At 68.9% G+C, this 55,460-nt stretch carries 52 protein-coding genes (2 of these 52 running past the window's edge); 32 read left to right on the forward strand and 20 right to left on the reverse strand.

What is annotated here, in order from left to right:
• On the forward strand, positions 1–287 hold the 3' portion of the coding sequence (locus ACR9FL_RS17750; RefSeq protein ID WP_297934899.1) for a hypothetical protein. Its footprint begins 151 nt before the window's first position; only the last 287 of its 438 coding nucleotides appear in the window; its start codon lies beyond the left edge, outside the window; the stop codon is at positions 285–287.
• 72 nt (positions 288–359) lie between these two features.
• On the opposite strand, the gene ACR9FL_RS17755 is transcribed toward ACR9FL_RS17750, so the two are convergent.
• From ACR9FL_RS17755 to ACR9FL_RS17765, 3 genes are all read right to left on the reverse strand, one after another.
• On the reverse strand, positions 360–536 hold the full coding sequence (locus tag ACR9FL_RS17755; protein ID WP_105562824.1) for a DUF1328 domain-containing protein: 177 nt from the start codon (positions 534–536) through the stop codon (positions 360–362).
• A gap of 107 nt (positions 537–643) precedes the next feature.
• Positions 644–1,036 (reverse strand): hypothetical protein, encoded by a 393-nt coding sequence (locus ACR9FL_RS17760; RefSeq protein WP_296176175.1) that lies wholly within the window; start codon positions 1,034–1,036, stop codon positions 644–646.
• Positions 1,036–1,380 carry a DUF883 family protein gene (locus ACR9FL_RS17765; protein WP_296176172.1) on the reverse strand — a complete coding sequence of 115 codons (345 nt, stop codon included), beginning with the start codon at positions 1,378–1,380 and terminating at the stop codon, positions 1,036–1,038. The genes ACR9FL_RS17760 and ACR9FL_RS17765 overlap by 1 nt, the downstream gene beginning before the upstream one ends.
• Positions 1,381–1,536: 156 nt before the next feature.
• Here ACR9FL_RS17765 and ACR9FL_RS17770 point away from each other — a divergent pair, with 156 nt between their 5' ends.
• The 3 genes from ACR9FL_RS17770 to ACR9FL_RS17780 all read left to right on the forward strand — a co-directional run bounded on the left by ACR9FL_RS17770 (position 1,537) and on the right by ACR9FL_RS17780 (position 3,792).
• A complete protein-coding gene (locus tag ACR9FL_RS17770; RefSeq protein ID WP_436356591.1) occupies positions 1,537–2,193 on the forward strand; it encodes a fumarylacetoacetate hydrolase family protein in 657 nt (218 codons plus the stop codon).
• Entirely contained in the window at positions 2,190–2,822 is a 633-nt protein-coding gene (gene maiA / locus ACR9FL_RS17775; RefSeq protein WP_436356592.1) for a maleylacetoacetate isomerase, read from the forward strand. Before ACR9FL_RS17770 ends, maiA begins: the two co-directional genes overlap by 4 nt.
• Positions 2,823–2,943: 121 nt before the next feature.
• The gene (locus ACR9FL_RS17780) at positions 2,944–3,792 is read left to right on the forward strand and encodes an aldo/keto reductase (RefSeq protein WP_436358181.1); all 849 of its coding nucleotides are present in this window, start codon (positions 2,944–2,946) and stop codon (positions 3,790–3,792) included.
• An 8-nt stretch (positions 3,793–3,800) separates the two neighbouring features.
• On the opposite strand, the gene ACR9FL_RS17785 is transcribed toward ACR9FL_RS17780, so the two are convergent.
• Entirely contained in the window at positions 3,801–4,472 is a 672-nt protein-coding gene (locus tag ACR9FL_RS17785) for a DUF4328 domain-containing protein (protein ID WP_436356593.1), read from the reverse strand.
• A 93-nt stretch (positions 4,473–4,565) separates the two neighbouring features.
• Here ACR9FL_RS17785 and mutS point away from each other — a divergent pair, with 93 nt between their 5' ends.
• From mutS to ACR9FL_RS17815, 6 genes are all read left to right on the forward strand, one after another.
• Positions 4,566–7,274 carry a DNA mismatch repair protein MutS gene (gene mutS, locus ACR9FL_RS17790; protein ID WP_436356594.1) on the forward strand — a complete coding sequence of 903 codons (2,709 nt, stop codon included), beginning with the start codon at positions 4,566–4,568 and terminating at the stop codon, positions 7,272–7,274.
• A gap of 147 nt (positions 7,275–7,421) precedes the next feature.
• Positions 7,422–10,121, forward strand: coding sequence for a [protein-PII] uridylyltransferase (gene glnD, locus ACR9FL_RS17795; RefSeq protein WP_436356595.1), 2,700 nt, complete (start codon positions 7,422–7,424; stop codon positions 10,119–10,121).
• A 31-nt stretch (positions 10,122–10,152) separates the two neighbouring features.
• Positions 10,153–11,859 carry a murein biosynthesis integral membrane protein MurJ gene (gene murJ, locus ACR9FL_RS17800; protein WP_436356596.1) on the forward strand — a complete coding sequence of 569 codons (1,707 nt, stop codon included), beginning with the start codon at positions 10,153–10,155 and terminating at the stop codon, positions 11,857–11,859.
• 158 nt (positions 11,860–12,017) lie between these two features.
• Positions 12,018–13,055, forward strand: a complete 1,038-nt coding sequence (trpS, locus tag ACR9FL_RS17805) for a tryptophan--tRNA ligase (RefSeq protein ID WP_436356597.1) — start codon at positions 12,018–12,020, stop codon at positions 13,053–13,055.
• A 71-nt stretch (positions 13,056–13,126) separates the two neighbouring features.
• Entirely contained in the window at positions 13,127–13,837 is a 711-nt protein-coding gene (locus ACR9FL_RS17810) for a GNAT family N-acetyltransferase (RefSeq protein ID WP_436356598.1), read from the forward strand.
• Positions 13,838–13,848: 11 nt separating this feature from the next.
• Entirely contained in the window at positions 13,849–14,313 is a 465-nt protein-coding gene (locus ACR9FL_RS17815; RefSeq protein WP_296176152.1) for an OsmC family protein, read from the forward strand.
• A gap of 3 nt (positions 14,314–14,316) precedes the next feature.
• On the opposite strand, the gene ACR9FL_RS17820 is transcribed toward ACR9FL_RS17815, so the two are convergent.
• The 3 genes from ACR9FL_RS17820 to ACR9FL_RS17830 are packed head-to-tail and all read right to left on the reverse strand — an operon-like array spanning position 14,317 to position 16,505.
• The gene (locus tag ACR9FL_RS17820) at positions 14,317–15,240 is read right to left on the reverse strand and encodes an NAD(P)/FAD-dependent oxidoreductase (protein ID WP_436356599.1); all 924 of its coding nucleotides are present in this window, start codon (positions 15,238–15,240) and stop codon (positions 14,317–14,319) included.
• On the reverse strand, positions 15,209–15,697 hold the full coding sequence (locus ACR9FL_RS17825; RefSeq protein ID WP_296176148.1) for an Rrf2 family transcriptional regulator: 489 nt from the start codon (positions 15,695–15,697) through the stop codon (positions 15,209–15,211). Before ACR9FL_RS17825 ends, ACR9FL_RS17820 begins: the two co-directional genes overlap by 32 nt.
• A gap of 58 nt (positions 15,698–15,755) precedes the next feature.
• Complete coding sequence (locus ACR9FL_RS17830; RefSeq protein ID WP_436356600.1) at positions 15,756–16,505, reverse strand: dienelactone hydrolase family protein; 750 nt, start codon at positions 16,503–16,505, stop codon at positions 15,756–15,758.
• A gap of 110 nt (positions 16,506–16,615) precedes the next feature.
• Between ACR9FL_RS17830 and ACR9FL_RS17835 the strand changes: the two genes are divergently transcribed.
• Positions 16,616–17,260 carry a PadR family transcriptional regulator gene (locus tag ACR9FL_RS17835; protein ID WP_436356601.1) on the forward strand — a complete coding sequence of 215 codons (645 nt, stop codon included), beginning with the start codon at positions 16,616–16,618 and terminating at the stop codon, positions 17,258–17,260.
• A complete protein-coding gene (locus ACR9FL_RS17840; RefSeq protein ID WP_436356602.1) occupies positions 17,257–18,072 on the forward strand; it encodes a siderophore-interacting protein in 816 nt (271 codons plus the stop codon). The genes ACR9FL_RS17835 and ACR9FL_RS17840 overlap by 4 nt, the downstream gene beginning before the upstream one ends.
• Positions 18,073–18,320: 248 nt before the next feature.
• Here the strand turns inward: ACR9FL_RS17840 and purH are convergent, their stop codons facing one another.
• Entirely contained in the window at positions 18,321–19,925 is a 1,605-nt protein-coding gene (gene purH / locus ACR9FL_RS17845) for a bifunctional phosphoribosylaminoimidazolecarboxamide formyltransferase/IMP cyclohydrolase (protein WP_436356603.1), read from the reverse strand.
• 152 nt (positions 19,926–20,077) lie between these two features.
• Between purH and ACR9FL_RS17850 the strand changes: the two genes are divergently transcribed.
• A complete protein-coding gene (locus tag ACR9FL_RS17850) occupies positions 20,078–20,467 on the forward strand; it encodes a GIY-YIG nuclease family protein (RefSeq protein ID WP_436356604.1) in 390 nt (129 codons plus the stop codon).
• Here ACR9FL_RS17850 and ACR9FL_RS17855 read toward each other — a convergent pair.
• Both ACR9FL_RS17855 and rpe read right to left on the reverse strand, forming a co-directional pair.
• The gene (locus ACR9FL_RS17855; protein WP_436356605.1) at positions 20,464–22,278 is read right to left on the reverse strand and encodes a heparinase II/III family protein; all 1,815 of its coding nucleotides are present in this window, start codon (positions 22,276–22,278) and stop codon (positions 20,464–20,466) included. The genes ACR9FL_RS17850 and ACR9FL_RS17855 overlap by 4 nt on opposite strands.
• On the reverse strand, positions 22,275–22,958 hold the full coding sequence (rpe, locus tag ACR9FL_RS17860) for a ribulose-phosphate 3-epimerase (protein ID WP_296176853.1): 684 nt from the start codon (positions 22,956–22,958) through the stop codon (positions 22,275–22,277). The genes ACR9FL_RS17855 and rpe overlap by 4 nt, the downstream gene beginning before the upstream one ends.
• A gap of 209 nt (positions 22,959–23,167) precedes the next feature.
• Between rpe and ACR9FL_RS17865 the strand changes: the two genes are divergently transcribed.
• Both ACR9FL_RS17865 and ACR9FL_RS17870 read left to right on the forward strand, forming a co-directional pair.
• Positions 23,168–23,584 (forward strand): DUF2141 domain-containing protein, encoded by a 417-nt coding sequence (locus ACR9FL_RS17865; protein ID WP_436356606.1) that lies wholly within the window; start codon positions 23,168–23,170, stop codon positions 23,582–23,584.
• A gap of 24 nt (positions 23,585–23,608) precedes the next feature.
• On the forward strand, positions 23,609–25,072 hold the full coding sequence (locus tag ACR9FL_RS17870; protein ID WP_436356607.1) for a carotenoid oxygenase family protein: 1,464 nt from the start codon (positions 23,609–23,611) through the stop codon (positions 25,070–25,072).
• 319 nt (positions 25,073–25,391) lie between these two features.
• Here ACR9FL_RS17870 and ACR9FL_RS17875 read toward each other — a convergent pair whose 3' ends face one another.
• Both ACR9FL_RS17875 and ACR9FL_RS17880 read right to left on the reverse strand, forming a co-directional pair.
• Positions 25,392–26,159: a LytTR family DNA-binding domain-containing protein gene (locus tag ACR9FL_RS17875; RefSeq protein WP_436356608.1), complete on the reverse strand. Its 768-nt coding sequence runs from the start codon at positions 26,157–26,159 to the stop codon at positions 25,392–25,394.
• Positions 26,159–26,890: a TetR/AcrR family transcriptional regulator gene (locus tag ACR9FL_RS17880; RefSeq protein ID WP_296176844.1), complete on the reverse strand. Its 732-nt coding sequence runs from the start codon at positions 26,888–26,890 to the stop codon at positions 26,159–26,161. The genes ACR9FL_RS17875 and ACR9FL_RS17880 overlap by 1 nt, the downstream gene beginning before the upstream one ends.
• Before the next feature lie 177 nt (positions 26,891–27,067).
• Between ACR9FL_RS17880 and ACR9FL_RS17885 the strand changes: the two genes are divergently transcribed.
• The 7 genes from ACR9FL_RS17885 (at position 27,068) to ACR9FL_RS17915 (ending at position 38,512) form a co-directional block, all read left to right on the forward strand.
• A complete protein-coding gene (locus tag ACR9FL_RS17885) occupies positions 27,068–29,290 on the forward strand; it encodes a TonB-dependent receptor (RefSeq protein ID WP_296176843.1) in 2,223 nt (740 codons plus the stop codon).
• 143 nt (positions 29,291–29,433) lie between these two features.
• Entirely contained in the window at positions 29,434–30,801 is a 1,368-nt protein-coding gene (locus ACR9FL_RS17890; RefSeq protein WP_436356609.1) for a spinster family MFS transporter, read from the forward strand.
• Between the two features lie 133 nt (positions 30,802–30,934).
• Complete coding sequence (gene sucC / locus ACR9FL_RS17895; protein WP_436356610.1) at positions 30,935–32,125, forward strand: ADP-forming succinate--CoA ligase subunit beta; 1,191 nt, start codon at positions 30,935–30,937, stop codon at positions 32,123–32,125.
• 57 nt (positions 32,126–32,182) lie between these two features.
• Positions 32,183–33,085 carry a succinate--CoA ligase subunit alpha gene (gene sucD / locus ACR9FL_RS17900; RefSeq protein ID WP_292032381.1) on the forward strand — a complete coding sequence of 301 codons (903 nt, stop codon included), beginning with the start codon at positions 32,183–32,185 and terminating at the stop codon, positions 33,083–33,085.
• Between the two features lie 307 nt (positions 33,086–33,392).
• Positions 33,393–36,431, forward strand: a complete 3,039-nt coding sequence (locus ACR9FL_RS17905) for a 2-oxoglutarate dehydrogenase E1 component (RefSeq protein WP_296175942.1) — start codon at positions 33,393–33,395, stop codon at positions 36,429–36,431.
• Positions 36,432–36,487: 56 nt separating this feature from the next.
• Positions 36,488–37,993 (forward strand): 2-oxoglutarate dehydrogenase complex dihydrolipoyllysine-residue succinyltransferase, encoded by a 1,506-nt coding sequence (gene odhB / locus ACR9FL_RS17910; RefSeq protein ID WP_436356611.1) that lies wholly within the window; start codon positions 36,488–36,490, stop codon positions 37,991–37,993.
• A gap of 111 nt (positions 37,994–38,104) precedes the next feature.
• Complete coding sequence (locus ACR9FL_RS17915) at positions 38,105–38,512, forward strand: hypothetical protein (RefSeq protein ID WP_436356612.1); 408 nt, start codon at positions 38,105–38,107, stop codon at positions 38,510–38,512.
• 15 nt (positions 38,513–38,527) lie between these two features.
• On the opposite strand, the gene ACR9FL_RS17920 is transcribed toward ACR9FL_RS17915, so the two are convergent.
• Positions 38,528–39,721 carry a CaiB/BaiF CoA transferase family protein gene (locus tag ACR9FL_RS17920; RefSeq protein ID WP_436356613.1) on the reverse strand — a complete coding sequence of 398 codons (1,194 nt, stop codon included), beginning with the start codon at positions 39,719–39,721 and terminating at the stop codon, positions 38,528–38,530.
• Positions 39,722–39,794: 73 nt separating this feature from the next.
• Between ACR9FL_RS17920 and ACR9FL_RS17925 the strand changes: the two genes are divergently transcribed.
• Positions 39,795–40,232: a hypothetical protein gene (locus ACR9FL_RS17925; protein WP_436356614.1), complete on the forward strand. Its 438-nt coding sequence runs from the start codon at positions 39,795–39,797 to the stop codon at positions 40,230–40,232.
• Between the two features lie 7 nt (positions 40,233–40,239).
• On the opposite strand, the gene ACR9FL_RS17930 is transcribed toward ACR9FL_RS17925, so the two are convergent.
• Positions 40,240–40,506, reverse strand: coding sequence for a DUF6356 family protein (locus ACR9FL_RS17930; protein WP_105562790.1), 267 nt, complete (start codon positions 40,504–40,506; stop codon positions 40,240–40,242).
• Positions 40,507–40,655: 149 nt separating this feature from the next.
• Between ACR9FL_RS17930 and ACR9FL_RS17935 the strand changes: the two genes are divergently transcribed.
• Positions 40,656–41,846, forward strand: coding sequence for an acyl-CoA dehydrogenase (locus ACR9FL_RS17935; protein ID WP_296175935.1), 1,191 nt, complete (start codon positions 40,656–40,658; stop codon positions 41,844–41,846).
• An 83-nt stretch (positions 41,847–41,929) separates the two neighbouring features.
• Complete coding sequence (locus ACR9FL_RS17940) at positions 41,930–43,279, forward strand: trypsin-like peptidase domain-containing protein (protein WP_436356615.1); 1,350 nt, start codon at positions 41,930–41,932, stop codon at positions 43,277–43,279.
• Between the two features lie 287 nt (positions 43,280–43,566).
• Here the strand turns inward: ACR9FL_RS17940 and fabB are convergent, their stop codons facing one another.
• The 3 genes from fabB to ACR9FL_RS17955 form a co-directional block, all read right to left on the reverse strand.
• Positions 43,567–44,796 (reverse strand): beta-ketoacyl-ACP synthase I, encoded by a 1,230-nt coding sequence (fabB, locus tag ACR9FL_RS17945; protein ID WP_296175931.1) that lies wholly within the window; start codon positions 44,794–44,796, stop codon positions 43,567–43,569.
• A gap of 60 nt (positions 44,797–44,856) precedes the next feature.
• On the reverse strand, positions 44,857–45,396 hold the full coding sequence (gene fabA / locus ACR9FL_RS17950) for a 3-hydroxyacyl-[acyl-carrier-protein] dehydratase FabA (protein ID WP_296175930.1): 540 nt from the start codon (positions 45,394–45,396) through the stop codon (positions 44,857–44,859).
• A gap of 68 nt (positions 45,397–45,464) precedes the next feature.
• Positions 45,465–46,034 carry an SH3 domain-containing protein gene (locus ACR9FL_RS17955; protein WP_436356616.1) on the reverse strand — a complete coding sequence of 190 codons (570 nt, stop codon included), beginning with the start codon at positions 46,032–46,034 and terminating at the stop codon, positions 45,465–45,467.
• A gap of 53 nt (positions 46,035–46,087) precedes the next feature.
• Here ACR9FL_RS17955 and ACR9FL_RS17960 point away from each other — a divergent pair, with 53 nt between their 5' ends.
• Together ACR9FL_RS17960 and ACR9FL_RS17965 are read left to right on the forward strand one after the other, a co-directional pair.
• On the forward strand, positions 46,088–47,074 hold the full coding sequence (locus tag ACR9FL_RS17960) for a 2-hydroxyacid dehydrogenase (protein WP_436356617.1): 987 nt from the start codon (positions 46,088–46,090) through the stop codon (positions 47,072–47,074).
• A 71-nt stretch (positions 47,075–47,145) separates the two neighbouring features.
• Positions 47,146–49,164, forward strand: a complete 2,019-nt coding sequence (locus tag ACR9FL_RS17965; RefSeq protein WP_436356618.1) for an alpha/beta hydrolase family protein — start codon at positions 47,146–47,148, stop codon at positions 49,162–49,164.
• On the opposite strand, the gene ACR9FL_RS17970 is transcribed toward ACR9FL_RS17965, so the two are convergent.
• A complete protein-coding gene (locus tag ACR9FL_RS17970; RefSeq protein WP_436356619.1) occupies positions 49,161–49,925 on the reverse strand; it encodes a HesA/MoeB/ThiF family protein in 765 nt (254 codons plus the stop codon). The two genes, ACR9FL_RS17965 and ACR9FL_RS17970, sit on opposite strands and share 4 nt — an antisense overlap.
• Positions 49,926–49,983: 58 nt before the next feature.
• A complete protein-coding gene (locus ACR9FL_RS17975; RefSeq protein ID WP_296175925.1) occupies positions 49,984–50,394 on the reverse strand; it encodes a BLUF domain-containing protein in 411 nt (136 codons plus the stop codon).
• Positions 50,395–50,540: 146 nt separating this feature from the next.
• Between ACR9FL_RS17975 and hslV the strand changes: the two genes are divergently transcribed.
• Together hslV and hslU are read left to right on the forward strand one after the other, a co-directional pair.
• Positions 50,541–51,095 carry an ATP-dependent protease subunit HslV gene (hslV, locus tag ACR9FL_RS17980; RefSeq protein ID WP_105562781.1) on the forward strand — a complete coding sequence of 185 codons (555 nt, stop codon included), beginning with the start codon at positions 50,541–50,543 and terminating at the stop codon, positions 51,093–51,095.
• A gap of 72 nt (positions 51,096–51,167) precedes the next feature.
• Positions 51,168–52,472: an ATP-dependent protease ATPase subunit HslU gene (gene hslU, locus ACR9FL_RS17985; protein ID WP_436356620.1), complete on the forward strand. Its 1,305-nt coding sequence runs from the start codon at positions 51,168–51,170 to the stop codon at positions 52,470–52,472.
• Between the two features lie 143 nt (positions 52,473–52,615).
• On the opposite strand, the gene ACR9FL_RS17990 is transcribed toward hslU, so the two are convergent.
• The gene (locus ACR9FL_RS17990; protein ID WP_436356621.1) at positions 52,616–53,356 is read right to left on the reverse strand and encodes an alpha/beta fold hydrolase; all 741 of its coding nucleotides are present in this window, start codon (positions 53,354–53,356) and stop codon (positions 52,616–52,618) included.
• Between the two features lie 79 nt (positions 53,357–53,435).
• Between ACR9FL_RS17990 and ACR9FL_RS17995 the strand changes: the two genes are divergently transcribed.
• The 3 genes from ACR9FL_RS17995 to ACR9FL_RS18005 form a co-directional block, all read left to right on the forward strand.
• Positions 53,436–54,416: a glycosyltransferase family 9 protein gene (locus tag ACR9FL_RS17995; protein ID WP_436356622.1), complete on the forward strand. Its 981-nt coding sequence runs from the start codon at positions 53,436–53,438 to the stop codon at positions 54,414–54,416.
• 124 nt (positions 54,417–54,540) lie between these two features.
• Entirely contained in the window at positions 54,541–55,062 is a 522-nt protein-coding gene (gene infC / locus ACR9FL_RS18000) for a translation initiation factor IF-3 (protein ID WP_105562777.1), read from the forward strand.
• Positions 55,063–55,190: 128 nt separating this feature from the next.
• A protein-coding gene (locus ACR9FL_RS18005) for an alpha/beta hydrolase family protein (protein WP_436356623.1) crosses the window boundary here: on the forward strand, positions 55,191–55,460 show its 5' end (the start). Its footprint extends 1,716 nt past the window's final position; only the first 270 of its 1,986 coding nucleotides appear in the window; its start codon is at positions 55,191–55,193; the stop codon falls past the right edge of the window.

The following is a 55,460-nucleotide window of genomic DNA, read 5'->3' on the forward strand; positions in this document are numbered from 1 at the left end:
CCCTGATCGGTCAGGGCGACGGTCGCTATATCGCCGGTGGCGCCCTGGCCGGCGCGGCCCTGGGGGCCGTGTCCTCGGACAGCGATCGCGACGGCTGCAGCTATTACCGCAGCGGCCGCTGCTACCGGAACCAGGGCCACTGGGAGCGCGAGCACGGCATCAACAGCCGTGACGGCTACTACAACAACGGCCGCTATCAGGACCGCGATCGCTATGACCGTCGCTATGAGGGGCGTCGTGACCGCCACGACAACCGTCGCGACTATCGCTACGACCGCCGCTGGTAGGGCGTGGCGCCAGACAGAAGAAAGGCCCCGGCGGTTCGCCGGGGCCTTTTTTCGTCTGTGGTCGGGGATGGGTCAGACCCGTGGGCCGCGACCCCGCATGCCGCCCATCACCAGCGAGACCACGAACAGGATCACGGCGATGATGGCGATGAACTTGGCGATCTCGAACGACATGCCCGAAATGCCGCCGAAGCCGAGAACGGCTGCGACCAGCGCAATAATAAAGAAGATGATGGCCCAACGAAGCATGGACGGTCCTCCGGAACATTGTTGACGGAGGTAAAACCATCGACGGATCTATGCCGATCGTTCCACCTGGCGAGAACAACGCTCCGAAGACTTGACCGTTCCGTCGCTTATCGACGGCGCTGGCGGCTCTTTTCAGTAAAGGCCGCCGCGACCATGGTGGCCAGGGCCGGGTTGCGCAGGAAGATGAAGCCGCCGGCCAGGGCCGCCGCCGCGCCGAGCAGGGGGCGTTCCTGGAACAGGTGGAAGGCGCGCATGCCCAGGCTCTCCGGTTCCTGATCCTCTTCCTCGTCCTCGCCGTGGGCGCGCCGCACGAAGATCAGGGCGATGATCAGGGCGACCGCCGCGAAGATGGCCGAGGTGATGGCCGCCGCCGCCAGAGGGACGACGACCAGAGCCAGCAGATAATAGACCGTGGCCCCCAGGGCGACCATGGCCACGAAGCCCGCGCCGCCGGCGATGAAGGTCGCGACGGCGCGGTTGATCAGCCCCCGCCCGAGCATCAGCGGCGACGACCGGCGATGAGCAGGCCCAGGACGAAACCGACGCCCAGCGCGATGGCGGTGGACTGGACCGGACGCTCCTGCACGCGCTCGACGACATAGCGCTGGGCTTCTTCGAAGCGCTCGGCGGCGTCGTCGTAATATTCACGGCCGCGCACGCGGGCGTCGTCGTAGTAGCCGCGCGCCTTTTCACGCAGTTCCTCGCCCTGCTCGCGCAGGCGGGCTTCGGCGTCGGCGGCCTTGGCCTTCAGGCGCTGCGTTTCCTCGCGCGCGCCGGTCTTCAGATCCTCCTTGAGGGTCTTCAGGTCGTTCTTGATGTCTTCCCGAGCCTTGGTCGTGGCCATGATGCGCGCTCCGCTGGATTGTAAGCTTGACGATTAAATAGAGAACCCCCGCCCCGAACGCCACACCGGCGACCAAGGTTCCTGCAAAGCCGCAGGTCTGGGCCATGGCGCGACCGCCTTCTGGCGTCGCCGGAAGCCTCGTCCTAGAACAACGTCATGACCCAATGGCTGTTCCCGCCCGCGCCGACACCCTCCCTGCCCATCGTCGATGAGGCGCGGCGTTTTCCGGTGCGCCGCATCCTCTGCGTGGGGCAGAACTACGCCGCCCACGCCCGCGAAATGGGGGCGGACCCGTCCAAGCCCGCGCCCTTTTTCTTTTCCAAGCCGGCCGACGCCCTGGTCGTGGACGGGGCCGATCCGGCCTATCCGACGGCGACCGCCAACCTGCATCACGAGGTCGAACTGGTCGTCGCGATCGGGGAGGGCGGGACCATCGCCGGCTGGGCGGTCGGCGTCGATCTGACGCGGCGCGATCTGCAATCGGAGGCGAAAGCCAAGGGGCGGCCGTGGGAGGCGGGCAAGGCCTTTGATCAGTCGGCCCCCTGCGGCGCCCTGACGCTCGGCGCCCTGCCGGACGCCGATGCGGTGATCGAGCTCAAGGTCAACGGCGAGACGCGCCAGTCGGGCCGTCTGTCGGACATGATCTGGGACCCGGCGGGCATTCTGGCCAAGGCCAATGACCTGTGGTCGCTGCAGCCCGGCGACCTGATCTTCACCGGCACGCCCGAGGGCGTCGGGCCTCTGGTTCCGGGCGACCGGGTCGAGGCGACCATTGACGGTCTGGCCCCGCTCCGCTTCACGGTGAAATCATGATCCTGCACGGCTACTGGCGCTCGGGCACCAGCTATCGCACCCGCATCGCCCTCAATCTGAAGGGGCTGGCCTATGAGACCGCGCCGGTCGATCTGCGCACCGGGGCGCAGACGTCGGACGCCTATCGGGCGCTGAATCCGCAAGGTCTGGTGCCGGCGCTGGAGACCGACGACGGTCTGGTCCTGACCCAGAGCCCGGCCATTCTGGAATGGCTGGAGGAGACCTGTCCGACCCCGGCCCTGCTGCCGTCCCTGCCGGCCGACCGCGCCGTGGTGCGGGCCATGGCCGCCCTGATCGGCTGCGACGTCCATCCGCTGAACAATCTGCGGGTGCTGAAGGCGGTGCGCGAGCTGGGCGCCGATCAGGCGGGCGTGGACGCCTGGGCCGGGCGCTGGATCCTCGACGGTTTCGCGGCGCTGGAGGCCCTGGTGGTGCGTCACGGCGAGGGCTGGTGCTTCGGCGGGGCTCCGAGCCTGGCCGACTGCTACCTGATCCCGCAGATTTATTCGGCGCGGCGTTTCAACGTCGATCTGGCGGCCTTTCCGCGTCTGCTGGAGATCGAGATGCGGGCGGACCTGCATCCGGCCTTCATTGCGGCGCACCCGGACAATCAACCAGACGCGGATTAAGTCTCTTCGTTCACCAACAGCCTTGATTTCAGTCAATCTCCCTTAAGCTTTGGCGCTGAAGATCGGCGTCGTGAGATTCGCTGTTCCGCCTTCTCCGGCCGACCGGCTCGCCATCGCTGTGGTGACTGAGCCCGAACGGTCCCGCCCGCTGCCCCCCGGCCAGCGGGAAGACGCCATGCGCCATCTGCTGCAGACAGCGGGCGACGCGGGCGTCGGTCTGGTCGCGACCCGGCCCGAGGGCGACGTCGAGCGCCTGCTGGGTCAGGCCTGGCCCTTCCCCTCGCCCTTCCGCGTCACCGCGCGCACCGTGCCCCTGGCCGACGGTCTGGACCGGGTCGAGGCCCGCGCCCGCCGCTCGCTGGAACGCATGGGCCTGCCGCGCGGCGACGCCGTCCTGGTGCAGAACGCCGCTGATCTGGCCGGGGCCGAGGGGCGCGCCCTGTGGGCCCGGCTGCAGGCGCTGAAGGAACGCGGCGTCTTTCGCAAGATCGGCTTCGTCGCCACCGTCGAGGACGGCCCGGCCCTGATCGCCCGCCGCTTCCAGCCCGACGTGGTGCAGATCGCCTGCAACATCCTGGATCAGCGCGCCGCGCGCGGCGGGGTGATCGAGGCCCTGGCCGCCCAGGGCGTCGAGGTGCATCTGGCCTCGGTCTTCGCCCAGGGCCTGCTGTTCGCCAATCGTGAAAGCCTGCCGCCCGAACTGGCGGCGCACGGCATGGCCCTGTCGCGCACGCGTCGCCGCCTGGCCGAAGCGCGGGTCGATCCGATGCAGGCGGCCCTGGCCTATGCCCTCAACCTGCCCGGCGTGGCCCAGGTGATCGCCAGCGTGGCCTCGGCCGCCGAACTGCGCGCCATCGTCGCCGCCTCGCACGCGGCCAAGCCCGATATCGACTGGGACGCCCTGGCCCTGGACGAGGCCCCGGCCGCCGTCGCCTCGCGCCTGCGCCTGCACATCAGCAACGCCGCCTGATCCAGCCCTCAGGCGAAGACGTCTGAATCCGCGGCGCTCAGGCGCAGGGTTTGCGCGGTCGTGATGCGTTTGACGATCTCGAGAAACAGCAGGCCGGCGCCGAACGACAGGAGCGCCGAGACCACTTCCAGTCCGGCGCTTATGTGCATGACGCCGACCGTATCGGCGCGCCACGCCATCCGATTGCTGACGCTGGCGACGACGCCGGATGCGAGCCAAAGTCCCCACCAGACCTTGAGGTGGTTCGGCGCCTCGCTGGAAACGGGATGACCGTGGCTGGCGGCCCAGGTGTCGGCGACGCCCTGAAACGGTTTCCACAGGTTCGCAAGGGGGATGAAGAACCAGCCGATGGACCAGGGCGGCGAGACACGCATCCCGCCCGTCCAGGCCTGGGCGTTCATGTTGGCGCGATAGATCCACTTCAGGACGACGAGGGATACGACCAAGCCGACGGCGAGAACGGGCAGTCGGAGTATGGCCGTGGCTTCGGTGGCGGCGGCGTGAACCGGGTATTCGCCGTAGGGGCCGAGCGGCAGGTCGCTCGCCACCCCTTGCAGAAGGAACCAGTCGGCGGCGGCCAGGGCGATATGGAAGGCGTTGGCGACGAGGGTGGCGTAGATCGCGACGACGGCGAGGCGACCCAGGCGACCGATCGGGCGCGTTTTGTATAACTTTGTCATTTCATTTTCCCCCACAGCCCGGATGGGTGATTTCGCCGGGGGATGCAAGCCTGCGCTTGAGGCCGTCGCTGCGATCCGTCACCCTGACGGGCAATGAACGCTCCCCTCGCCCATCCCCCGCAAGTCGATCTGAAGCCTGACCTCAAGGCGGACGCCGGCACGACGCCGGTCATGGCGCAATTCCTGGCGGCCAAGGCCGATCAGCCGGACGCGATCCTGTTTTTCCGCATGGGCGACTTCTACGAGCTGTTCTTCGACGACGCGGTCAAGGCGGCGGCGGCGCTGGGCATCACCCTGACCAAGCGCGGCAAGCATCAGGGCGAGGACATTCCCATGGCCGGGGTGCCGGTCCACGCCCTGGACGGCTATCTGGCGCGGCTGATCCGCATGGGCTTCAAGGTGGCCATCTGCGAGCAGTTGGAAGCCCCCGCCGAGGCCAAGAAGCGCGGTCACAAGGCGGTGGTGCATCGCGGCGTCGTGCGGGTGGTGACGCCCGGCACCCTGACCGAGGACAGCCTGCTGGACGCGCGCGGGGCCAACCGGCTGGCGGCGGTGGCGATCCGAAAGGGCCGCGCCGCCGTGGCCGTGGTCGAGTTGTCGGCCGGCGCGGTGGACTCGGTGGCCTGCGACCTGAGCGATCTGGGCGCGGCGCTGGCGGCCTTCCGCCCGTCGGAAGTCTTGGTGCCCGACCGCCTGTTTTCGGACGAGACTCTGAAGGGGGCGCTGGACGGCTCCGGCGGGGTGGTTCAGGCCATGCCGCAGGCCCTGGCCGAGCCGGTCGGCGCCCGCGACCGGGTGCAGCGGCTCTATGGCGTCTCGGCCCTGGACGGCTTCGGCGCCTTCGAGGAGGCCGAGGTGTCGGCGCTGGGCCTGATCGCCGCCTATCTGGAGACGACCCAGGCCGGCAAGATTCCGGCCCTGGCCCCGCCGCGTCGTTCGGGCGAGAGCGGTTTTCTGGCCATCGATCCGGCCACCCGGCTGAGCCTCGAGATCGACCGCACCCAGCGCGGCGAGCGCGACGGCTCCTTGCTGCACGGCATCGACCGCAGCGTCACCTCGGGCGGGGCGCGAGCCCTGGCGGAACGCATTTCGCGGCCCCTGCGCGATCCGGCGGCGATCAACGCCGGTCTGGACGCGGTCGAATGGCTGCTGGAGCGGCGCGATCTGCGGCGCGATCTGCGCGACGGGCTGCGATCGTCGGCCGACGTGGCGCGGGCGACGTCGCGGCTGGCGCTGGGGCGAGGCGGACCGCGCGATCTGGCGGCCATCCGTTCGGGCCTGACGACGGCGCAAGGCCTGGCCGGGCTGTTCGCGGTCTCGGCGCGCGATCCTCTGGCGGGACCGCCCGCGCGGGTTCTGGCCTGCCTCGACCGGCTGACACTGGACGGCGAGCTGTCGCACCTGCTGGCTGATCTGGTCGACGGCCTGATGGAGGAGCCGCCGCATCTGGCGCGCGACGGCGGCTTTGTGAACCCCGGCCATAGGCCCGAGCTGGACGCCGCCCGCACCCTGCGCGACGACAGCCGCCGCGTGGTCGCCGACCTGGAGGCCCGCGCCGTGGCCGAGAGCGGGGTGGCCTTCAAGGTGCGCCACAACGCTGTGCTGGGCTACTTCCTCGAGGCCTCGGCCAAGGCGGCGGAGAACCTGTTGCGCGCCGGGCCGGACAGCCCCTTCATCCACCGCCAGACCCTGGCCAACCAGGTCCGCTTCACCACGGTCGAACTGTCGGAACTGGACGCCAAGATCAGCCAGGCCGGGCATCGCGCCCTGGCCATGGAGGGCGAGACCTTCGAGGCCTGGCGTCGCGAGGTCGCGCGGCTGGCCGGGCCGCTGCAGGGCGTGGCCGAGGCCCTGGCCGAACTGGACGCCCACGCGGCCCTGGCCGAATGGGCCGAGGAGGTCGGCGCGGTTCGTCCCGTGGTCGACGACAGCCTCTGCTTCGACGTCGAGGCTGGGCGTCACCCGGTGGTCGAGGCGGCGGTGACGGCGCAAGGCGACCCCTACACCCCCAACAACTGCCGCCTGGCCGGGGACGGCGCGGGGGCTTCGCGCCTGTCGATCGTCACCGGGCCGAACATGGCCGGTAAGTCGACCTTCCTGCGCCAGAACGCGCTTCTGGTGGTCCTGGCCCAGGCCGGGGCCTTTGTCCCGGCGCGCGCCATGCGGCTGGGCGTGGTGGACCGGCTGTTCAGCCGCGTCGGCGCCGGCGACGATCTGGCGCGCGGCCGCTCCACCTTCATGATGGAGATGGTCGAGACCGCCGCCATCCTGACCCAGGCCACGCCGCACAGCTTCGTCGTGCTGGACGAGATCGGGCGCGGCACCGCCACCTACGACGGTCTGGCCATCGCCTGGGCCACGGCCGAGGCCCTGCACGAAACCAATCGCGCCCGCACCCTGTTCGCCACCCACTATCACGAGCTGGCGCGGCTGGAGGAAAGGCTGGACCACGTCTGCAACCTGTCGATGAAGGCGCGCGAGTGGAACGGCGATCTGGTCTTCCTGCACGAGGCGGCGCCGGGGGCGGCGGACCGCTCCTACGGCGTGCAGGTGGCCAAACTGGCGGGCGTGCCGACGGCGGTCGTGGGCCGCGCCCGCGAGGTGCTGGAACGGCTGGAGAGCGAGAAGGCGGCGACGGCGCGTCTGGACGACCTGCCCCTGTTCGCCGCCGTGGCCGAGCCTACGCCGGCGCCGATGAACTCGGCGCTGGATGACGCGGTTGCGGCCATCGACCCTGATGAACTGACGCCGCGCGAGGCGCTGGAGGCGCTCTATCGGCTGAAGAATTTGGCGAAGGCCTGAAATCCGCTCATCCCGGCGGACGCCGGGACCCAGTGAGAGCCTCGGGCTCCACGGTGGATTGAGCGTTGCGAGCTGAGGGTCGAGAGAAGGCCAAAGGACTGGATCCCGGCGTCCGCCGGGATGAGCGGGAGAGAGGGGCGTGCTACGATGATCGGCGTGACTGCTTCTTCCCCTCTTGATCCGCGTCTGATCGAGGCCGCCTCGGCGCTGGATGCGCGCGTCGCCGTCACGGCGTTCCTGCGCGAAAGCTTCGCCATAGACCGCGCCCGCGTCGCCCGACGGCTGGAAGGCGGGGTCGACGGGGCGGAGGCGGCGCGCCTTTACGCCGCCGCCGCCGATACGATGCTGACCGGCCTGTGGCGGGTGGCGACCGAGGTGGTGCATCCTGCGCCGCAGGACCGACTCAGTCTGCTGGCGGTCGGGGGTTATGGACGCGGCGTGTTGGCGCCCTTTTCCGATCTCGACCTGCTGTTCCTGCGCCCCGGCCAGACGGCCAGCGCCCGCACCACGGCGGTGATCGAGTTCGTCCATTACGTCCTGTGGGATCTGGGGTTGAAGGTGGGCTCGGCCTCACGCTCGGTCGGCGAGACCCTGGCGCTGGCGCGCGACGACATGACGGTGCGCACGACGCTGCTGGAGGCGCGGGTGCTGGCCGGCGACGCCGATCTGGGCGAGGGCTTGCTGAAGCGTTTCCGCGCCGAGATCGCCAGGGCCGATCCGCGCCCCTTCATCGCCGCCAAGATGGAGGAGCGGGACGTCCGTCTGCAGAAGACCGGGGCGGTGCGTTACCGCGTCGAGCCCAACATCAAGGACGGCAAGGGGGGGCTTCGGGACCTGAACACCCTGTTCTGGATCGCCCGGTCGCTGGCGCCCGACAGCGAGCGGGGGCAGGCGGCGCTGGAGGGGTTGTTGAGCGCGCGGGAATTGCGCAGCTTCCGCGAGGCCATCGGCTTTCTGTGGAGCGTGCGCATCCACCTGCATCTGGCGGCGGGCCGGGCCGAGGAGAAGCTGACCTTCGACTTCCAGCCCGAGATCGCCCGGCGCATGGGCTGGCGCGGGCGCGGCGACGAGCTGGCGGTCGAGCGCTTCATGCGCCGCTATTTCCAGGTGGCGCGCGAGGTGGGCGCCCTGACCCGCGCCGTCTCGGCCCAGCTGGAGGCGCGTCAGCAGAAGAAGGCGCAAGGGTTGGCGCGCGGCCTGTCGCGGCTGATCCCGCGTCGGCGGGCGAAGCTGGCCTTCGACGGTCTGGCGATCGAGGGCGGACGCCTGACGGTGACGGGCGGCGGGGTCTTCGCCCATGATCCGGTGCGGCTGCTGCTGCTGTTCGTCGAGGCGGACCGGCTGGATCTGGACCTGCATCCCGACGCCTTCGCCGCCGTGATCCGCGCCCTGTCTCTGGTGACCCCGGCCCTGCGGCGCGACCCGCGCGCGGCCGAGGCCTTCCTGACGGTGCTGGCGCATGGGCAGAGGCCCTATCGCGTCCTGTCGATCATGAACGAGACGGGTCTGTTGGGGCGGTTCCTGCCCGAATGGGGGCGGATCGTCGGCCAGACCCAGTTCAACATGTATCACGCCTATACGGTGGACGAGCACACGCTTCAGGCCGTGGGCATCATCAACGACATCGCGCGCGGCAAGCTGGAGGCGGACCACCCGGCCTCGACCGCCATCATCCACCGCATCGCCGACATCGAGGTGCTGATGCTGGCCATGCTGCTGCACGACGTGGGCAAGGGCGGCGACCGGGGCCAGCTGGAGGACGGGGCCATCGCCGCGCGCCGGGCCTGCGAGCGGCTGGGCGTCGATCCGCGTCGGATCGAGCTGGTGGTCTGGCTGGTGCGCCATCACCTGCTGATGAGCGACTATGCCCAGAAACGCGACGTCTCCGACCCCTCGACCGTGCGGGCCTTCGCCGAGGCCGTGGGCGACCCGGAACGGTTGCGGATGCTGATGGTGCTGACCGTGGCCGACATTCGCGCCGTGGGGCCGGGGGTGTGGAACGGCTGGAAGGGGCAGCTGATGCGGGCCCTGTTCGAGGCGACCGAGGCCCTGTTCCGGGGCGACGCGGTGACGCGCGAGGACCCGCTGATCGACCACCCGGCCCTGGTCGAGCGGGCTCGGCGTGAAGGCGCGGCGGTCGAGGCCCTGCCGCCGGAAACGGCGCTGGAGTCCACCGCGCGGGTGGCCGTGGCGGCGCTGGACCGACCCGGCCTGTTCGCCGATCTGGCCGCCACCCTGGCCATGGCCGGGGCCGATGTGGTGGGCGCGCGTCTGGCCACCGCCGAGGACGGCACGGCGCTGGACGTGTTCGAGATCCAGGACGGGGCGGGCGAGGCCTATGGCCAGCGCGAGCCGCGTCGGCTGGCCATCCTGGTCAAGGCGCTGGAGCGGGCGGCGCAGAAGGGGGCGCGGACCTCGGCGGTGGAGACGCCGCGCGTCAGCGCGCGCCGCGCGGTGTTCGAGGTGCGGCCGGTGGTGCGCATCGACGCCGAGACGGGGGCCAGCGCCGTGGTGGTCGAGGTTTCGGGCGCCGACCGGCCGGGCCTGCTGGCCGATCTGGCGCGGACCATCTCGGCCCACGGCTATTCGACCCGCTCGGCACATATCGCGAGCTTCGGCGAGCGGGCGGTGGACGGTTTCTACATCACCGACACGGACGGGACGAAGCCGAGCGATGCGGCAAGGCTGGCGGCCCTGAGGACCGGCTTGCTGGAGGTTCTGGATCGCGCGCCGCAGGGGCCGGCGGGGCGACGCATCGTTCCGGTGCGGGCCAGCGTGCGCGACGTCTCCGATCTGGAAGGCGCCTTGGGCCGCAAGCCCGTATCCAGCGGGTCGCGGGCGCGCTAAGGCGTTGGTCGGGCGAGCATAGAGACCAGCCGTGAACGACAAGACCGATCCCATCGAACCGGCGGCCCCGGTTCCGGCTGCGAACGCTACGGTGGAGCCTGTGGTGCAGCCGCCCGCCGCCTCGACGACGCTGGACGGCGCTGCGCCCAAGGGCGGCGGCGTGATGCGGTCCTCGGCCATCTTCAGCGCCATGACCCTGCTCAGCCGTCTGGCCGGGTTCGCGCGCGACGTGGTGATCTCGGCGGCGCTGGGGGCCTCGGCGGGACCGGCGGCGGACGCCTACAACACCGCCCTGAACTTCCCCAACCTGTTCCGCCGCATCTTCGCCGAGGGCGCCTTCGCGGCCGCCTTCGTCCCGGCCTACGCCAAGACGCTGAAGACGGAAGGCGAGGCCGTGGCCGATCAGGTCGCCACCGACGCCCTGGCCGCCGTCGCCGCCGTCACCGTGGTCCTGACCATCGTGGCCCAGCTGACGATGCCCTGGCTGATGACGGTCATCAACATCGGCTTCCTGGACGATCCGGCGCGGTTCAAGCTGGCCGTGATCCTGACCCAGATCACCATGCCCTACCTGCCCTGCATGGCCGTGGCCGCCCTGCTGAACGGGGTGCTGAACGCGCGCGGGCGCTTCATCGTCTCGGGCGCCTATCCCATCCTGCTCAACCTGATCATGCTGGCCGCGGTCATCCCGGTGAAGGGGGACCAGATCCAGTCCGCCTACGCCGCCTCCTGGGCCGTGCTGGTCGCCGGCTTCGCCCAGGCGGGCCTGTGCTGGTGGGCGGCGCGGAAGGCCGGCGCCAATATCCGCCTGACCCTGCCCAGGCTGACCCCGGCGGTGAAGGCCATCATCATCACCGCCATCCCGGCCGTGATCGGCAACAGCGCCACCCAGATCAACGTCTTCATCTCGCAGAACCTGTCCAGCTTCGTCGCCGGCGGGCGGACCTGGCTGGCGACGGCGGATCGCCTGTATCAGCTGCCGCTCGGCCTGGTCGGGGTGGCCATCGGCATCGCCCTTCTGCCGCGTCTGTCGGCGGCGGTGGCGTCGCAGGATCACGCCCAGCAGCAGGCCTCGATGGACGAGGCGGCGGTCCTGTCCATGGCCCTGACCCTGCCGGCGGCGGCGGCCCTGATGGCCATGCCCTACTTCCTGATCGACGCCCTGTTCACGCGCGGCGCCTTCCTGCAGGTCGACGCCGTCAACACGGCCCAGGCCCTGTTCCAGTTCGGCTGGGGCGTGCCGGCCTTCGTCCTGATCCGCATCCTGGCCCCGGCCTTCTTCGCGCGCGGCGACACGCGGCGTCCCATGGCCTTCGCCCTGGTCTCGGTGGCGGTGAACGCGGTGTTGGCCATCGCCCTGTTCAACCTCGGCATGGGCATCTCGGGCATCGCCGCCGCCGTCAGCGCCTCGGCCTGGGTCAATGTCGTCCTGCTGGGCGTCACCCTGTGGCGACGCGGCCATTATCGGCCCAGCCCGGCGGCGGCCTCGCGGCTGGCGCGCATTCTTCTGGCCAGCATCGGCCTGGGCGTCGTCGTCGGCCTCGCCTCCTGGGCGCGGCCGATGCTGCAGGCCCCGATCGAGGCCCTGTTGAGCGCCGTCGGTTCGGACCACGGCGCCAAGGAACTGACCCTGCTGGCCGTCGTGGCGGCGGGCGGTCTGACCTATGTCGCCCTGGCCTTCGCCACCCGCGCGATCACGGTCGCCGAGATCAAGGGCCTGATCCGCAAGGGGCGGTAAGCTTGCCCTTCACGCTGCGAGGCGATAAGCGCGAGGGCATGGCTCATTCGGGACACATCTTCGTCGCCCGGCGATGGCGCGGCTGACTGTTCACCGCACGACCCCGCACGCCTGCGCGTGCGCCGAATCCAGCCTCTTCGAGTTCCGAGAACCCTCCCATGACTGACCAGACCCCGGCCCCCTACACCGGCCCGCGCCGCATCCTGTCCGGCATCCAGGCCTCCGGCGCCCTGCACCTGGGCAACTACCTGGGCGCGCTGAAGCGCTTCACCGAGCTGCAGGACACGGGCGCGCCCCTGTTCGTCTTCGTCGCCGACATGCACGCCATCACCGTCTGGCAGGACCCCGAGAAGCTGACGGCCCAGACGCGCGAGATCGCGGCGGCCTATCTGGCGGCGGGTCTGGACCCGGCCAAGGCGACCATCTTCCCGCAGTCGGCGGTGCCGGCCCATGCCGAACTGGCCTGGATCTTCAACTGCGTCGCCCGCCTCGGCTGGCTGGACCGGATGACCCAGTTCAAGGAGAAGTCGGGCAAGCACAAGGAACGCTCCAGCGTCGGCCTCTACACCTATCCGGTGCTGCAGGCGGCGGACATCCTGCTCTACAAGGCGACCGAGGTGCCGGTCGGCGAGGACCAGAAGCAGCATCTGGAGCTGACCCGCGACATCGCCGCCAAGTTCAACAACGACTTCGGCGTCCCCAACTTCTTCCCCCAGCCGGAACCTCTGATCCAGGGGCCGGGCACGCGCGTCATGAGCCTGCGCGACGGTTCGGCCAAGATGAGCAAGTCTGATCCCTCGGACCTGTCGCGTATCAACCTGACCGACGACGCCGACACCATCGCCGCCAAGATCAAGAAGGCCAAGTCGGACATGGATGTCCTGCCCGACACGCTTGAGGGTCTGGAGGGGCGGCCTGAGGCCAAGAACCTGGTGGCCATCTACGCCGCCCTGTCGGACACGACGCGCGAGGCCGTCCTGGCCGAGTTCGGCGGTCAGGGCTTCGGCGCCTTCAAGCCGAAGCTGGCCGAGCTGGCGGTGACGTCCATGGCGCCGGTCACGGCCGAGATGCGCCGCCTGATGGCCGACCCGGCCGAGATCGACCGCGCCCTGGCCGTCGGCGCCGAACGCGCCCGCGAGACGGCCCAGCCGGTGGTGGACGAGGTCAAGAAGATCGTCGGCTTCTGGCAGGGCTGATCGGCCGTTTTCGGACGTGACGGCCTCGCGGCGGGTTTCGCGGCGGGGTCTTCGCGCCTAGATCATCGGCCATGACCCATCCTCTCGATCGCGCCGTTTTCAACGCCCTGACGACCCGCCTGTCGCGGCTCACGACGTCCGATTCCGGGGCCTTGGCCGCGCGCCTGGATCCCGAGGTCGGCGTCTTTCTGGCGGCGGCGGACGACAGCGCGGCCAGCCGCGAGGCGCTCGGCGTCCTGGCCCGGCGCTACCCCGGCGCGGGACTGGTCGAGCGCGAGGACGGGCCGATGGCCGGGGTCCTGCCCGAAGGCGTGCCGGTCGCGGCTCAGGTCGCCCTGGTGCAGATGGCGGCCACGGCCCTGACGCCGGTCGGGTCGGACGCCGCGCGACTGGACGGCGTGATCGAAGAGCTGGGCGAGGCGGACGCCCCGGCCATGCTGGCCCTGGCCACATTGACGAAGCCCGGCCCCTTTCGCTCCAGGACCCGCGAGCTGGGTCCCTTCGTCGGGATCAAGCGCGACGGCCAACTGGTCGCCATGGCGGGAAGGCGGCTGCGCGTCGACGGCTTCACCGAGCTGAGCGGGGTCTGCACCCACCCGGATCATCGCGGCATGGGCTATGCCGCCGCCCTGTCGCGCGTGGTGGTCGGCGAAATTCTGGCGACGGGTGAGGAAGCCTTTCTGCACGCCTTCGCCGACCATGAGACGACCATCGCCTTCTATCGCGGGCTGGGATTTCAGACGCGGGCGCGCATGACCTATACTTCGTTGGGCGAGGTCTGAAGGAGGCGAGCATGAGCGGTCACGGCGCAACGGTGGAATGGACGCGGGGCGAGCAGCCCTTCACTGACAAGCGATACAGCCGCGCCCACGTCTGGCGCTTTGACGGCGGGGCCGTGGTGCCCGGCTCGTCTTCGCCGGCGGGCGTGCCGATCCCGATGTCGGACCCGGCAGGGGTTGACCCGGAGGAGGCCATGATCGCCTCCCTGTCCAGTTGCCACATGCTGTGGTTCCTGGCCTTCGCCGCCAACGCCGGTCTGGTGGTGGACCGCTACCTCGACGACGCCTCGGGCGAGCTGGACAAGAACGAGGCGGGCAAGTCCTATCTGGCGCGCGTGGCCCTCAAGCCCGTCACGACCTTCACCGGGCGTCAGCCGGATCAGGCCGAACTGGACGCCCTGCACCACGCCGCGCACGAGCACTGCGACATGGCCCATTCGGTGCGGTCCGAGATCACGGTCACCGCGACCCTGGGCTGATCCTCAGGCCGTCTCCTCCTCGATCAGGGAACGGAAGGCGGCGTGGGCGGCCAGCATGCCGTCCGTCGTCGCCAGGGTGATGTTGCCCGCCGGCCGCGCCAGATCGCCGGCGGCGAAGACGCCTGGCTGACTGGTCTGCTGCTGGGCGTCCACCTTGACGATGCGGCCCATGGGGCTGTCCGTCATCTCGCAGCCCAGACGCTCGGCGAAGCCGTTGGATTGGCGCACGTGGGCGCCGACGAAGAGGGCCTTCAGCGGGACGAAGCGGCCGTCCTTCAGACGCGCGCCGGTCAGGGTCGGGGCCTCGCCCTCCAGCCGCTCGATGGGGGTCGGCTCGATGGTCACGCCGCGACGGGCCAGAAGGCGGGCGTCGTCCTGGCTCAGGCGGGCTGGGTCGATGAACAGCACAGCCTGGCCCCATTCCGCGACGATCATCGCATACTGGACGGCATGATCGCCGCGCCCCAGGACGCCGATCGGCCCGCCGCCGACCTCGTAGCCGTGGCACCAGGGACAGTGCAGGGCGGTTCGGCCCCAGCGCTCCTTTACGCCGGGAATGTCGGGCAGGACGTCCTCGACGCCGTGGGCCAGGATCAGGCGGCGGCCCCTGGTGCGCGTGCCGTCCGCGAAGGCGACCGCGAAGCCGCCGTCGATGCGCTCGACGTCCACCGCCTCGGCCATGCGGAAGGCGGCCGTGGGATAGGCCGCGATCTGGGCCCGGGCGGCGGCGGCGATCTCTGATCCCGGACGGCCGTCGTTGCTGAGGACGCCGTGAGCGCGGGCGGCGAAGCGGTTTCTGGGCCGGGCGTCGTCGATGACCAGGACGCGGCGGCGGGCGCGCACCAGCTGCAGGGCGGCGGACAGGCCGGCGTAGGAGCCGCCGATGACGACGGCGTCATGGGGCATCGGATTTTCGCGCATGGGCATGGAGCAGGTCTCGTTTCGGATGGGCGGCCAGCCGGCGCGAGAAGTCCGCCGCCAGATCGGCCAGGGTGATGGAGTCCAGGCGCGCCGTCAGCAGGGCGCGCGCGGCGGCGTAGGTGTCGGACAGGGCCTCGTTGACGGCGGCCTCGATCAGGCAGCCTTCGGCCTCGACCGGCGGGGTTTCGGGCAGCAGGCCGGGTTCGCCGAGCGCGGCGTGGACCTGACCCAGGGTGACGCTCTCCAGCGGGCGGGCCAGCCGCCAGCCGCCGCCGTGGCCTTTCTCAGACACCACCAAGCCCTGTTCGCGCAGACCCGCCATGGTGCGGCGCACGACGACGGGGTTGGTCGACAGGCAGGTCGCCAGCAGGTCCGAGGTCATGGGCTGGCCATGGCGCTGCTCATGCTCGGCCATGTGCAGCAGGGCGTGGAGGATGTTGGACAGGCGGGAGTCGCGCTTCATGTAACTTCAATTGTTACGTGATGCGTCGCGCGTCAAGACGGGTCGTGGAATTTCGTTTTCAGGCGTCGGGCGCCACGTCTTTCAGGAAGGCGGTGAAGCGGCGCAGGGCCTCGAGCGTCAGATCGGGGTCGTGGCGCATCGGGCCGTTGCTGGTCGGCTCGTCAAAGGCGTGGGTGCCCTCGGCGACCCAGCTTTCCACCTCTGAGCCGCAGTCGCGGATCATGGCGTTGACCCGTTCGGCGTTCGACACCGTGGTCAGGTGGTCGCGTTTGGCGGTCATGGCCAGGACGCGCGGACAGTGCCGCCAGGGCTTCATCTTGTTGAAGGCCCAGGCTCCGACATAGGGGTAGGCCAGCCACACCGCCTTGACCCCCGACAGGTCGCAATCGCCGGGGTCAGCCACGCCCATGCGGCCCGGGAGGGGGGCCTCGCTCATCATCTCCATGATCGACCAGCCGCCGTGGCTCCAGCCGGCCAGGGACAGCATGCTCGGATCAACGTCGGGGCGGCGCGAGACGCCCTGGATGACGGCCAGGACGTCGCCCGCCCGCTCATAGCCGCGCAGCACCAGGCCGGTGCAGACCGTGGTCAGGGTGAAGGCCCGGTTCCAGCCGCGCGGGCCGTAGGAATCGACGATGAAGGCGCGCCAGCCCGCCGTTTTCGCCGCCTCGGCGTAGCGCGGCAGGTGATCCCGCAGGCCGCCGCAGCCATGGAACAGCAGCACCGCCGGACGCGGCCGGTCGTCGTCGGGCCCGACCACGGTCACGTGCGGTTCCAGCATGGCCCAGCGGGCGTCGAGCGTATCCATCAGCCCAGCTTAGAGATTCGGGATTTTGAAGAAAGGGGTCTTGCAGTTTCGATATATCGATATATCTCTGCGTCAGTTCGATATATCTAAGTGAAAAACGAGAGAAAGATATGAGAGGATCCAAGGGGATCGAAAATACGGGTCACGGCTTCGGGCGCGGCCATCACGGCGCCCACGGCGGCTTCGGCCATGGCTTTGGACGGGGCGGTCACGGCCGTCACATGCGTCCGGAAGGCGGGCGCGGCTCGAGGGCGGAGGGCGAAGGCCGGATGCGCGGCGAGCGTCACGGACGACGCGGCGGCGGTCGCATGTTCGAGCACGGCTCCCTGCGCTGGGTGCTGCTGTCGATGATCGCCGACAAGCCGAGCCACGGCTATGAGCTGATCAAGGAGATCGAAAGCCGCATGGGCGGGACCTATGCGCCCAGCCCCGGCGTCATCTATCCCAGCCTGTCCTTGCTGGAAGACATGGGGGCGGTCAGCGTCGCCGCCGAGGGCGGCAAGAAGCGCTATGCGATCACCGACGAGGGCCGTCGCCTGCTGGACGAGAACGCCGAGGCCCTGGCCCACATCGACATGAAGATGAAGGCCCTGCGCGGACGGCCTGATCGACCCGCCCGCATCGCCGGGGCCATCGAGGCCCTGCGCACCGCCACTCATCAGCGCCTGACCCAGGAGCCGCCGCTGAGCGAGGCCGAGGTCGAGGCCATCGCCGACCTGCTGGAGGCCGCCGCCGAAAAGGTGCGTCAGGCATGAACGAGACCCATCTGCGCCTGCCGCGCCGGGTGCGGCACGAGCTGAAGTTCCGCCGCGTCCGCGTCGAGACGGTGGAACAGCTGACGCCGGTGTTGAAGCGCATCGTCCTGACCGGCGAGGAGCTGGAGGGCTTCTTCAGCCCCGGTTTCGACGACCATGTGAAGATCTTTCCCGCGCCGCGCGGTCAGGCGGTGGTCCTGCCGACGGTGGGGCCGGACGGGCCGGTCTTCGCCGAGCCGAAGCCGACAGCGCGCGACTACACCCCGCGCGCCTATGACGCCGCCAACCGGCGTCTGACCCTCGACTTCGCGGTCGGTCACGGCGGCCCGGCCACGGCCTGGGCCGAGGATGCGCGGGTTGGGGACGAATTGGGACTGGGCGGACCGCGCGGCTCCTTCCTGATCCCGACCAGCTTCGCCGAGCATCTTCTGGTCGGGGACGAGGCGGCGATTCCAGCCATCGCCCGCCGGTTGGAAGAACTGCCCGCCGGGGCGCGGGCCGTCGCCTGCATCGAAGTCAATGATGCGGCGGGCGAATTGGATCTGCCCAGCGCCGCCGACGTCGAGATCGTCTGGGTGCACCGCAAGGGCGGGGCGCGCGGTCGGGCCGAGGCCCTGACGGCGGCGGCGGTCGAGGCGGCGCAGCGGATCGATCCGGGCGACGCCTATGTCTGGGTCGCCTGCGAGTCCACGGTGGCGCGGTCGATGCGCTCGGCCCTGCTGGCGGCCCGGCCGTTCAATCCGAAATGGATGAAGGTGGCCGGCTACTGGCGTCTGGGCCGCGCCGGCTCGCATGAAGTGATCGAGGACTAGCAATTTTCCGCTCATCCCCGCGGAGGCGGGGACCCAGTGCTTTGGCTTCAAGCCGCCTCGATCAATGAAGAGGTCACCGCTCTGCGCTCGTACTGGGTCCCCGCCTCCGCGGGGATGAGCGGGTCGGGTGGGCCAACACCGAATACAAAACTAGCCAAAACAAAAGGGCGCTGCCACGATCGGCAACGCCCTCTTCTTTGCGCTCAAGCAGCGAGCCGCCGCGCGGCTCGCGTTAGCGCTCTTAATGCCTAGTGCCGGAACACGCGTGTTCCGGTGAAGGCCATGGCGATGCCGCGTTCGTCGGCGGCGGCGATGACCTCCTCGTCGCGGATCGAGCCGCCCGGCTGGATCACCGCCGTGGCGCCGGCGGCGACGGCTTCCAACAGGCCGTCGGCGAAGGGGAAGAAGGCTTCCGAGGCGCAGGCCGAACCCTCGGCCAGGGAGTGGGCCAGACCCTTGGCCTCGCCCGCTTCCTTGGCGCGGATGGCGGCGATGCGGGCGCTGTCGCGGCGGTTCATCTGACCGGCGCCGATGCCCGCCGTCTGGCCGTCCTTGGCGTAGACGATGGCGTTGGACTTGACGTGCTTGGCCACGGTGAAGGCGAACAGCATGTCCTGGATCTCGGTCGGCGTGGGCTGGCGGCGCGTGACGATCTTCAGGTCCGAGGGTTTGATCAGCGAGCGGTCGCGCGACTGCACCAGGAAGCCGCCGGCCACCGAGCGGAAGACCTCGCCCGCGCCGTGCGGGTCGGGCAGGCCGTCGGTGATCAGCAGGCGCAGGTTCTTCTTGGCGGCGAAGACGGCCTTGGCCTCGTCGTCGGCGCCGGGGGCGATGACGACCTCGGTGAAGATGCCGGTGATGGCGCGGGCGTCCTCGCCGTTCAGCGGGCGGTTGACGGCGATGACGCCGCCAAAGGCCGAGACCGCATCGCATTCGAGCGCGCGGGCATAGGCTTCCGACAGATCCTTGCCGACGGCCACGCCGCAGGGGTTGGCGTGTTTGACGATGACGCAGGCCGGGGCCTCGAACTCGGCCACCAGCTCATAGGCGGCGTCGGCGTCGGCGATGTTGTTGTAGCCCAGCTCCTTGCCCTGGACCTGTTCGGCATAGGCCACGCCCGGACGGCGTTCGCCGGTGCGGTAGAAGGCGCCGGTCTGGTGCGGGTTCTCGCCGTAACGCAGGGTCTGCGCCAGCGAGCCGGCGATGGACTTGCGGGCCGGGGCGGCGTCGTTCAACTGAGCGGCGAACCAGCCGGACACGGCGGCGTCATAGGCGGCGGTGCGGGCGAAGGCGCGGGCGGCCAACTGCTTGCGCAGGGCCAGCGTGGTCGTGCCGTCAACCTTCAGGGCCTCGACGATCAGGCCGATGCTGGTCGCATCGACGGCCACGGCGACGTGGCCGTGGTTCTTGGAGCCCGAGCGGATCATGGCCGGGCCGCCGATGTCGATGTTCTCGATGGCCGCTTCAAAACCGCCGCCGTCCTCGACCGTCTTCTCGAACGGATAGAGGTCGATCCAGACGATATCGATGGCGCCGATATTGTGCTCGGTCATGGCGGCGGCGTGGGCCGGGGCGTTGCGCACGCCCAGCAGGCCGCCGTGCACCACGGGGTGCAGGGTCTTGACCCGGCCGTCCATCATTTCCGGGAAGCCGGTCAGATCAGCCACGTCCTTGACCGGCAGGCCGAAGCCCGCGATCGCCGCCTTGGTGCCGCCGGTCGAGACCAGTTCGACGCCGAGGCCGGCCAGGGTGCGCGCCGCATCCTCCAGCCCCGCCTTGTCCGACAATGAGATCAGGGCGCGGACGGGTTTGATCGCGTCCGGGGCGGGCGGAAAGTCGGGAGCGGCGGGCATGGGCGGCATCCGTTAACAGCTGGGGCGGGGAGATGGCGCGGCCTCTAGCACCATCGAGGCGCGGCGTCAGCCCTTGGCCCGACTCAAGGCCCAACCCTTCCGTCATCCTCGGGCTTGACCCGAGGATCGCGTTGTCCATCACTCGACGTTCCATGAACGAGCGCCGTCCCTTCATTGCGACCTACATCCTGGCCAGCCGTCCGCTCGGCGTCCTCTACGTCGGCATGACGTCGAACCTCTACGAACGCATCCGCCAGCACCGCGAGGACAGGGTGGAGGGCTTCGCCCAGCGTTACGGCTGCAAGACCCTGGTCTGGTATGAGACGCACGGCTTCGTCACCGAGGCGATCCGGCGCGAGAAGGCGCTGAAGCGCTGGAACCGCACATGGAAGCTGGAGCTGGTCGAGAAGACCAACCCGGCGTGGCAGGACCTCTATCTCAGCCTGTTCGGACTGGGGCCCGATCCTCGGGTCAAGCCCGAGGATGACGGAGGGGGAGGGGCTGGCGTCGAAGCCTTCCTGAAAAGGCTGGACGGCATCTAGTGCGGGTCGCCCGCGGCGCCGGCCGGGCTCAGCTTCCAGCGGATCTTGGTGTCGGCGTCGGTGCGGGCGGAGCCGCGGACGACGATCTGCAAGGAACGGCGCGTCAGGCCCTCATCGACGTGGACGGCGGGTTCGATGGCGACGTCAGGGCCGTCGCTGCGGAACCACCAGCCGCGACCCGAATGGCCGCGCAACAGGATGGAGCGGCGGTCGCGGGCCAGGGAGGCCTGAACGCCCGGCTCCAGCTGGAAGCGCAGGGCGTAGGGGGCGGCGATGGCGCGGGTGACGTCGGGGCGGCCTTCGGGCGGATGCAGGCGCTCCTCGGCGCGCAGTTCGTCGAGGCGCTGATCCAGATAAAGGCGGCGCTGATGCATCAGGCCGTAGCCGGGCATCCAGCCGTCGTGCTCGACCTCCAGCCAGACGGCGCCGTCGCCTTCGCGATGGTCGCGGGTGACGTGCAGGGCCGGGCCGATCAGGCGCGGGCCGAGCAGCTCGGCCTTCCAGCCCGAGAGGGGCTCGCCCAGGGGCTGTTCGCCGAGCGTCAGCGTCGAAGCGCCCGGCGTCAGGCGCAGGGCCTGACGGTCCAGGGCGCGCGGGGTCCAGCCGGCCGAGGTGAACAGGCGGTCGCGGCCGCAGACGACTTCGAGCGCCGCCGGCTGACCGCAGGCGGCGGCCGACCAGGCGCCGCGCGCCGGGGCCTCGACGTCGACCATGACGGTCAACAGGGGGCTGGAGATGCGGACCAGTCCGCCGACCGCGCCGCTGGCGGGCGGGGCGGGCGTGTCGTCATGGGCGCGGGCGGCGGCGACCCGTTCCGGCGTCGAAGGCCCGCCGCCCTGGAAGGCGGCCAGGCGGCCGTCGGGCAGGGCCAGGACGCGAAGGCTGGTGGTCAGGCGCGAGATGGCGGCGGCGACGGGCTCGGGCGTCGGCTCGGACAGCTGGGCCAGGGCGTCGTCCAGGGTCAGCAGGTCGAGCAGCAGCTCCAGACCCATTTCCGGGGCGCGGGCGGCGTGATGGCCGTCGGCGGCGACGGTGGTTTCCAGTGCAGCGGGCAGGCGCTTCAGCGCCGTGCGCCGGATGCCGGCGCCGGCCTTGCCGGCCAGGGCGCAACCGGCCACGGCGGCGGCGGTCAGGCGCTCGGCTCGGCCCATCAGCCCGCCGGGCGGGCGCAGCAGCTGATGCGCCTGACGCGCCAGGATGTCGGTCAGGCGCAGGCGCTCGATCTCGGTCGCCACCCCGGCCAGACGCCGTCCGGCGCAGGCCAGGTGATAGGTGCGTCGCGCCAGAATGTCGGGGTCCCACGAGAAGGGCGACCAGCGGTTGAACAGGTCGTCCCAGGCCAGGGTCAGGGCCAGGGCCTCGCGCAGACCGCGATCACCGTGGGCCAACATCTCGGGCATCCAGGCGAAGGCGTGCAGTTCGACGGCGAAGGCGCGGCTGGGGGTGGGGCGGTTCCACAGGTCGGCGGGACCCTCGGCGTCGAGGCTGAGCCCGGCCAGGGTGAAGCGGCCCGACAGCAGGGGACGCGGGGCCTCTTCGCGCAGGGGGCGGAAGTCGCGCGGGCTGACGGCGAAACCGTCGGCGCGGGCGCCCTTCAGCGTCACCGTATAGCCGGGCAGGCCGTAGAGCTCGATCCACAGCTGGCGCGCGGCCAGCTGTCCGGCGACGGCGGCCCAGAGGGCGGGGTCGGCCTTGGGCCCGCCGGCGGCGCGCACCGGGGTGCGGACCGGGGCGCCCTTGAGGCCGGGGATGTGGCCCTCGGTCAGGCCGCCTTCTGTTTCGCGCGGGGCGAAGGGGCCGAGGGGGCTCACGCGGCGGCGGCCTTCAGGGCCTGGATGTTGGCGGCGTAGGCGTCGGGTCCGCCTTTGAAGACGAAGGAGCCGGCGACCAGGGCGTCGGCCCCGGCGGAGAGGCAGGCCCCGGCGTTGGCCGCGACCACGCCGCCGTCGACCTGCAGGTGGGCCTTGGACCCGGCGCGGTCGAGGATGGCGCGGGCGCGCTCGATCTTCTTCAGCGAGGACTCGATGAATTTCTGACCGCCGAAGCCGGGGTTGACCGACATGATCAGCACCAGGTCGACCAGATCGACGGCCTCTTCCAGCACGCTCAGCGGCGTGGCCGGGTTGAAGACCAGACCGGCCTTGGCGCCCAGCTGGCGGATCTGGCCGAGGGTGCGGTGGACGTGCGGGCCGCTTTCGGGGTGGACGCTCATGATGTCGGCGCCGGCCGCGCGATAGGCCTCCAGCCAGTTGTCGACCGGGGCCACCATCAGATGGACGTCGAAGGGCAGGCTGGTGTGGGGGCGCAGCGCCTTCACCACGTCCGGGCCGATGGTCAGGTTGGGCACGAAGTGGCCGTCCATGACGTCGACGTGGATCCAGTCGGCGCCTGCGGCCTCGAGGGCGCGGACCTCTTCGCCCAGCTTGGCGAAGTCGCTGGCGAGGATGGAGGGGCAGATCAGCGGGGCGCTTGCGGCGGCGGTCTGGGTCATGGTTCTGCGACTTACGGCCATGCGGCGCGAGGGGCAAGCCGGGCTGCTGACGCAGGGTGGGGCGGCAGGTGTTCACTGGCGCTTCGCCAACGGTCGGCGGTGGTTGTTGGCGAAGGCGCGGCGGTCAGGGACGCAAGGCCGCTGGCGAGGGTCGGCGGGGCGAGGGAGGAAGGCGGCGACTTCTTCAGCCGTCCCCGAAAGGACCCGCCATGATCCGCACCCTCGCCGCCGTCGCCGCCGCCCTGGCCTTCGCCGCTCCGGCTTTTGCTCAGACCGAAAACCGACTGACCCTGACCTTCGAGACGGGCGCCGAAACCGGCGCGGTCCTGGTCGCCCTCTATGACAGCGAGGCCGCCTATGAGGGCGGGGCGCCGGCGCGCGTGGCCCAGGTCGACGTGGCGGCGGGCCAGCGCGAGGCGGTGTTCGACCTGCCCGCCGGGACCTATGGCATGAAGGCCGTTCACGACGTCAACGGCAACGGCAAGATGGACGTCAATCCGTTCGGCATGCCGACCGAGCCCTACGCCTTCTCCAATAATGCGGTCGGCAACATGGGGCCGGCCCAGTGGGACCGCGCCCATTTTGAAGTCTCGGGCGCCACGGCCCAGACCATCCGCATCCGCTAAGCCTTGATGCCCGGAGAGACCGCCATGACCCCGACCCGTCGCACCCTGTTCATGGGCGCCGCCGCGCTGGCAGCCGCTCGCGTTCTGACCCCTGACCGGGCCTATGCGGCGCAGGCGATGAGCGCGACCGCCGACTGGGCCCTGGCCACCGCCGACGTCGAGGGCGACGTGGCCCCGCGCGCCTTGACGCTGATCCACGGCCGGGCGCCCGCCGGCCTGTCGGGCAGTCTCTATCGCAACGGCCCGGCCAAGTTCCGCAGGCCCGGCGGCTCAGCCCAGCACTGGTTCGACGGCGACGGCCTGATCCGCCGCTGGCGCATCGAGGACGGTCAAGCCAGCCTGGCCGCCCGCTTCGCTGACACGCCCAAGCGGCGTCAGGAGGCCGAGGTCGGGGCCATGCTGATGCCGGGCTTCGGCACGGTCGCCGATCCGCGCGCCCGCATCGGCTCGGCCGACGACGCCAGCCCGGCCAATACCTCGGTGCACAAGGTCGGCGGCAAGCTGTGGGCCCTGTGGGAGGCGGGCTCGCCCCTGGCCATGGACCCCGAGACCCTGGCGACCGAGGACTTCGTGACCTTGCGTCCGGACCTCAAGAACATGCCTTTCCTGGCCCATCCGCGCATCGAGCCGGACGGCCGCATCTGGAACCTGGGGATCAACGGCAGGCAGGCCATGGTCTGGCGCCTGGCGGCGGATGGGACGCTGGAGGACGCCGAGGTCATCGCCCTGCCGCGCGCCAGCTATATCCACGACTTCAGCGCCACGGCCCGGCATCTGGTCATCGTGCTGCAGCCCTGGGTCCATTCGCGCAACATCATGCCCCTGTCGGCGGCCTTCGAGTGGACGCCGCAGGCGGGGACGCGGATTCTGGTGATCGACAAGGCCGACCTAACGCAGCGTCGGATCTATGAGCTGCCGCCCTTCGGCTTCTTCCACGCAGGCGACGCCTGGGAGGAGGCGGACGGCACGATCCGCCTCGACCTGTGCGCCCACAAGGACATGAATTTCGCCGCGCGCGGCGCCCATGAGGTGCTGAACGGCGTGCCCCTGGGTCATGATCCGGCCGAACTGGCCATGGTGGTGCTGGAGCCGAACGGGCGCGGGCGGCTGGAGCGGACCGGGGTGGTGGGCGAGTTCCCGCGCAGCGATCCGCGCTGCGCCGGTCTGGCCCGTCGTTTCAGCCTGCACACGACGGGCGAGCGCGCCGACCGGCCCCTGGCCTCGGCGGTGGGGGTGACGGACTGGGCCTCAGGCCGCACGCGGTCCTTCGACTTCGGCCCCGGCCATGTGACCGACGAGATGGTCTATGTGCCCAAGCCCGGCGGCGTGCACGAGGCCGACGCCTGGCTGGTCGGTCCCACCATCAACCTGAAGGCGGGGGTCAGCGAACTGCACGTGCTGGACCTGATGCACGTCGAGGACGGCCCCGTCGCCACCTGGCGCGCCGACGTGGCCCTGCCGGCGGCGTTTCATGGGAACTGGGTGTGACCGCGTGATCGACGCTTGCTGGTTCAGAGCTTGAAAGGCGGAAAGCGTCGTTGCTGGTGTTTGGGGCGTGTGGGGCCGAGCCAGTCGAAGAATGCCGAGACAAGGAAGGCCAAGGCGACGACTATGCCCACTATCGACGCTGACTCGGCTGCTACTAGGGTGAACCCGGAATCGGGAAGCCACCGGCTTGTGATCAATCCCGCCCACCCAGCAACGAGCAGCGGCATGCCGATCTGAAGCCGCCTTTGAGGCCGGATCATTCTTTTTGCGAGCAAGAAGGCCAAGATGCACCCGATTGCGGCGATGTAGATGAAAGGTTTCACCACCACCCCGCCTCGCGCAAGGCCTTGGCGTAGCGGCGGCTGACGGGGGCGGTGAGGTCGCCGTCCAGCGTCAGGGCGGCGCGGCCGTCGCCGCGGGCGACGGCCGCGACGGCGTCACGGGCCACCCACCAGCTGCGGTGGGTCTGGGCGCCTTCCAGGCCTTCCAGTTCGGTGAGGGCGTCGGCCAGGCGCATCAGGATCAGGTCCGAGCCCCGATCCGTGTGCAGACGCAGATAGTGGTCCTCAGCCTGGACCGCGATCAGCCGCGCGCCGCGCAGTTTGGGCGGCAGGCGCTCCAGGAAACGGGCGGGGGCGGCGCCGGGGGCGCTGGCGTGGGTCTCGACCGGGGTCTCACGACCCAGGAAGACGTTCAGGGCGCTGAGGACGGCGGTAATCAGGGCGACCGGGGCGAAGAAGTGGACCAGGGCGTCGGCGTGGCGCAGCCGTCCCTCGAACAGCAGGCCGGTCAGGGCCCAGACCGCCACCGTCAGGGGGCCGGTGATGACCAGGGTCAGGGCGGCGGTCGCCAGCCAGGGGCGGGCGTCCACGTCGATGAAGCGTCCGACCAGGGCCCCGCAGGCGTGCCCCCACAGGCCGCCGAGCACCATCAGGGGAATCCAGTAGGCCAGGCGATGCGTCAGGGGCGCGCCGGCCGAGCCGAAGGCCCCGCTGAGGGCCAGGAAGACGCCGGCGCCCACGGCCACGACGAGGCCGCGCAGGAAGTCGCGCCTTCTCGAACCGGGCGAAAGATCGGCCAGACGCATCAGGCGGTCGACTTGGGACCGCAGACGGCGCGGAAGCCGGCGGCGGCGAAGCGCACCATGTAGTCGCAGGCGCTGTCCAGATCGCCGGACTTGCACAGGCCGCCGGACAGGCGGTCCAGACGCCCGGTCTCGCCCAGCGTCAGGGTCAGGGCCCCCGACAGGTTGTGATAGGCCCAGTAGAGGTCGGTCTCCTCGGCCTCGGGCAGGAGGCGCTTGACCAGTTCCAGCAGGCGACGGATCGCCGGGTCGAAATAGCGGGCCATGGTTTCGCCGCCGAAGGCCGGGTTGGCGTTGGTCTGGGCCACCAGGGCGGCGTAGTGCTTCCACCCCGGTCCGCCCTTCAGCGACCACTGGAAGGGCGGGCGCAGGAAGGCCTCGAACAGGCCTTCCAGGGTCATGTCGTCGCCTGCGGCCTCGGCGTAGCGATCGACGGCGGCGACGCGCTCGGCGTTCCAGACCTCGGCGCGGCGGGTGAAGACGGCGTCGAACAGGTCCTTCTTGGCCCCGAAATAATAGTGGACCAGGGCCGTATCCACGCCCGCCTCGCGCGCCACCTCGCGAATGGTGACGCCATAGAAGCCATGCTTGGAAAAGAGGTCCTCGGCCGCGTTCAGGATGGCGTCGCGGGTCTCGCCCGCGCCGGTGGTCTTGGTCTTCTTGGGGCGGCCGCGACGGGCCGGAGCGACGATGACGGGCGGCAGGGTCGGGGCGAGGTCGTCGTCAGGTTTCATGGGCGCAAGCTAGTCGCGGTTCGACCTTTAGTGCAACGGCGCCACAGGCGGGGCCGATTTGCGGCGGCTTTCAGCGTGGCCGTTTGACAGATCGGCGAAAGACCGGCACGTTCCGTGAAAATCATTGAACGCTGAATAAAAGCGTCGATTGGGCTGGAAACAGGGATTGGGATCCAAATGAACAGACTCGTGAAGACCGTCTTGCTGGCGGGCGCCGCCTGGGGCGCGCTGTCGGCCAGCGCCGTGGCCCAGGAGGCTTCGGCCGAGCCGCAGGCCTCGACCATCGACGACGTGGTGGTCACCGCGCGTCGCCGCGAAGAAACCCTGAAGGACGTGCCGGTCGCCGTCTCGGCCTTCTCGTCCGAGCAACTGGAACAGAAGGGCGCGGCGGACATCACCGAGCTGACCCGTTCGGCGCCCAGCCTGACGCTGCAGGCGGCGCGGGGCTCCAACTCGACCCTGATCTCCTTCATCCGCGGCGTCGGCCAGCAGGACCCTTTGTGGGGCTTCGAGCCGGGCGTCGGCCTCTATATGGATGATGTCTATATCGCCCGTCCGCAGGCGGCGGTTCTGGACATCTTCGACATCCAGCGCATCGAAATCCTGCGCGGGCCGCAGGGCACGCTTTACGGCCGCAACACCATCGGCGGCGCGATCAAATACGTCACCAAGCGTATCGACGCCGATGAGCCCGAGGGCCAGATCCGCGCCTCCTACGGCAGCTTCAACCAGCGCGATGTCGTCGCCTCGGCCGAACTGCCCTTCAACGAGAAGTTCGGAATCTCGGCCGCTGTCGCCCGCTATCTGCGCGACGGCTACGGCACGAACCTGAACACCGGCAACGAGCACTACAACAAGGACGTGACCGCCGCGCGCATCAGCGCCGAATGGACGCCGACGGACAACCTCTTCTTCCGCCTGGCCGGCGACATCGTTCAGGACGATTCCAACGCCCGTCACGGCCACCGCGAACTGGCCCCCAGCCCGGCCAGCGTCTATGACACCAACGCGGGCGCCGGCGACGCCAACCGCGTCGAGGCCAAGGGCCTGTCGCTGACCGGCGAATGGAACGTCAACGACTGGCTGACGCTGAAGTCGGTCACCGCCTATCGCGACGGCCGCACGCGCGGCAACATCGACTTCGACAACCTGCCGGCGCCGATCCTCGACATTCCGGCGCGCTATGACGACGACCAGCTCAGCCAGGAATTCCAGGCCGTCTTCGGCGGCGATCGTTGGTCCGGCGTGGCCGGCGTCTACTATCTGGACGCCACGGCCTCGGGCGCCTTCGACACGGTTCTGGGGCTGGCCAATCTGACCACCCTGACCGCCGGTTCGGTGGACACCAAGAGCTATGCGATCTTCGGCGACTTCAGCTATGATCTGACCGACGCCTTGTCGCTGTCGGTCGGCGGTCGCTGGACCCACGACGAGAAGACCGGCACGGTCTTCCGTCAGCAGTACCTGGGCATCCGCAGTCCCAGCTTCGGCAACAGCGCCGCCGTTCCCTTCGGCGCGCCGCGCACCAACTACACCGCGACCCGCGAGTTCGAGAAATTCACCCCGCGCGTGAGCGTCTCCTACAAGCTGAGCCCGGACCTGACGACCTATGTGTCATGGGGGCAGGGCTTCAAGTCGGGCGGCTTCGACATGCGTGGCGACGCGGTTCTCTATCCCGACACTGTCAAGGGCTATGAGCCCGAGACCGTCGAGACCTGGGAAATCGGTCTGAAGGGCTCGCTGTTCGACAACCGGTTCAACTTCGCCACGGCCATCTACGACTCCTCCTATGAGGACCAGCAGATCACGACCCAGTATCCGGCGGGCGCCACCGTCGCCTCGGTGGTCGACAACGTGGGGTCGTCCAGCATTCGCGGCTGGGAGTTCGAGGGCCGTCTGCGCGTCAGCGACAACCTGAGCCTGAACGGCATGCTCAGCTATACCGACGCCCAGTTCGACCAGTTCCTGGCCTATATCCCGACAGGACCGCTGAACGCCAACTGCCCGACCCTGCCGGGCTGCATCGTCGATGTTTCGGACAAGCGCGACTTCCAGAACACGCCGGAATGGACGGGCTCGATCAGCGCGACCTACACCCACTGGATGGCCAACGGGTCGAGCATCGCCTTCATCCCCTCGGCCTCCTATCGCGGCGACTACCAACTGTTCGAGACCGCCAACCCGGTGCTGGATCAGGACGCCTTCTGGATGTTCGACGCCAGCCTGGTGTGGACGTCCGCCGATGACCGTCTGACGGTCGGCCTGCACGGCAAGAACCTGTCCGACGAAGAATATCGCGTGGGCGGCTATGTCTTCCCCGGCGCCCTCTTCGGCGACTCCCTGATCGGCTACTACGGCGCGCCGCAAACCGTGACGGCCACTGTGGGGCTGAAGTTCTGATCGGGAGCCATCTCCCTAACGCCTGATCATCTGATCGCGGGCGGCGGTTCAGAACGAACCGCCGCCCTTTTTCTTTTGGCGTCGCCGGGCGGCGCCGCTACCGTCGCTTCAACAAGACAGAAGACGCCCGAGGGGGGCACGCCATGACCACGTCCGAGGCCGCAGCGCCCAAGGAGGCCGTCGAGAAGGCCGTCTCTCCCGGCTATCGCTATTATGTGCTGGGGATCCTGATCCTCATCTACATGCTGAACTTCCTGGACCGTCAGATCATCGGCATCCTGGCGGCCCCGCTGAAGGCCGAGTTCGGTCTGTCGGACACCCAGTTCGGCCTGCTGGGCGGCCTGGCCTTCGCCCTTCTCTATTCGACCCTGGCCATTCCCATCGCCTGGCTGGCCGACCGGTTCAGCCGGGTCTGGATCATGACCGCCGCCCTGACCGTCTGGTCGGGCTTCACCGCCCTGTGCGGCATGGCGGGCAGCTTCGGTCAGTTGTTCCTGTGCCGCATGGGCGTGGGCATCGGCGAGGCGGGCGGGGTGGCTCCGGCCTATTCCCTGATCGCCGACTACTTCCCCAAGTCGCAGCGCGCGCGGGCCCTGGCGGCCTATGCCTTCGGCATTCCCCTGGGCATGGCGGCGGGCACCCTGGTCGGCGGCCTGCTGGCGGCGACCTACGGCTGGCGCACGGCCTTCATCGTGGTCGGCGTCCTCGGCGTCCTGGTCGCGCCCATCCTGCGTCTGACGGTCAAGGACCCCAAGCGCGGCGGTCTGGATGCGCCGGTCGCCGAAGCGCCCCAGGCCGCGCCGGTCGTGCAGAAGGCCCCGCCCTTCGGCGAGGTCATCAAGACCCTGGCGCCCAAACCCTCCTTCTGGCTGCTCGCCTTCGGCGCCGCCTCGTCCTCGGTGTGCGGCTACGGCGTCGCCGCCTGGCTGCCCAGCTTCTTCATGCGCAGCTTCGGCCTGACCCTGTCGCAGACCGCCTGGTATTATTCGGCCATCGTCATGGTCGGGGGCGTGGCCGGCATCTGGCTGGGCGGCGTCATGGCCGACCGCCTGGGCAAGACATCCAAGGGCGCCTATCCGCTGACGCCCGCCATCGCCTTTCTGATCTCGGTGCCCTGCTTCCTGCTGGCCATGAACTCGGGCGCCCTGGTCGGGGCCGTCATGCCGGGGGCTGATCCCAATGGGGCGGCGGCCCTGACCCTGGCCTTCCTGATCTTCCTGATCCCGACGGGTCTGAACCTGACGTGGCTGGGACCGATCACGGCGGCGGTGCAGCACCTGGGGACCCCGGCCATGCGCACCACGGCCTCGGCCCTCTTCCTGCTGATCAACAACCTGCTGGGGATCGCCGTCGGCATCTACTACTTCGGCTGGATGTCCGACCTGCTGCGCCCGACCTTCGGCGAGGAGAGCCTGCGCTGGGCCATCTATACGGGCATGGGCTTCTACCTGCTGTCGTCGGCCCTGCTGTTCGGCGCCTCGCGCACGCTCAAGAAGGACTGGGTCGACTGATCCAGTCCAGCTTGGGCCATAAGAAAAGGCTCTGACGGCCATAAGGAGGGGGGCGGTTGCGCAGGCGAAGGCGCGACGCCTATAAGCGCGACCAAAGTTTCCACAACCTTCCTCCCAACGGCGCGGATCAGACATGAACATTCACGAGTATCAGGCCAAGCAGGTTCTCAAGGCCTTCGGCGCCCCGGTCGCCGAAGGCGTCGCCATCACCTCGGCCGACCAGGCCGAAGCCGCCGCCAAGCAACTGCCTGGCCCGCTCTATGTGGTGAAGTCGCAGATCCACGCCGGCGGCCGCGGCAAGGGCAAGTTCAAGGAACTGCCGGCTGACGCCAAGGGCGGCGTGCGCCTGGCCTTCTCGATCGAGGACGTGGTCAAGAACGCCAAGGAAATGCTGGGCAACACCCTGGTGACGGCCCAGACCACGGACGCCGGCAAGCAGGTCAACCGCCTCTACATCGAAGACGGCGCCGACATCTCGCGCGAGCTCTACCTGTCGATCCTGGTCGACCGCGCCTACGGCCGCATCTCCTTCGTCGTCTCGACCGAAGGCGGCATGGACATCGAGGCCGTCGCCCACGACACCCCGGAGAAGATCATCACTGTCGTCATCGACCCGACGACCGGCGTGACCGAAGCCGACTGCGCTGCGCTGTCGGACGCGCTGAAGCTGGAAGGCGACGCCCGTGAAGACGGCAAGTCGCTGTTCCCGGCCCTGTATAAGGCCTTCGTCGAGAAGGACATGGCCATGCTGGAAGTGAACCCGCTGATCGTCATGGAAAACGGCCGCCTGCGCGTTCTGGACGCCAAGGTGTCGTTCGACGGCAACGCCCTGTTCCGTCACCCCGACATCAAGGAACTGCGCGACGAGACCGAGGAAGACGCCAAGGAAATCGAAGCCTCGGAATGGGACCTGGCCTATGTCGCCCTGGACGGCAACATCGGCTGCATGGTCAACGGCGCCGGCCTGGCCATGGCGACCATGGACATCATCAAGCTGTACGGCAAGGAGCCGGCCAACTTCTGCGACGTCGGCGGCGGCGCCGGCAAGGACAAGGTCGCGGCGGCCTTCAAGATCATCACCGCTGACCCGGCCGTCCAGGGCATCCTGGTCAACATCTTCGGCGGCATCATGAAGTGCGACGTCATCGCTGAGGGCGTGGTCGCGGCCGTCAAGGAAGTGGGCCTGAAGGTGCCGCTGGTGGTGCGTCTGGAAGGCACCAACGCCGAGCTGGGCAAGAAGATCCTGAACGAGAGCGGCCTGACCATCCAGGCGGCCGACGATCTCGACGACGCCGCCCAGAAGATCGTCGCGGCGGTCGGCTAAGGCTCACGCCTTACGCGCCACCGCCCAGCTGACACACAGAATTCAGAGCACAGACCCATGTCCATTCTCGTCAACAAAGACACCAAGATCATCGTGCAAGGCCTGACCGGCAAGACCGGCGGCTTCCACACCGAACAGGCCCTGGCCTATCACGGCACCCAGATGGTCGCCGGCGTGCACCCGACCAAGGGCGGCACCAACTGGACCGGCTCGCACGGCGAAACCCTGCCGATCTACGCCTCGGTGGCCGAGGCCCGCGACGCCACCGGCGCCGACGCCACGGTCATCTACGTCCCGCCGGCAGGCGCGGCCGACGCCATCATCGAGGCCATCGAGGCCGAGATCCCCTTCATCACCTGCATCACCGAAGGCATCCCGGTGCTGGACATGGTGCGCGTCAAGGCGCGCCTGGACCGTTCCAACTCGCGCCTGCTGGGCCCGAACTGCCCCGGCATCCTGACCCCGAACGAGTGCAAGATCGGCATCATGCCGGGCAACATCTTCTCCAAGGGTTCGGTCGGCGTCGTCTCGCGCTCGGGCACCCTGACCTATGAAGCCGTGTTCCAGACCACCAACGCCGGCCTGGGTCAGACCACGGCCGTCGGCATCGGCGGCGACCCGGTCAAGGGCACCGAGTTCATCGACGTCCTGGAAATGTTCCTGGCCGACGACGCCACCGAGTCGATCATCATGATCGGTGAAATCGGCGGCGGCGCCGAAGAAGACGCCGCTCAGTTCCTGATCGACGAAGCCAAGAAGGGCCGCAAGAAGCCGATGGCCGGCTTCATCGCGGGCCGCACGGCTCCGGCCGGCCGCACCATGGGCCACGCCGGCGCCATCGTTTCGGGCGGCAAGGGCGACGCGGAATCCAAGATCGCTGCGATGGAGTCCGCGGGCATCCGCGTCTCGCCGTCGCCGGCGCGCCTGGGCCACACTTTGTTGGAAGTGCTGAAGGGCTAAGAAGCCCTTCAGCAAGGTCGCTACGCTCGCGACGCGGTCGCTCGCTGCTTGAGCGAGTTGATCGCGTCACCCTCAACCGTGGGGGGAGTGCGACCGAACCATGTTCCGGGGCGAAATTTCGCGCCCTGTGACCTTTTGAAACGCCTCCGGATTCGTCCGGGGGCGTTTTTTCTTGCCGATTCGACCAATTTCCACCCTGTCCGCCCCGCTTCGGTCATGACCAGTAAGGAAACACGGCCTATATGAGCGGCGCCGCTCACCGCGCAGGCGTGCGCGCGCGGCTGGAACGTAGGACGACGAGAGAAACATGGCGGACGATGCAGGTCAGCTGAACCAGGTCTTTGCCGAGACCAGCTTCCTCTATGGCGCGAACGCCGCCTTCATTGAGGACCTGCACGAAAAATGGGCCGCGGACCCCGGCTCGGTGCCGGGGGAATGGCGCGCCTTCTTCGACCAGCTGAAGGACAACGCCGACCTGGTGAAGCAGTCGGCCGCCGCCGGTTCGTGGGGCCGTGGCGCCGCCACCGATCCGACCGAGGACACCGCCGTCTTCGACGGCCGCTGGCCGGCGCCCAAGGTCGATCCCAAGGCCGCCGCCGGCAAGCCCGGTCCGCGCCCGGCCGCCCCCGCTTCTGGGAATTTGGCGGCTGACGCCTCCGGCGCCCTGACCGCCGCCGACGTGCGCGCCGCCGCCCATGACTCGATCCGCGCCCTGATGCTGATCCGCAGCTACCGCGTGCGCGGCCACCTGCAGGCGACGCTGGACCCGCTGGGCATCGAGCAGCCGATCGAAAACCCCGAGCTGACCCCCGAATTCTACGGCTTCAGCGCCGCCGACATGGACCGCCCGATCTTCCTGGACGGCGTCCTGGGCCTGCAGACCGGCTCGATCCGTCAGGTGCTGGAGATCCTCAAGCGCACCTACTGCGGCAACATCGGCGTGCAGTACATGCACATCGCCGAGCCGGAGGAGAAGGCCTGGCTGCAGCAGCGTTTCGAAGGCCCCGACAAGTTCGAGCAGAACGCCTTCACCAAGGAAGGCAAGCTGGCCATCCTGAACAAGCTGATCGAGGCCGAGGGCTTTGAACGCTTCCTGCACAAGCGCTTCCCCGGCACCAAGCGTTTCGGCCTGGACGGCGGCGAGGCCATGGTCCCGGCCCTGGAGCAGGTGATCAAGCGCGGCGGCGCCCTGGGCGTCGATGAGATCGTCTTCGGCATGGCCCACCGCGGCCGCCTGAACACCCTGGCCGCCGTCATGGGCAAGCCCTACAAGGCCATCTTCCACGAGTTCCAGGGCGGTTCGACCGTGCCTTCGGACATCGAGGGCTCGGGCGACGTCAAATATCACATGGGCGCCTCGTCGGACCGCGAGTTCGACGGCAAGAAGGTCCACCTGTCGCTGACGGCCAACCCGTCGCACCTGGAAATCGTCAACCCGGTCGTCCTGGGCAAGGCGCGCGCCAAGCAGGCCTTCGACATCCGCGAGGCCGAGGTCAATATCGGCAAGCCGGACAATGAATGGGTGCTGGACCGCTCCAAGGTCGTGCCCCTGCTGATCCACGGCGACGCCGCCTTCGCCGGTCAGGGCGTGGTGGCTGAATGCTTCGCCCTGATGGGGCTGAAGGGCTACCGCACCGGCGGCACCCTGCACTTCGTCATCAACAACCAGATCGGCTTCACCACCAGCCCGCGCAACTCGCGCTCGTCGCCCTATCCGTCGGATGTGGCGCTGATGGTCCAGGCCCCGATCTTCCACGTCAACGGCGACGACCCCGAAGCGGTCGTCTTCGCCGCCAAGGTGGCCACCGAATACCGCCAGAAGTTCCACAAGGACGCGGTGGTGGACATGTTCTGCTACCGCCGCTTCGGCCACAACGAAGGCGACGACCCCACCTTCACCCAGCCGCTGATGTATTCGAAGATCCGCGCCCAGCCGTCGACGCGCGAGATCTACGCCAAGCGTCTGGTCGCCGAGGGCGTCCTGACCCAGGCCGAGGTCGACGCCGAGGTCGCCCGCTTCGAGGCCTTCCTCGACGCCGAGTTCGAGGCCGGCAAGATCTTCAAGGCCGACAAGGCTGACTGGCTGGACGGCCAGTGGCAGGGCCTGGGCGCCGAGAAGACGGACGACGCCGCCCAACGCGGCGACACCGCCGTCCCGGCCGCCAAGCTCAAGGACTATGGTCACCGCCTGACCCAGATCCCCAACGACGTCGACATCCACAAGACGCTGAAGCGTGTCGTGGAGGGCCGTCGCGAGGCCATCGACAGCGGCCAGAACATCGACTGGGCCACGGCCGAGAGCCTGGCCTTCGCCTCGTTGCTGGAGGAGGGCTACAACGTCCGCCTGTCGGGCCAGGACTCGGTGCGCGGCACCTTCTCGCAGCGTCACTCGGGCATCACCGACCAGACGACCGAGCAGCGCTACATCCCGCTGAACCACCTCAGCGAAGGCCAGGCCCACTTCGAGGTCATCGACTCGGCCCTGTCGGAAGAGGCGGTGCTGGGCTTCGAATACGGCTACTCCCTGGCCGACCCGAACACCCTGGTCCTGTGGGAAGGCCAGTTCGGCGACTTCGTCAACGGCGCCCAGGTGGTCATCGACCAGTTCATCAGTTCCGGCGAACGTAAGTGGCTGCGCATGAGCGGCCTGACCATGCTGCTGCCGCACGGCTATGAAGGCCAGGGTCCCGAGCACTCCTCGGCCCGCCTCGAGCGCTTCCTGCAACAGTGCGCCGAGAACAACATGCAGGTCGCCAACTGCACGACGCCGGCCAACTACTTCCACATCCTGCGTCGCCAGATGCACCGGGATTATCGCAAGCCGCTGATCCTGATGACGCCCAAGTCGCTGCTGCGTCACAAGAAGGCGGTGTCGAGCCTGGCCGACATGGCGGAAGGTTCGTCCTTCCACCGCGTCCTGCGCGACGACGCCCAGTTGCGTCCCGAAGTGGCGGGCGTCTCGCTGAAGGCCGACAAGGACATCCGCAAGGTCATCGTCTGCTCGGGCAAGGTCTATTACGACCTGCTGGACGCGCGCGAGAAGGCCGGGATCAACGACATCTACATCCTGCGTCTGGAACAGTTCTATCCGTGGCCGATCAAGTCGATCTCGGCCGAGCTGGCCCGCTTCCCCAACGCCGACCTGGTCTGGTGTCAGGAAGAGCCCAAGAACATGGGCGGCTGGACCTTCGTCGATCCGTGGATCGAACTGACGCTCGAGAAGATGGATATCAAGGCCAAGCGCGCGCGTTACGTCGGGCGTCCGGCCTCCGCCTCCACGGCGGCCGGCCTGATGAGCCGCCACCTGAAGGAACTCGAGACCTTCCTCGCCGAGGCCATGGCCTGATCGGCCCTGCCTGACCTATAGATACGCCAAGACACAAAAAGACACTGGACCGAACCATGGCCGATATCCTCACCCCCGCCCTCGGTGAATCCGTCAGCGAAGCCTCCATCGCCAAGTGGACCAAGAAGGTCGGCGACGCCGTCCGCAAGGACGAAGTCCTGGTCGAGCTGGAAACCGACAAGGTTTCGCTGGAAGTCGTGGCCCCGGCCGACGGCGTCCTGGCGGCGATCAACGCCGCCGAGGGCGACACCGTGGTGCCCGGCACGGTCCTGGGTTCGGTGAGCGAAGGCGCTTCGGCTCCGGCCGCCGCGCCCGCCGCCGCTGCGGCTCCGGCTCCGGCTGCGGCTGCGGCTGCTCCGGCCGCCGCCTCGGCCTCGGTCGAGATCGCCGTCCCGACCATGGGCGAGAGCGTCGCCGAAGGTTCGATCGGAACCTGGCTGAAGAAGTCGGGCGACACGGTCGCCAAGGACGAGCTGCTGGTCGAGATCGAAACCGACAAGGTCGCGGTGGAAGTCTCGGCGCCCGCCGCCGGCGTCCTGACCATCATCGCCGACAACGGCTCGACCGTGACGCCGGGTCAGGTCATCGGTTCGGTGTCAGCCTCGGGCGCCGCTGCGACCCCGGCGGCTGCACCTGCCGCCGCTGCTCCCGCCAACACCGGCTCGGCCCAGGCGCCGGCCTCGGCCCACCTGTCGCCCGCCGTCCAGCGCGTGGTGTCGGAAAACAACATCAACCCGGCCTCGCTGTCGGCCTCGGGTCCGAAGGGCAACATCACCAAGGCTGACGCCATCGCCGCTATCGGCGCCGCCGCTCCGGCTGCGCCCGCCGCTGCCGCTGCCCCGGCCGCGCCGCGCGCCGACCAGCCGCGCGAAGAGCGGGTGAAGATGACGCGCCTGCGTCAGACCATCGCCCGTCGCCTGAAGGAATCCCAGAACACGGCCGCCCAGCTGACCACCTTCAACGAGGTGGACATGACCAACGTCATGGCCCTGCGCGCGCAATACAAGGAAGTGTTCGAGAAGCGCCACGGCGTGAAGCTGGGCTTCATGTCCTTCTTCACCAAGGCCGTGGTTCAGGCCCTGCACGAAATCCCGGCCGTCAACGCCGAGATCGACGGCACGGACATCATCTACAAGAACCACTACGACATCGGCGTGGCCGTCGGCACCGACAAGGGTCTGGTGGTTCCGGTCCTGCGCGACGCCGACACCCTGTCGCTGGCGGGCATCGAAAAGGGCATCGGCGCCCTGGGCAAGGCCGCCCGTGACGGCGCCCTGACCATGGATCAGATGCAGGGCGGCACCTTCACCATCACCAACGGCGGCACCTATGGCTCGCTGATGTCGACCCCGATCCTGAACGCGCCGCAGTCGGGCATCCTGGGCATGCACAACATCGTGCAGCGCCCGATGGCCATCAACGGCGAGGTCAAGATCCGCCCGATGATGTACCTGGCCCTCAGCTACGATCACCGCATCGTCGACGGCAAGGAAGCCGTGACCTTCCTGGTCCGCATCAAGGAACTGCTGGAAGACCCGGCGCGCGCCCTGCTGGACCTGTAAGGTCTTCGCGAACCCAGACTGACGACGGCGGGGCTCGAAAGGGTCTCGCCGTTTTCAAATTGGGCGATCCGCGTTAGCGTGAGCGTTCGAGGATCACGACAGGGCGGCAGGATGGATCGACTTGAAGTCGCGCGCTTCACAACTCTGCCCGAAGCGGAGCTGGCGGCGGCTCTCTTGAAGCGGCATGGGATCGACGCCCGCGTGCCCGACCGGGACGCCGCGACCAACATGGCGCATTTGCAGGTGGCGTTTGGCGGGCTTCGGGTGACGGCTCCCGATTTTCAGATCGTTCAGGCCCGCGACTTGATCGCCCGCGCCCGTCGCGGCGAGTTCGGCGATCTCGGCGGCGAAGAATCCGAAGAATGGCGGCTGGACGCGACGCCCGGCATGATCGGCGAGCTTCGGGAAGACGAGGTCTATGGGGCGATCGGCTCGATGAAGACCGTCATTCGTTATGTGGCGATCACGATCCTTGGCCTGTGCGGGATCGGCTGGCTGTGGCAGGTGCTGACCTTCTAGGCTCTCACCATGGGGTCAGTCACCGCGAGTGATCGAAGCCAGCACCGCGTACGTGTCCTGTCCCAGCTTGGGCGGCGGGGCGTCGTAGCGGACGGGGGTCCTGGACAGGCGGATGGGCGAGGCGACGGTGCGGATCGGCGTGGCCAGATCATCCCGCGTCTGTTCGACGGTCAGGCCGCGATGGAGGGCCTGAGGCTCCTCGAAGACCTGGTCGATGGTGTTGACCGGGCCGCAGGGGACGCCCGCCGCCTCCAGCGCCGCCATCAGCCCCTTCATGGTGAAGCCGGCCGTCAGGGCCGACAGGGCGGGGGACAACTCGGCGCGGTGCTGGACCCTGAGCGCATTGGTGGAAAAGCGCGGGTCGACGCCCAGGGGCTCGACGCCCAGGGCCTTGGCCAGCGCCCGGAATTGGCCGTCGTTGCCCACCGCGATGACCACCATGCCGTCCGAACAGGGGAAGGGCTGATAGGGGGCCAGGTTGGGGTGGGCGTTGCCCATCCGCGTCGGGGCCTTGCCGGAGACGAACCAGTTGGTCGCCTGATTGGCCAGCATGGCCGCCTGGACGTCGAACAGGGCGATGTCGACGTGCTGGCCCTCGCCGGTCGCGCGGGCGTGCCACAGGGCGGCGAGGATGGCGTTGGAGGCGTAGAGGCCGGTGAACAGGTCCACGACCGCCACTCCGACCTTCATCGGCTCGGCGCCCGGCGCGCCGTCGGGCTGGCCGGTGATCGACATCAGCCCGCCCATGGCCTGGATCATGTAGTCGTAGCCGGCCCTGTGGGCGTCCGGCCCGTCCTGACCGAAGCCGGTGATGGAGCAGTAGACGAGGCGCGGATTGACCGCCGACAGGCCGGCGTAGTCGAGGCCGTACTTCTTCAGGCCGCCGGTCTTGAAATTCTCGACCACCACGTCGCAGGTCGCGGCCAGGCGGCGCACGGCCTCGGCGCCCTCAGGCGTCGCGATGTCCAGCGCGACCGACTTCTTGCCCCGGTTGGCGCACAGGAAATAGGCGGCGTCGCCCTTGGACCCGTCGGTCGTGGTGGTGAAGGGCGGGCCCCAGTGGCGGGTGTCGTCGCCCTCGCCGGGGCGTTCGATCTTGATCACCTCGGCGCCGAGGTCGGCCAGGGTCTGCGTCGCCCAGGGACCGGCCAGAACGCGGGAAAGATCGAGGACGCGAACGCCGGCGAGAGGGCCTTGAAGCTGGGTCATGGCCAAGGCTTAGCGCTTGACGCCGACGCCGAGAAGCTGAACCGTCTGTCCGTCAGGTTTTCGCGAGTTTTCCATGCGTCTCATATCGATTGTCGTCGCCGGTTCTCTGGGTCTGGCTGTCGCCGGACCGTCCCTGGCGGACGCGCCCGACGCCGTGTTCGAGCGCGACGAACCGGCGCTGGCGCGCATGGCCCTGACCGAGGAAGGGGCGGTCTGGCGCGTCGCCTTCCGCGCCGGGGGCGTGCCGAACGGCGCCGCGACCGCTGCGGACTGCGAGCTTCAGGCGGTCGGGCCGCAGGATGCGGATGACGTCATCGCCGCGCGCCTGGTTCCGTTCGAGGGCGAGTTGAACGCGATCACCGCCGCCGACATCGGGGCGAGCGCGCCGGTCATCCAGGTGCGCGTGGGGCCGGAAGGGGTCTTCGTCGAGGGTGGCGGCGCCGCCGCGCGGTTCTGCGGCCTGGGGTCGGACATCGACGGCTTCTATCGCCGGACCGGGGACGCAGACTGACGCGGCGCTAGAGGCCGACGTCCCAGACGCCTGCGTCGCGCATGCGGCATTCGCGGGCTTCCTCGGCGCGGCCGCCCATGTCGCGGGCCATGCCGCGAATGGCGTCGGAGACCGTGCTCTTGTGCACCCCCGGCACGACGGCGTGGGTGAAGGCGCAGGCGGCCAGGCGGATCAGCTTGAAGCCGAATCGCGATGAGGCGGCCATGTGCTCGAGATAGGTCTCGCTGACCTCGCGCGGGTGATCGCGGAACAGACGTGAAAACGTGTTCGACATGACTTCAGCCTAACGCGGTTCCCCGCCTCCCTCTACCCGTCACGTGCATTTTGGCCTAAACCCGCCGCCGGAACAGGGGTCGCATCGTCACGCCCCGCAGATCGCGCGTGACGAACACAGAACCCCGCACACTCGCGCAGGAAACACCGATGGCCGACGGCTCGCACGCTTCGCAACAGACCTTCCGTTGGGACGACCCGTTCGACCTGCGCGGCCGCCTGACCGACGACGAGCGGATGATCCAGGACGCGGCGCGTTCCTATGCCCGCGAGGCCCTGTTGCCGCGCGTGGTCGAGGCCTTCCGCGACGAGACCTTTGATCGGGCCATCATGAGCGAGATGGGCGAGATGGGCTTCCTCGGCGCCATGCTGCCGGAAGTCTACGGCGGCTCGGAAGCCAGCCACGTGGCCTATGGCCTGATCGCGCGCGAGGTTGAGGCGGTCGACAGCGGCTATCGCTCGGCCATGAGCGTGCAGTCGTCGCTGGCCATGTACCCGATCTACGCCTTCGGCTCGGAGGAGCAGAAACTTAAATTCCTTCCTAAAATGGCGGCCGGCGAACTGATCGGCTGCTTCGGTCTGACCGAGGCCGACGGCGGCTCGGACCCGGCCTCGATGAAGACCAAGGCGGTCAAGGTCGAGGGGGGCTATCGCCTGAACGGCGCCAAATACTGGATCACCAACTCGCCGATCAGCGACCTGGCCATCGTCTGGGCCAAGCTCGACGATAAAATCCGCGGCTTCATCGTCGAGCGCGACTTCGACGGCTTCACCACGGACAAGATCGGCGACAAGCTGTCGCTTCGCGCCTCGATCACCGGCGATATCGGCCTGAACGACGTCTTCGTGCCGGAGGCCAACATCCTGCCGGGCGTGCAGGGTCTGCGCGGGCCGTTCAGCTGCCTGAACAAGGCGCGCTTCGGCATCGCCTGGGGGGCCATGGGCGCCGCCGAGTTCTGCTTCCACGCCAGCCGCGACTATGTGGCCGAGCGCATGCTGTTCGGCCGTCCCCTGTCGTCGCGCCAACTGGTGCAGAAGAAGCTGGCCGACATGCAGACCGAGATCTTCCTCGGCTTCGAAGGCGCCTATGCCCTGGGCCGTCTGCTCGACACCGGCGCCTGGGTGCCCGAGGCCATCAGCCTGATGAAGCGCAACAACTGCGGCAAGGCCCTGGCCGTGGCCCGCGAGGCCCGCGACATGCACGGCGGCGCCGGCATCACCGGCGAACTGCACGTCATGCGCCACGCCATGAACCTGGAAACCGTGAACACCTATGAGGGGGCGCACGACGTTCACGCCCTGATCCTGGGGCGGGCCATCACGGGCGAGAGCGCCTTCTAAAGGTTCACGTCTATTGTGACGGTCGAGGCTGTCGTCACGGCGGATTTGCCGCGCTAGGTTGTGCGCCTGTGAAGGGACCGACCATGACGCGACACACCCTGCTGGCCTCGACCGGCGCCGCCCTTGTCCTGATTCTGAGCGCCGCGCCCGTCGCGGCCTCGGCGGCGTCCGCAGCGACTTCGGCGCAGACGCCCGGCGTGCAGGGTCTGCCCTATGACGCACGACGCGGGGTCTTCACCTTCGCCGCCGGTCTGGACGCCTCCTTGCCGGCGGTGGTCCAGGTCACGACCCTGGGCCAGTCGCGCGGGCCTCGTTCGGACGGCGATCCCAAGCCCTCGCAAGGCGGGTCGGGCGTCATCATCGACGCCGCCAACGGCATCATCGTCACCAACCACCACGTCATCGAGAACGGGCAGAAGTTCACCGTCGACCTGATCGACGGCCGTCTGTTCGACGCCACCCTGATCGGCGCCGACAAGGCCACCGACATCGCCGTGCTGAAGATCGAGGGCGCCGGCCTGTCCCAGGTTCAGACGGTGGATTCCGACACCTTGCGCACCGGCGACCTGGCCTTTGCGGTGGGCTATCCCCTGGGCCTCGACCAGACCCTGACCATGGGCGTCATCTCGGGCCTGAACCGCTCGGGCATGGGCGACGCCATTGAAGATTACATCCAGACCGACGCGGCGGTGAACTCGGGCAATTCGGGCGGGCCGCTGCTGGACAGCCGGGGGCGGCTGATCGGCATCAACACCTCGATCCTGTCGGGCGGCATGGGCGGCGGCAACGACGGCATCGCCTTCGCCGTGCCGACGCGCATCATGATGTTCGTGGTCGATCAGCTGCGCGCCACCGGCGAGGTCAAGCGCGGCCAGATCGGCGTGGCCCTGGGCTCTCTGACGGCCGAGCGGGCGCGCGAGATGGGGTTGAACCTGGTGCGCGGGGCCGTGGTCTATGACGCCGCGCCTGGATCGTCCGCCGAGCAGGCGGGCCTGCGTCCCGGCGACGTCATCACCCGCATCCAGAACCGTCCGGTGGCCAACGCCGGCTCGGTTCAGGCCACGGTCGGCATCGCCCGGCCAGGGGCGGTCCTGCCGGTGGTCTATCTGCGCGACGGGCGCGAAGCCACGGCCAGCCTGACGGTTCAGTCGGCCGATCTGGCCGCCGTCCGCGTGGGGCGCAGCGCCGCCATGGCGCGCGGCCTGACCTTCCGCAACAGCGGCGAGGGCGTTGGCGCGCAGGTCACCGTGGTCGAGGGCGGCTCGGTCGCGGCGACGGCGGGCGTCCAGGCCGGGGACGTGGTGGTCGAGGCCGGCGGCGCGCGCGTGGCCGACATGGCGGCGCTAGCGGCGGCCTTGCGGGCGGCGGGCGGCGCGGTCGATCTGACGGTGATGCGGGACGGAGAGCGGACGACGATCAGCCTGCCCGGCTGATCCCGCTCGCCCCGAAGCCGTTTCCCAGGTCCAGACAGCAAAACGCCCGCGTCGCCTGGAGGGGGGAGGAAGGGCGATCACGGGCGTCTCTGCTTGGAGGAAGCATCGGCCCGTCGAAGCCCTTTAGCGGAAAAATCCTGGGGGGCTGGGGGGGCTGTTCAGGATCCGGGACTTTTCCGAACTCCGACAGGCCGATGATGCCTTTCTGAACGCTCATCCGGGCGGACGAAGGGCCGAATGGCGTTATTTTCGTGTCCGAGGCGACAAGGGACGCCGCCGCGTCGGCCTCAGACCTTGGACAGGATCAGGGTGCCGTTGGTGCCGCCGAAGCCGAAGCTGTTGGACATGACGTGCTTCAGCTCGCCGTCGTGGCGTTGACGCAGGATCGGCATGCCCTCGAACTCGGGGTCCAGGTTTTCGATGTGGGCGCTCTCGGCGGCGAAGCCGTGCTTCATCATCAGCAGGCAGTAGATGGCTTCCTGGGCGCCCGCCGCGCCGAGCGAGTGGCCCGTCAGCGACTTGGTCGAGGAGATCATCGGCAGGTCGTCGCCGAAGACGTTGCGCACCGCGCCCATCTCTTTGGCGTCGCCGACCGGGGTCGAGGTGCCGTGCGGGTTGAGGTAGTCGATCTTCGGATCGCCCGCCATCTTCAGGGCCAGCTTCATGCAGCGCTCGGCGCCCTCGCCCGAGGGGGCCACCATGTCATAGCCGTCCGAGTTGGCGGCGTAGCCGGTGACTTCGGCGTAGATGGTCGCGCCGCGCGCCACGGCGCGTTCGTATTCTTCCAGCACCACGATGCCGGCGCCGCCGGCGATGACGAAGCCGTCGCGGTCCTTGTCATAGGCGCGCGAGGCGACCGAGGGCGTCTCGTTGAAGTTGGAGGACATGGCGCCCATGGCGTCGAACATGTTCGACATGGACCAGTCGATGTCCTCGCAGCCGCCGGCGAAGACCACGTCCTGCTTGCCCCAGGCGATCTGCTCGGCGGCCGCGCCGATGCAGTGGGCCGAGGTCGCGCAGGCCGAGCTGATCGAATAGTTGATGCCCTTCAGCTCGAACCAGGTGGCCAGGACGGCCGAGGGGCCCGAGGCCATGGCCTTGGGCACGGCGAAGGGGCCGACGCGCTTGGGCGAGCCCTTTTCGACGGTCGTCTGGGCCGCCTGAAGGATGACCTGGGTCGAGGGACCGCCCTCGCCGACGATCAGGCCGATGCGCTCGTCCTTGATTTCGTCGGCGCTCAGGCCGCTGTCCTTGAGGGCTTCCTCGAAGGCGATGTGCGCCCAGGCCGTGCCGTTGGCCAGGAAGCGGGCGGCGCGGCGGTCCACCAGCGGGGCCCAGTCCTCGGCGGTGACGCCCAGGGCCGGGGGAGCCCAGACCTGCGAGCGGAAGCCGTACTTGGCGTGGTCGGCGGCGTGCTGGACGCCCGACTTGGCTTCGCGCAGGGAGGCCGCGACCTCGTCCTGGCCGGTGCCGATGGAGGAGACGATGCCCAATCCGGTGACGACGACACGCCGCATGGTGTTTCCTATCATTCAGTCTTCAGGCGCCGCGTTGGCCGCGGTCTGCGTTAAATGGGGTCAGGCGTCCGTGGACGCCACCGTGGCCGCGCCGCCGAACAGGCCGACGCGCATGTCGGCGCAGGTGTAGATGACCTCGCCGTCGGCCTCGAGCACGCCGTCGGCGATGCCCATGACCAGCTTGCGGTTGATGACGCGCTTCAGGTGGACCTTATAGACCACCTTCTTGACGTCGGGGGTCACCTGGCCGGTGAACTTGACCTCGCCGACGCCCAGCGCCCGGCCCTTGCCCGGTCCGCCGATCCAGCCGAGGTAGAAGCCGACCAGCTGCCACATGGCGTCCAGGCCCAGGCAGCCCGGCATGACCGGATCGCCGATGAAGTGGCACTGGAAGAACCAGAGGTCCGGATTGATGTCGAGTTCGGCCTCGACATAGCCCTTGCCGTAGTCGCCGCCGTCGGCGCTGATGGTCTTGATGCGGTCGAACATCAGCATCGGCGGGGCCGGCAGCTGGGCGTTGCCCGGACCGAACAGCTCGCCGCGGCCCGAGGCCAGCAGGCCTTCGTGATCGAACGACGACGGATATTGGGACTGGCTCAAGGGTGACGCTCCGGAAGTGTTGCGGGCGGGTTACACGACCCGGCGCGCCCGCTCAACTGTTGTCAGGTCTAGCCGCGACCGGCGCCGGCGGGCCGGGCGGCGTTGCACAGGGCGCGTTCCTGGGTTCCGAACACCGCCCGCTCGGGCACCCAGCCCCTGATCTTGCGCGCCCGCACCCGGCACCAGCCCTCTTCGCATTCGTCCAGGGAGACGATCGAGCGCGGCGACAGGCGGGCCCGCACCGAGGAGGTGGCGGACCGGCCGGAATGGATCATGATCTCCTCGGCCGAGCGATTGAAGACGCTGCGGCGGCCAGAGGCCACGGTGCGGTGAATCCAGGCGACCGAACCGTCGGGGTCGCAGATCTTGCGCCACTCCTTGGTCTCGGCGATCACCTGCACCGGCAGGCCGGCGGCGCGGTATTCCCACAGGATCTGATAGTCGAGGCCGGGGCCCTGACGGGCGCGAACCTGAGAGGATTTCAGCGTGACCCAGCGGGGGACTTCCAGTCCGGTCGGGGTCGGGCGACCGTCCGGCATGGTCGCGCCGGCGCCCGCGAGGACGCCCGATCCGAGAACGGCGATGATGACGGCGATACGCCGGAAACTTTTGAACCTGACCACAGCTTTGCTAGACACCGGATCGACACGTCCCGCACGGGCGCTTCCGCTCGACGAAACCCAGGCCTCCTATGTCCGCTCGCAAGCTTAAGGTCGTATTAACCAGACGCCTGCCCGATGCGGTGGAAACACGTCTGCGCGAACTGTTCGACGCCGAACTGAATCTGACCGACGGGCCGATGTCGCGCGACGACCTGGCCGCCGCCCTGCAGCGCGCCGAGGTCCTGGTCCCGACCATCACCGACCATCTGGACGCCGACCTCATCAAGGGGGCGGGCGAGCAGTTGAAGATGATCGCCAACTTCGGCGCGGGCGTGGACCACATCGATATCGACGCCGCCGTGGGACGCGGGATCATCGTCACCAATACGCCGGGCGTCCTGACCGAGGACACGGCCGACCTGACCATGAGCCTGATCATGGCCGTCAGCCGCCGCATCGTCGAAGGCGCCAATGTCGTCGCCGCCGGTCAGTTCGAGGGCTGGAGCCCGACCTGGATGTGCGGACGCAAGCTGTGGGGCAAGCGTCTGGGCATCGTCGGCATGGGCCGCATCGGCCAGGCCCTGGCCCGCCGCGCCAAGGCCTTCGGCATGCAGGTCCACTATCACAACCGCAAGCCGATCTCGGACATGATCGCCGAGGAGTTGGGCGCGACCTGGTGGGACGACCTGGATCAGATGTTGGCGCGGATGGACGTCATCTCGCTGAACTGTCCGGCCACCAAGGACACCCACCACCTACTGTCGGCCGAACGCATCGCCCGGCTGCAGCCCCACGCCATCCTGGTCAATACGGCGCGCGGCGAACTGATTGACGAGGCCGCCCTGGTCGAGGCCCTGGACCGCCGCGGCCTGTTCGGCGTCGGCCTGGACGTGTTCGAGCACGAACCGGCGGTGCATCCCGGCCTGATGGGCCGCGCCAACGTCGTCCTGCTGCCCCATCTCGGCTCGGCCACCATCGAGGCCCGCCAGGACATGGGCGACCGGGTCATCGCCAACATCATGACCTACCAGAACGGCCACCGCCCGCCGGATCGAGTCATTCCGGCGATGCTGTGAACGGCGTTACGCCGCTCTCTTGACCCGGTCCCCGTCTAGGGCTCTGGTGCTCGAAACGGCGGGAGGGATCGATGCAGGCTTCACGGACAGAAGGCCGCGCGGCGCTGTCGCGACGTGGCGTGCTGGGCGCGGGCGTGGTTCTGGGCCTGACTGGATTCGGTTCGGTCAAGGCGGCGCCGGCCGGGGCCTACGCGCTCGAGTATTTCTTCGATGCACAGCGAACGCGGGCGGCGGTCCTGTCGCCGTCGGGGGCTCACATCGCGGTCATGATGCAGTTGGGAACCCCCGCCGAGCCGCGCGGCGTCATCGACGTGCTGGACGCCTCGGCGCCTGAAGGAGAGCGGCGGCGCATCGAACTGGGGGCCTTGACCGTCGAGGCCCTGGAATGGGCGAATGACCGTCGCCTTCTGGCGCGGGTCGCCATCAAGAACGTCATCCGCGGCCGCAAGCCGGCGGGATCGATCATGACGGGCGACGGCTTCACCCTGACGTCGCGGCGCATCGTCTCCGTCGATCATCTGAGCGGAGCCACGGCTGTCCTGTTCGAAGGCGAGCGCCAGAGGTTGCGGCGGTCGCTGAATCTGGGCCACGTCATCGACATCCTGCCCGACGATCCCGACCACGTCCTGATGACGGCCTGGGAAGCGGACGGCGTCATGGGTCTGCACAAGGTCAATGTGAACGACGGCAAGGCCGAACGGCTGGAGCGGGGCAATAGCGCTACCATCGGCTGGCACACCCACCAGGGCGTTGCGGTCCTGCGCCGCGACATCAACAGCCGTCGGACCGTGGAGACGATTCACGCCCGCGCGCCCGGCGAGACGGAGTGGCGGTTTGTTCGTCGCAACCGCATCGTGGATGCGCCGGACTTCTCCTGGGTCGGCGGCGGCGGCGCCCCGGAGACGATTCTGGTGTCGGCGCGCGTCGAGGGCGAGGATGTCGAGGCCATCCGCGAGATGAATCTGCACAGCCTGGCCCTGGGCGCGCCGAAGCAGCCGAGGGCCGGGCGCGACGTGCTGTACGGTCTGATGGATGCGCGCGACCGCTACGTCGGCGCCGCCTATTACGGCGACCGTCTGGAATACGAGTTCGCCGAGCCGGGTCTGGCCGGGCACCACCGCGCCATGAACCGCTTCTTTGATGACGACTGCGACGTGCACATCATCCAGATCAGCGACGACCGCAATCGGTTCATCGCCTATGTCGACGGCCCGCGCGAGCCGGGGGCCTGGTATCTTTACGACAAGACCGCGCGCAGCATGACCAACCTGGGCGGGCGATATGCGCTGGACTTCCAGCGCCTGGGCGGCTGCGAACGGCTGTCCGTCTCCACCCGCGACGGAGCCTCTATCGAGGCCTATCTGACGGCGCCGCCGGGCGCCGCGCCGGGGCCGCTGGTGGTCATGCCGCATGGCGGACCCGAAGTCCGCGACTACCGTGGCTATGACCGTCAGGTTCAGGTGCTGGCGGCGCAGGGTTGGTGGGTGCTGCAACCCAATTTCCGCGGGTCAGGCGGCTATGGCCTGGGCTTCGCCCAGCAGGGCTGGCGGCGCTGGGGCGAGCGGATGCAGGAGGATGTTGAGGACGCCGTCGCCCAGGTCGTGCGGGACAAGGGGTTGGACGCAGGCCGTGTGGCCATCATGGGCGCCAGCTACGGGGGCTATGCGGCCCTGATGGGGGCGGTGCGGAGGCCGGATCTCTACAAGGCCGCGATCGCTATCTGCGGGGTGTCGGACCTGCCCGAGATGCTGGCCGCCGAGAAACGGGACGACGACACGCCGACCAAGGAGGTCTTCGGCTTCTGGAAGAAGCGGATCGGGGACCCAGACGTCGACAAGACCATGCTGGAGGCGTCGTCGCCACGCCGCCGCGCCGCTGAAATCGTCTGCCCCATTCTTCTGGTGCATGGGGTGGACGACCAGATCGTGCCGGTGGAGCAGTCCCGCATCATGAACAGCGCCCTGCGCGGCGCGCGCAGAACGGTCGAACTGGTCGAGGTGCCGGACGCGGGCCACGGCGACTGGGAGGAGGAGGTCGAAAAGGACCTGATGGGGCGCTATGTAGCCCTGCTGCGAAGGGCCTTCGCCTAGCCGCCGCACACCGGACAGGATGGATCGGCGGCGATCTTCGCGACCCGGCTGGTTCCGGCCAGGCCGTCATAGAGCATCAGGCGGCCGGTCAGGGGCTGGCCCGCCCCGGTGATCAGCTTGATCGCCTCCAGCGCCGCCATGGCGCCGATGACCCCGGCCAGGGCGCCGACGACGCCGACGCGGGCGCAGGTCTCGGCGTCGGGCGGGCTTTCCGGCACCAGGCACTGATAGCAGGGCCGACCGGCGAAGACCCCGACCTGACCGTTCCAGCGACCGAGGGCGCCCGATACCAGAGGCTTGCCCGCCGCCACGCAGGTGGCGTTGACGGCGAAGCGCGTGTCGAAATCATCCGTCCCGTCCAGCACAACGTCGAAGCGCTCGATCACGGCCTGGGCGTTGTCGGGCGTCAGGCGCTCGACGAAGGGCTCGACGGCGACGTGGGGGTTGAGGGCGGTCAGGCGACCGGCGCCCGCCTCGACCTTGGGCCGGTCGGCGTCGGCCGTGGTGAAGATGATCTGGCGCTGGAGGTTCGACAGGGCCACCGCGTCATGGTCGATCAGGCCCAGCGTCCCGACCCCGGCGGCGGCCAGATAGAGGGCGGCGGGCGCGCCGACCCCGCCCATGCCGACGATGAGGACGCGGGCGCGCTTCAAGGCCTGCTGGCCCGGACCGCCGATCTCGGACAGCACCAGCTGGCGGGCGTAGCGGTCGACTTCCTCGTCGGAGAAGCGGACAGGGGCGGGGAGGGGGGGCTGGGTCACGGCGACCTGTCTAGCGCAGTCGGACCCAGTCGTCAGGGTGCGGCGTCAGGAGCCGACGTCAGGCCGGAAGCGGCAAGGCCCCGGCGGCGGCGCTCAGGAGCGCCTCGGCCCGATCCGGATTCAACTGATCCAGCGTTGCGCCGTTCAGAACTCGCGCCGCGTCGGGCGTCATCTCGACCAGGGTCATCGGCCATTCGCGGAACAGGCGTTCCGACACGTCCTGATCCGACAGCAGTCGAAGGTTCTCGTGGCGGGGGTCGAGGCGCAGCCGATCCATGAGGCGATCCACATCGGCGCGGCGGCCTTCAATGGCCTGCATGAAGCGGCCGCCGTGACGCATCAGAACCCCGGTAAGACCTTCGCGGCGGTTGTTGCGGTCCGAAGCGCCGAGAATTTCGGCCAGGACCAGAAGGCTGGTCGCCGCGCCGCCGACGGCGTCGCTGACATAGATGGCGCGGTGCAGAGGCAAGGCGGGTACTCGAACTGAACGCGAAGGCGACGCGACTGGGGCGGGTTCCGTGTCACGGACGGAGGCGACAGGCAAGCTGTGCCGCGCCCATCCTGCGACGCGAGGGCGTCTTGCGAGCGGCGCGGTTCCTCGCCATCTGATCGGCCATGACCCAGACCTCAAGCTTCCCCGACTGGCACGGCACCACCATTCTGGCGGTGCGCAAGAACGGCCGCACCGTCATCGCCGGCGACGGCCAGGTCTCGATGGGGCCGACCATCGTCAAGGGGGCGGCGCGCAAGGTCCGCACCCTGGCCGGCGGCAAGGTGCTGGCGGGCTTCGCCGGAGCCACGGCCGACGCCCTGACCCTGATCGAGCGTCTGGAAGCCAAGCTGGAGCAGTATCCCGACCAGTTGGCCCGGGCCTGCGTCGAGCTGGCCAAGGACTGGCGCACCGACCGTTACCTGCGTCGGCTGGAAGCCATGCTGCTGGTCGCCGACAAGGACACGATTCTGACGGTCACCGGCGTCGGCGATGTGCTGGAGCCGGAATACGGCGTGGCCGCTGTCGGTTCGGGCGGCAACTACGCCCTGGCCGCCGCCCGCGCCCTGATCGATGAAAACAGCGAGCTGGACGCCGAGCAGATCGCCCGCAAGGCCATGAAGATCGCCGCCGACATCTGCGTCTACACCAACGGCAATCTGACCATTGAAAGTTTGTAGGGCGCTATCGCTCGCCGCGCGGCGGCTTGCTGCTTGAGCGCCTGATACGTGTATTTCTGGACCGTCTGAACCATGACCGACCTGTCTCCCCGCGAAATCGTTTCCGAACTGGACCGCTATATCGTCGGTCAGGACGACGCCAAGCGCGCCGTGGCCGTGGCCCTGCGCAACCGCTGGCGCCGCAAGCGCGTGCCTGAGGATCTGCGTGACGAGGTCACGCCCAAGAACATTCTGATGATCGGCCCGACGGGCGTCGGCAAGACCGAGATCGCCCGGCGTCTGGCCAAGCTGGCCGGCTCGCCCTTCCTCAAGGTCGAGGCGACCAAGTTCACCGAGGTCGGCTACGTCGGCCACGACGTCGATCAGATCATGCGCGATCTGGTCGAGAGCGCCCTGGTCATGGTGCGCGACAAGCGCCGCTCGGGGGTCAAGGCGCGCGCCGAGGGCCAGGCCGAGGAGCGCATTCTGGACGCCCTGGTCGGACCGGGCTCGCAGCCCGCGACGCGCGACGCCTTCAGGAAGAAGCTGCGCGCCGGGGAGTTGGACGACAAGGAGATCGAGATCGCCCTGGCCGACACGACCTCGCCCCTGCAAGGCCTGGACATGCCGGGCGGCGGCGGCAACGTCGGCCTGCTGAACCTGTCGGACCTGCTGGGCAAGATGGGGGGCGGGCGCACCAAGACGGTCAAGTTGACGGTCGCCGAGGCCATGGCGCCGCTGACGACCGAGGAAAGCGACAAGCTGCTGGATCAGGAAAGCCTGACCAAGGAAGCGCTTCTGCTCGCCGAGAACGAGGGCATCGTCTTCCTCGACGAGATCGACAAGGTGGCGGCGCGTCAGGGCGCATCCGGGGCCGATGTTTCACGTGAAGGCGTGCAGCGCGACCTGCTGCCCCTGATCGAGGGCACCACGGTGTCGACCAAATATGGTCCGGTGAAGACGGATCATGTCCTGTTCATCGCCTCGGGCGCCTTCCACGTGGCCAAGCCGTCGGACCTGCTGCCCGAACTGCAGGGCCGCCTGCCGATCCGGGTCGAGCTGAAGGCCCTGACGCGTGACGACTTCAAGCGCATCCTGACCGAGCCCGAGGCCAATCTGATCCGTCAGAACCAGGCCCTGCTGGAGACCGAGGGGGTGACCCTGGTCTTCACCGATGACGCGGTCGAGGCCATGGCCGACGCCGCCGTGGCCGCCAACAGCACGGTCGAGAACATCGGCGCGCGCCGACTTCAGACCGTGCTGGAGCGGGTGCTGGAAGAGACCAGCTTCAAGGCCTCGGACTTGTCGGGTCAGACCCTGACCTTCGATGGGGATCAGGTGCGCGAAAAGGTCGGCGAACTGGCCAAGAACATCGACCTGAGCCGGTTCATCCTGTGACCCTGCGCCGCCGTCATCCTCCGACTTGATCGGAGGATCGAGCGTGGCGGCGTGCTCGACCGAGCCAATGTCGCGCAGGCGGACAATCCGATCCTCGGGTCAAGCCCGAGGATGACGGGCGGGCAAGATCTGGCGGTGCGGGGTCAGTCCCGCATCGCCTCCACCGCTTCGACCAGACGCTCCAGATCGGCGGGGCTCGACAGCCGGTGGTCGCCGCCCTCGATCAGGTCCAGGCGCAGATCGCCGCCGCTCAGACGCTCGGCCAGCTCGACCTGATGGCGCCACGGCACCACGTCGTCGGCGCGGCCCTGCAGGACGTGGGCCGGCGCCGTGATGGCGATGGCGCCGTCCAGCAGCAGCCAGTCGCGCGCCTCCTCGAACATGCGACGGGTCAGGACATAGGACCCCAGACCCTCTTCGGTGATGATGGTCTCGCCCTCGCGCAGGATGGCCTGACGCTCGTGGTCGGCCAGACCCGGCCACATCAGCTTTTCGGTGAAGTCTTGCGCCGGATTGACCAGGACCAGACCCTTGATCCGTTCGGGGCGCGCCAGCGTCGCCAGTAAGGCCACCCAGCCGCCCATGGACGAGCCGACCGGGATGACGGGGCCTTCCAGACTGTCGATCAGGGCGACGGCGTCCTCGCGCCAGCGGCCGATGGTGGCCTGTTTCCAGTCGCCCGAGGACTGGCCGTGGGCGAAGTGGTCGTAGCGCACATAGTTCCAGCCGCGTTCGCGCGCCGCCGCATCCAGCGCCAGGGCCTTGGTCCCTTCCATGTCCGAGCGGAAGCCGCCGATCCAGACCACGGTCGGGCCGTCGCCCATGACCGCCTTGAAGGCCAGGGTCTCGCCGTCGGGGCGTTGCAGCGATTGGAGGTCGGACATGAAAGCTCCTCGGACTGTCATTCAGTGTGGAATGGCTTTAGCAGAGGCGGGACGTCTTCACAGGCCGCGAGAGCCCCGCTTGTCCGCACCCAAAGCCCTCTTTGTCAGTTCCAACCGCATCGGCGACTGCGTCATCTCTTCCGGCGTGATCCGCGAGATCGCGCGCCAGTTGCCCGGCGTTCAGATCACCGTGGCCTGCGGCCGCCCGCCCGCCCCCTTCTTCCGCTCGGCGCCCAACGTCGAGCGGGTCATCATCCTCGACAAGAAGAAGGCCGCTGGACACTGGGTCGATCTGTGGAAACAGGTAGCTGGCACGAAGTGGGATCTGGTCGTCGATATTCGCGGCTCGGCCCTGGCCTATCTGATCCCGGCCAAGCGGCGCATCGTCTATAATCGCCGCTGGGAGACCGGACTGCGCAAGGTCGAGATGGTGTCGCGCCTGATGGGGGCGGCCACGCCGCTGGACCCGGAAATCTGGCTCGACGATCAGGCGCGCGCCGAGGCCGCCGCCGTCATCGATCCGCAGCTTCAGGCCGGACCCGGCGCGGGGCCCATCATCGCCCCTCCTATCCTGGCATTGGCTCCGATCGCTCACCAGCCGGGCAAGTCCTGGCCCGCCGACCGCTGGGGGCAACTGGTCGAGAAGATGAAGGCCGAGCCCCGTTTCGACGGCTGGCGCTTCATGCCGGTCGGCGGTCCCGGCGACCGCCCGCCCGCGACCCCGGCGCTGCAAGCCGCTGGCGAGCGCGCCATCGACTGCGTGGGCAAGGGCGACATTCTGTGCTCGGCCGCCGTTATCGACCGGGCTGCCCTGTTCGTGGGCAATGACTCTGGCTTGATGCATGTCTCGGCGGCGCTGGGCCGGCCGACGCTGGGCCTGTTCGGGCCGACCGAATGGTGGCTCTATGGGCCGTGGGGTCCCAGGACCCGCACCGTCGCCTCCAATGAGACGCGCGGACAGTTCGCCCCGATCGAGGACCTGACGGTGGATCACGTCTTCGAGGGGGTGCTGGCCCTGCACGACGCCTACATCGGCGCCGCAAACCCCGACCAGCCTTGAATTACGGGGCTTCTATCGTCATATTCCGCCCGCCGGGAACGCGCCGCTCCGTCGCGCGCTGAGCCCTGCGAGATTATCGCCTGTCTTCTGACCACATAAGGAAACGACGCCCATTCGCCGTCCCATGCAAGCGCCGCCCGTCAAGGACGGGCCGCCCATCAACCAGGAAATTCGCGCCACGCGCGTGCTGCTGATCGACCAGAACGGCGAGAAACAGGGCGTCATGCCGCTGTCGTCGGCCCTGGAAGCGGCCGAGGAAGCCGGCCTGGACCTGGTCCAGATCGTCGGCAACGCCGAGACGCCGGTCTGCAAGATCCTGGACTACGGCAAGCATCGTTTCCAGGAGCAGAAGAAGAAGGCCGAGGCGCGCAAGCGTCAGAAGGTCGTCGAGCTCAAGGAAATCAAGCTCCGTCCGAACATCGATACGCACGACTATGAGGTCAAGGCCAAGTCGATGCACCGCTTCTTCGAGGAGGGCGACAAGGTCAAGGTGACCCTGCGCTTCCGCGGTCGTGAAATGGCGCACCCGGAACTGGGCATGAAGCTGCTCAACAAGGTGCAGGCCGACTTCGACGAGGTCGCCAAGGTCGAATACGCCCCGCGTATGGAAGGCCGCCAGATGATCATGATCCTGGCGCCGCGCTAAGCGCCGTATCGCACGCATCAGAGTAAAGCCCCGGTCTTCGACCGGGGCTTTTTTCTTGCCTGTCCAGCGACGTGGAGGCAGTTTGAATATCGATGATCGGTAAGGCGTTGCTTCGGGGGAGGCGCGACATGCGGGGTTTGCGATTGGCGACGCTGGCGCTTTGGGGCGTCTTGATCGCCGGCCTGTCGATCGGGGCGGTCAGGGCGGAGGCTCCGCCGCTGGCGGCCTATGGCGCCGCTCCGGCCATCGATTACATGGCGTTGTCGCCCAGCGGCGCCCTGATCGCCCGCATCGTGGTCGTCGATGAAGCGCGGGCTCTGGCTGTCACTCAGATGGACACGGGCAGGCATGTCTTTGCGGCCGCGATCGGCGAGGCCAAGGTGCGCGACCTGCTTTGG

The sequence above is a fragment of the Brevundimonas sp. CEF1 genome (genome assembly GCF_051353055.1).
In the GTDB taxonomy this organism is placed as follows: Bacteria; Pseudomonadota; Alphaproteobacteria; order Caulobacterales; family Caulobacteraceae; genus Brevundimonas.

Bases quoted from the DNA above. Each gene is read 5' to 3' on its own strand.
- ACR9FL_RS17880 (WP_296176844.1), bottom strand. From the start codon at position 26,890: ATGAAACCTGACGACGACCTCGCCCCGACCCTGCCGCCCGTCATCGTC.
- ACR9FL_RS17820 (WP_436356599.1), bottom strand. From the start codon at position 15,240: ATGCCCATGCGCGAAAATCCGATGCCCCATGACGCCGTCGTCATCGGC.
- ACR9FL_RS17940 (WP_436356615.1), top strand. From the start codon at position 41,930: ATGACGCGACACACCCTGCTGGCCTCGACCGGCGCCGCCCTTGTCCTG.
- sucD (WP_292032381.1), top strand. From the start codon at position 32,183: ATGTCCATTCTCGTCAACAAAGACACCAAGATCATCGTGCAAGGCCTG.
- ACR9FL_RS17770 (WP_436356591.1), top strand. From the start codon at position 1,537: ATGACCCAATGGCTGTTCCCGCCCGCGCCGACACCCTCCCTGCCCATC.
- ACR9FL_RS17760 (WP_296176175.1), bottom strand. From the start codon at position 1,036: ATGCTCGGGCGGGGGCTGATCAACCGCGCCGTCGCGACCTTCATCGCC.
- infC (WP_105562777.1), top strand. From the start codon at position 54,541: ATGCAAGCGCCGCCCGTCAAGGACGGGCCGCCCATCAACCAGGAAATT.
- maiA (WP_436356592.1), top strand. From the start codon at position 2,190: ATGATCCTGCACGGCTACTGGCGCTCGGGCACCAGCTATCGCACCCGC.
- purH (WP_436356603.1), bottom strand. From the start codon at position 19,925: ATGCCCGCCGCTCCCGACTTTCCGCCCGCCCCGGACGCGATCAAACCC.
- ACR9FL_RS17835 (WP_436356601.1), top strand. From the start codon at position 16,616: ATGAGAGGATCCAAGGGGATCGAAAATACGGGTCACGGCTTCGGGCGC.
- ACR9FL_RS17865 (WP_436356606.1), top strand. From the start codon at position 23,168: ATGATCCGCACCCTCGCCGCCGTCGCCGCCGCCCTGGCCTTCGCCGCT.
- ACR9FL_RS17930 (WP_105562790.1), bottom strand. From the start codon at position 40,506: ATGTCGAACACGTTTTCACGTCTGTTCCGCGATCACCCGCGCGAGGTC.
- ACR9FL_RS17915 (WP_436356612.1), top strand. From the start codon at position 38,105: ATGGATCGACTTGAAGTCGCGCGCTTCACAACTCTGCCCGAAGCGGAG.
- sucC (WP_436356610.1), top strand. From the start codon at position 30,935: ATGAACATTCACGAGTATCAGGCCAAGCAGGTTCTCAAGGCCTTCGGC.
- ACR9FL_RS17815 (WP_296176152.1), top strand. From the start codon at position 13,849: ATGAGCGGTCACGGCGCAACGGTGGAATGGACGCGGGGCGAGCAGCCC.
- mutS (WP_436356594.1), top strand. From the start codon at position 4,566: ATGAACGCTCCCCTCGCCCATCCCCCGCAAGTCGATCTGAAGCCTGAC.
- ACR9FL_RS17825 (WP_296176148.1), bottom strand. From the start codon at position 15,697: ATGAAGCGCGACTCCCGCCTGTCCAACATCCTCCACGCCCTGCTGCAC.
- odhB (WP_436356611.1), top strand. From the start codon at position 36,488: ATGGCCGATATCCTCACCCCCGCCCTCGGTGAATCCGTCAGCGAAGCC.
- ACR9FL_RS17830 (WP_436356600.1), bottom strand. From the start codon at position 16,505: ATGGATACGCTCGACGCCCGCTGGGCCATGCTGGAACCGCACGTGACC.
- ACR9FL_RS17905 (WP_296175942.1), top strand. From the start codon at position 33,393: ATGGCGGACGATGCAGGTCAGCTGAACCAGGTCTTTGCCGAGACCAGC.
- rpe (WP_296176853.1), bottom strand. From the start codon at position 22,958: ATGACCCAGACCGCCGCCGCAAGCGCCCCGCTGATCTGCCCCTCCATC.
- ACR9FL_RS17840 (WP_436356602.1), top strand. From the start codon at position 17,257: ATGAACGAGACCCATCTGCGCCTGCCGCGCCGGGTGCGGCACGAGCTG.
- ACR9FL_RS17890 (WP_436356609.1), top strand. From the start codon at position 29,434: ATGACCACGTCCGAGGCCGCAGCGCCCAAGGAGGCCGTCGAGAAGGCC.
- ACR9FL_RS17960 (WP_436356617.1), top strand. From the start codon at position 46,088: ATGTCCGCTCGCAAGCTTAAGGTCGTATTAACCAGACGCCTGCCCGAT.
- ACR9FL_RS17885 (WP_296176843.1), top strand. From the start codon at position 27,068: ATGAACAGACTCGTGAAGACCGTCTTGCTGGCGGGCGCCGCCTGGGGC.
- ACR9FL_RS17810 (WP_436356598.1), top strand. From the start codon at position 13,127: ATGACCCATCCTCTCGATCGCGCCGTTTTCAACGCCCTGACGACCCGC.
- ACR9FL_RS17925 (WP_436356614.1), top strand. From the start codon at position 39,795: ATGCGTCTCATATCGATTGTCGTCGCCGGTTCTCTGGGTCTGGCTGTC.
- hslU (WP_436356620.1), top strand. From the start codon at position 51,168: ATGACCGACCTGTCTCCCCGCGAAATCGTTTCCGAACTGGACCGCTAT.
- trpS (WP_436356597.1), top strand. From the start codon at position 12,018: ATGACTGACCAGACCCCGGCCCCCTACACCGGCCCGCGCCGCATCCTG.
- ACR9FL_RS17850 (WP_436356604.1), top strand. From the start codon at position 20,078: ATGAACGAGCGCCGTCCCTTCATTGCGACCTACATCCTGGCCAGCCGT.
- fabB (WP_296175931.1), bottom strand. From the start codon at position 44,796: ATGCGGCGTGTCGTCGTCACCGGATTGGGCATCGTCTCCTCCATCGGC.
- hslV (WP_105562781.1), top strand. From the start codon at position 50,541: ATGACCCAGACCTCAAGCTTCCCCGACTGGCACGGCACCACCATTCTG.
- ACR9FL_RS17935 (WP_296175935.1), top strand. From the start codon at position 40,656: ATGGCCGACGGCTCGCACGCTTCGCAACAGACCTTCCGTTGGGACGAC.
- ACR9FL_RS17875 (WP_436356608.1), bottom strand. From the start codon at position 26,159: ATGCGTCTGGCCGATCTTTCGCCCGGTTCGAGAAGGCGCGACTTCCTG.
- ACR9FL_RS17785 (WP_436356593.1), bottom strand. From the start codon at position 4,472: ATGACAAAGTTATACAAAACGCGCCCGATCGGTCGCCTGGGTCGCCTC.
- ACR9FL_RS17870 (WP_436356607.1), top strand. From the start codon at position 23,609: ATGACCCCGACCCGTCGCACCCTGTTCATGGGCGCCGCCGCGCTGGCA.
- glnD (WP_436356595.1), top strand. From the start codon at position 7,422: ATGATCGGCGTGACTGCTTCTTCCCCTCTTGATCCGCGTCTGATCGAG.
- ACR9FL_RS17990 (WP_436356621.1), bottom strand. From the start codon at position 53,356: ATGTCCGACCTCCAATCGCTGCAACGCCCCGACGGCGAGACCCTGGCC.
- ACR9FL_RS17755 (WP_105562824.1), bottom strand. From the start codon at position 536: ATGCTTCGTTGGGCCATCATCTTCTTTATTATTGCGCTGGTCGCAGCC.
- ACR9FL_RS17920 (WP_436356613.1), bottom strand. From the start codon at position 39,721: ATGACCCAGCTTCAAGGCCCTCTCGCCGGCGTTCGCGTCCTCGATCTT.
- ACR9FL_RS17965 (WP_436356618.1), top strand. From the start codon at position 47,146: ATGCAGGCTTCACGGACAGAAGGCCGCGCGGCGCTGTCGCGACGTGGC.
- ACR9FL_RS17765 (WP_296176172.1), bottom strand. From the start codon at position 1,380: ATGGCCACGACCAAGGCTCGGGAAGACATCAAGAACGACCTGAAGACC.